The 57,671-nt window shown below is 71.2% G+C and carries 48 protein-coding genes and 1 pseudogene (1 of these 49 cut by a window edge); 28 read left to right on the top strand and 21 right to left on the bottom strand.

From position 1 onward, the window contains the following. Window positions 1–119 precede the first annotated feature (119 nt). Window positions 120–335, top strand: a pseudogene (locus ABZT47_RS18540) (IS256 family transposase); the annotation flags it as partial. A gap of 33 nt (window positions 336–368) precedes the next feature. Further along, window positions 369–770, top strand: coding sequence for an NUDIX domain-containing protein (locus tag ABZT47_RS18535; protein WP_354843046.1), 402 nt, complete (start codon window positions 369–371; stop codon window positions 768–770). A 62-nt stretch (window positions 771–832) separates the two neighbouring features. On the opposite strand, the gene ABZT47_RS18530 is transcribed toward ABZT47_RS18535, so the two are convergent. Further along, window positions 833–1,591, bottom strand: coding sequence for an SDR family NAD(P)-dependent oxidoreductase (locus ABZT47_RS18530; protein ID WP_354843043.1), 759 nt, complete (start codon window positions 1,589–1,591; stop codon window positions 833–835). 62 nt (window positions 1,592–1,653) lie between these two features. Here ABZT47_RS18530 and ABZT47_RS18525 point away from each other — a divergent pair, with 62 nt between their 5' ends. After that, on the top strand, window positions 1,654–2,130 hold the full coding sequence (locus ABZT47_RS18525; RefSeq protein WP_354843040.1) for a MarR family transcriptional regulator: 477 nt from the start codon (window positions 1,654–1,656) through the stop codon (window positions 2,128–2,130). Between the two features lie 178 nt (window positions 2,131–2,308). On the opposite strand, the gene ABZT47_RS18520 is transcribed toward ABZT47_RS18525, so the two are convergent. Then, entirely contained in the window at window positions 2,309–2,797 is a 489-nt protein-coding gene (locus ABZT47_RS18520; RefSeq protein ID WP_354843037.1) for a hypothetical protein, read from the bottom strand. Between the two features lie 274 nt (window positions 2,798–3,071). Beyond that, window positions 3,072–3,407, bottom strand: a complete 336-nt coding sequence (locus ABZT47_RS18515; RefSeq protein ID WP_354843034.1) for a hypothetical protein — start codon at window positions 3,405–3,407, stop codon at window positions 3,072–3,074. Between the two features lie 511 nt (window positions 3,408–3,918). Between ABZT47_RS18515 and ABZT47_RS18510 the strand changes: the two genes are divergently transcribed. The 8 genes from ABZT47_RS18510 (at window position 3,919) to ABZT47_RS18475 (ending at window position 11,726) form a co-directional block, all read left to right on the top strand. Beyond that, window positions 3,919–4,221, top strand: coding sequence for a hypothetical protein (locus ABZT47_RS18510; protein WP_354843031.1), 303 nt, complete (start codon window positions 3,919–3,921; stop codon window positions 4,219–4,221). Continuing rightward, window positions 4,214–5,236: a peptidase gene (locus ABZT47_RS18505; RefSeq protein WP_354843028.1), complete on the top strand. Its 1,023-nt coding sequence runs from the start codon at window positions 4,214–4,216 to the stop codon at window positions 5,234–5,236. Before ABZT47_RS18510 ends, ABZT47_RS18505 begins: the two co-directional genes overlap by 8 nt. A gap of 318 nt (window positions 5,237–5,554) precedes the next feature. Then, window positions 5,555–6,793 carry an MFS transporter gene (locus ABZT47_RS18500; protein ID WP_354843025.1) on the top strand — a complete coding sequence of 413 codons (1,239 nt, stop codon included), beginning with the start codon at window positions 5,555–5,557 and terminating at the stop codon, window positions 6,791–6,793. 235 nt (window positions 6,794–7,028) lie between these two features. Continuing rightward, on the top strand, window positions 7,029–7,172 hold the full coding sequence (locus tag ABZT47_RS18495) for a hypothetical protein (protein WP_354843022.1): 144 nt from the start codon (window positions 7,029–7,031) through the stop codon (window positions 7,170–7,172). Between the two features lie 97 nt (window positions 7,173–7,269). Continuing rightward, complete coding sequence (locus tag ABZT47_RS18490) at window positions 7,270–8,379, top strand: ThiF family adenylyltransferase (RefSeq protein WP_354843019.1); 1,110 nt, start codon at window positions 7,270–7,272, stop codon at window positions 8,377–8,379. Beyond that, complete coding sequence (locus ABZT47_RS18485) at window positions 8,367–9,605, top strand: hypothetical protein (RefSeq protein WP_354843016.1); 1,239 nt, start codon at window positions 8,367–8,369, stop codon at window positions 9,603–9,605. The genes ABZT47_RS18490 and ABZT47_RS18485 overlap by 13 nt, the downstream gene beginning before the upstream one ends. 379 nt (window positions 9,606–9,984) lie before the next feature. Further along, a complete protein-coding gene (locus ABZT47_RS18480; protein WP_354843013.1) occupies window positions 9,985–11,151 on the top strand; it encodes a molybdopterin-dependent oxidoreductase in 1,167 nt (388 codons plus the stop codon). After that, on the top strand, window positions 11,148–11,726 hold the full coding sequence (locus tag ABZT47_RS18475; protein WP_354843010.1) for a hypothetical protein: 579 nt from the start codon (window positions 11,148–11,150) through the stop codon (window positions 11,724–11,726). The genes ABZT47_RS18480 and ABZT47_RS18475 overlap by 4 nt, the downstream gene beginning before the upstream one ends. Window positions 11,727–11,831: 105 nt before the next feature. Here the strand turns inward: ABZT47_RS18475 and ABZT47_RS18470 are convergent, their stop codons facing one another. After that, window positions 11,832–12,563, bottom strand: coding sequence for a TIGR04282 family arsenosugar biosynthesis glycosyltransferase (locus tag ABZT47_RS18470; RefSeq protein WP_354843007.1), 732 nt, complete (start codon window positions 12,561–12,563; stop codon window positions 11,832–11,834). Further along, on the bottom strand, window positions 12,560–13,216 hold the full coding sequence (locus ABZT47_RS18465) for a glycosyltransferase family 2 protein (RefSeq protein ID WP_354843004.1): 657 nt from the start codon (window positions 13,214–13,216) through the stop codon (window positions 12,560–12,562). Before ABZT47_RS18465 ends, ABZT47_RS18470 begins: the two co-directional genes overlap by 4 nt. Window positions 13,217–13,568: 352 nt before the next feature. Between ABZT47_RS18465 and ABZT47_RS18460 the strand changes: the two genes are divergently transcribed. Next, complete coding sequence (locus ABZT47_RS18460; protein ID WP_354843001.1) at window positions 13,569–14,819, top strand: anhydro-N-acetylmuramic acid kinase; 1,251 nt, start codon at window positions 13,569–13,571, stop codon at window positions 14,817–14,819. On the opposite strand, the gene ABZT47_RS18455 is transcribed toward ABZT47_RS18460, so the two are convergent. Then, entirely contained in the window at window positions 14,790–16,016 is a 1,227-nt protein-coding gene (locus ABZT47_RS18455) for an MFS transporter (protein ID WP_354842998.1), read from the bottom strand. The genes ABZT47_RS18460 and ABZT47_RS18455 overlap by 30 nt on opposite strands. A gap of 242 nt (window positions 16,017–16,258) precedes the next feature. Between ABZT47_RS18455 and ABZT47_RS18450 the strand changes: the two genes are divergently transcribed. After that, window positions 16,259–16,864: a TetR/AcrR family transcriptional regulator gene (locus ABZT47_RS18450; RefSeq protein WP_354842995.1), complete on the top strand. Its 606-nt coding sequence runs from the start codon at window positions 16,259–16,261 to the stop codon at window positions 16,862–16,864. A gap of 221 nt (window positions 16,865–17,085) precedes the next feature. Continuing rightward, window positions 17,086–18,195, top strand: a complete 1,110-nt coding sequence (locus tag ABZT47_RS18445) for an aldo/keto reductase (protein ID WP_354842992.1) — start codon at window positions 17,086–17,088, stop codon at window positions 18,193–18,195. Between the two features lie 19 nt (window positions 18,196–18,214). Here ABZT47_RS18445 and ABZT47_RS18440 read toward each other — a convergent pair whose 3' ends face one another. Beyond that, a complete protein-coding gene (locus tag ABZT47_RS18440) occupies window positions 18,215–20,359 on the bottom strand; it encodes a beta-galactosidase (RefSeq protein WP_354842989.1) in 2,145 nt (714 codons plus the stop codon). 348 nt (window positions 20,360–20,707) lie between these two features. On the opposite strand from ABZT47_RS18440, the gene ABZT47_RS18435 reads away from it, so the two are divergent. From ABZT47_RS18435 to ABZT47_RS18420, 4 genes are all read left to right on the top strand, one after another. Continuing rightward, window positions 20,708–22,957 (top strand): alpha-glucuronidase, encoded by a 2,250-nt coding sequence (locus ABZT47_RS18435; protein WP_354842986.1) that lies wholly within the window; start codon window positions 20,708–20,710, stop codon window positions 22,955–22,957. A gap of 195 nt (window positions 22,958–23,152) precedes the next feature. Continuing rightward, the gene (locus ABZT47_RS18430) at window positions 23,153–24,289 is read left to right on the top strand and encodes a LacI family DNA-binding transcriptional regulator (protein WP_354842983.1); all 1,137 of its coding nucleotides are present in this window, start codon (window positions 23,153–23,155) and stop codon (window positions 24,287–24,289) included. 162 nt (window positions 24,290–24,451) lie between these two features. After that, complete coding sequence (locus ABZT47_RS18425) at window positions 24,452–25,585, top strand: Gfo/Idh/MocA family oxidoreductase (RefSeq protein WP_354842981.1); 1,134 nt, start codon at window positions 24,452–24,454, stop codon at window positions 25,583–25,585. After that, entirely contained in the window at window positions 25,578–26,486 is a 909-nt protein-coding gene (locus ABZT47_RS18420) for a PmoA family protein (RefSeq protein ID WP_354842979.1), read from the top strand. The genes ABZT47_RS18425 and ABZT47_RS18420 overlap by 8 nt, the downstream gene beginning before the upstream one ends. Window positions 26,487–26,539: 53 nt before the next feature. Here the strand turns inward: ABZT47_RS18420 and ABZT47_RS18415 are convergent, their stop codons facing one another. Then, window positions 26,540–27,550, bottom strand: a complete 1,011-nt coding sequence (locus ABZT47_RS18415) for a LacI family DNA-binding transcriptional regulator (RefSeq protein ID WP_354842976.1) — start codon at window positions 27,548–27,550, stop codon at window positions 26,540–26,542. Between the two features lie 345 nt (window positions 27,551–27,895). Here ABZT47_RS18415 and ABZT47_RS18410 point away from each other — a divergent pair, with 345 nt between their 5' ends. Genes ABZT47_RS18410 through ABZT47_RS18390 form a run of 5 tightly spaced genes read left to right on the top strand, consistent with a single transcriptional unit; the run spans window position 27,896 to window position 32,270 of the window. Continuing rightward, window positions 27,896–28,027, top strand: a complete 132-nt coding sequence (locus ABZT47_RS18410) for a hypothetical protein (protein ID WP_354842974.1) — start codon at window positions 27,896–27,898, stop codon at window positions 28,025–28,027. Continuing rightward, window positions 28,027–29,007 (top strand): ABC transporter permease subunit, encoded by a 981-nt coding sequence (locus tag ABZT47_RS18405; RefSeq protein ID WP_354842971.1) that lies wholly within the window; start codon window positions 28,027–28,029, stop codon window positions 29,005–29,007. Before ABZT47_RS18410 ends, ABZT47_RS18405 begins: the two co-directional genes overlap by 1 nt. Continuing rightward, window positions 29,004–29,879 (top strand): carbohydrate ABC transporter permease, encoded by an 876-nt coding sequence (locus tag ABZT47_RS18400; protein ID WP_354842968.1) that lies wholly within the window; start codon window positions 29,004–29,006, stop codon window positions 29,877–29,879. The genes ABZT47_RS18405 and ABZT47_RS18400 overlap by 4 nt, the downstream gene beginning before the upstream one ends. Before the next feature lie 37 nt (window positions 29,880–29,916). Further along, the gene (locus tag ABZT47_RS18395; protein ID WP_354842965.1) at window positions 29,917–31,557 is read left to right on the top strand and encodes an extracellular solute-binding protein; all 1,641 of its coding nucleotides are present in this window, start codon (window positions 29,917–29,919) and stop codon (window positions 31,555–31,557) included. Next, window positions 31,554–32,270 (top strand): hypothetical protein, encoded by a 717-nt coding sequence (locus ABZT47_RS18390; protein WP_354842963.1) that lies wholly within the window; start codon window positions 31,554–31,556, stop codon window positions 32,268–32,270. The genes ABZT47_RS18395 and ABZT47_RS18390 overlap by 4 nt, the downstream gene beginning before the upstream one ends. A gap of 50 nt (window positions 32,271–32,320) precedes the next feature. Here ABZT47_RS18390 and ABZT47_RS18385 read toward each other — a convergent pair whose 3' ends face one another. Continuing rightward, on the bottom strand, window positions 32,321–33,361 hold the full coding sequence (locus ABZT47_RS18385; RefSeq protein WP_354842960.1) for a LacI family DNA-binding transcriptional regulator: 1,041 nt from the start codon (window positions 33,359–33,361) through the stop codon (window positions 32,321–32,323). A 414-nt stretch (window positions 33,362–33,775) separates the two neighbouring features. Between ABZT47_RS18385 and ABZT47_RS18380 the strand changes: the two genes are divergently transcribed. From ABZT47_RS18380 to ABZT47_RS18370, 3 genes are all read left to right on the top strand, one after another. Next, the gene (locus ABZT47_RS18380) at window positions 33,776–35,056 is read left to right on the top strand and encodes an extracellular solute-binding protein (protein WP_354842957.1); all 1,281 of its coding nucleotides are present in this window, start codon (window positions 33,776–33,778) and stop codon (window positions 35,054–35,056) included. Between the two features lie 76 nt (window positions 35,057–35,132). Continuing rightward, a complete protein-coding gene (locus tag ABZT47_RS18375) occupies window positions 35,133–36,092 on the top strand; it encodes a sugar ABC transporter permease (protein WP_354842954.1) in 960 nt (319 codons plus the stop codon). Window positions 36,093–36,102: 10 nt separating this feature from the next. Continuing rightward, window positions 36,103–36,945: a carbohydrate ABC transporter permease gene (locus ABZT47_RS18370; protein ID WP_354842952.1), complete on the top strand. Its 843-nt coding sequence runs from the start codon at window positions 36,103–36,105 to the stop codon at window positions 36,943–36,945. Here the strand turns inward: ABZT47_RS18370 and ABZT47_RS18365 are convergent. Next, the gene (locus ABZT47_RS18365) at window positions 36,935–38,005 is read right to left on the bottom strand and encodes a LacI family DNA-binding transcriptional regulator (RefSeq protein ID WP_354842949.1); all 1,071 of its coding nucleotides are present in this window, start codon (window positions 38,003–38,005) and stop codon (window positions 36,935–36,937) included. The genes ABZT47_RS18370 and ABZT47_RS18365 overlap by 11 nt on opposite strands. Window positions 38,006–38,527: 522 nt before the next feature. Between ABZT47_RS18365 and ABZT47_RS18360 the strand changes: the two genes are divergently transcribed. Continuing rightward, window positions 38,528–41,401, top strand: a complete 2,874-nt coding sequence (locus ABZT47_RS18360) for a cellulose-binding domain-containing protein (protein ID WP_354842946.1) — start codon at window positions 38,528–38,530, stop codon at window positions 41,399–41,401. Between the two features lie 250 nt (window positions 41,402–41,651). Here ABZT47_RS18360 and ABZT47_RS18355 read toward each other — a convergent pair whose 3' ends face one another. The 5 genes from ABZT47_RS18355 to ABZT47_RS18335 all read right to left on the bottom strand — a co-directional run bounded on the left by ABZT47_RS18355 (window position 41,652) and on the right by ABZT47_RS18335 (window position 52,400). Next, a complete protein-coding gene (locus tag ABZT47_RS18355) occupies window positions 41,652–43,991 on the bottom strand; it encodes a beta-L-arabinofuranosidase domain-containing protein (RefSeq protein ID WP_354842943.1) in 2,340 nt (779 codons plus the stop codon). 69 nt (window positions 43,992–44,060) lie between these two features. Continuing rightward, window positions 44,061–46,196: a family 43 glycosylhydrolase gene (locus ABZT47_RS18350; protein ID WP_354842940.1), complete on the bottom strand. Its 2,136-nt coding sequence runs from the start codon at window positions 46,194–46,196 to the stop codon at window positions 44,061–44,063. A gap of 163 nt (window positions 46,197–46,359) precedes the next feature. After that, window positions 46,360–47,835, bottom strand: a complete 1,476-nt coding sequence (locus tag ABZT47_RS18345) for a non-reducing end alpha-L-arabinofuranosidase family hydrolase (RefSeq protein ID WP_354843176.1) — start codon at window positions 47,833–47,835, stop codon at window positions 46,360–46,362. Window positions 47,836–48,188: 353 nt separating this feature from the next. Continuing rightward, window positions 48,189–50,321 (bottom strand): family 43 glycosylhydrolase, encoded by a 2,133-nt coding sequence (locus ABZT47_RS18340; protein WP_354842937.1) that lies wholly within the window; start codon window positions 50,319–50,321, stop codon window positions 48,189–48,191. A 720-nt stretch (window positions 50,322–51,041) separates the two neighbouring features. Further along, complete coding sequence (locus ABZT47_RS18335; RefSeq protein WP_354842935.1) at window positions 51,042–52,400, bottom strand: PHB depolymerase family esterase; 1,359 nt, start codon at window positions 52,398–52,400, stop codon at window positions 51,042–51,044. A 259-nt stretch (window positions 52,401–52,659) separates the two neighbouring features. Here ABZT47_RS18335 and ABZT47_RS18330 point away from each other — a divergent pair, with 259 nt between their 5' ends. Next, a complete protein-coding gene (locus tag ABZT47_RS18330; RefSeq protein WP_354842932.1) occupies window positions 52,660–53,130 on the top strand; it encodes a MarR family transcriptional regulator in 471 nt (156 codons plus the stop codon). A 44-nt stretch (window positions 53,131–53,174) separates the two neighbouring features. On the opposite strand, the gene ABZT47_RS18325 is transcribed toward ABZT47_RS18330, so the two are convergent. The 6 genes from ABZT47_RS18325 to ABZT47_RS18300 form a co-directional block, all read right to left on the bottom strand. Next, the gene (locus ABZT47_RS18325; RefSeq protein WP_354842929.1) at window positions 53,175–53,768 is read right to left on the bottom strand and encodes a copper resistance protein CopC; all 594 of its coding nucleotides are present in this window, start codon (window positions 53,766–53,768) and stop codon (window positions 53,175–53,177) included. A gap of 106 nt (window positions 53,769–53,874) precedes the next feature. After that, window positions 53,875–54,624, bottom strand: coding sequence for a YcnI family protein (locus ABZT47_RS18320; protein WP_354842927.1), 750 nt, complete (start codon window positions 54,622–54,624; stop codon window positions 53,875–53,877). Window positions 54,625–54,713: 89 nt separating this feature from the next. Further along, a complete protein-coding gene (locus ABZT47_RS18315) occupies window positions 54,714–55,316 on the bottom strand; it encodes an MFS transporter (RefSeq protein WP_354842924.1) in 603 nt (200 codons plus the stop codon). 117 nt (window positions 55,317–55,433) lie between these two features. After that, window positions 55,434–56,753, bottom strand: coding sequence for a hypothetical protein (locus tag ABZT47_RS18310; protein ID WP_354842922.1), 1,320 nt, complete (start codon window positions 56,751–56,753; stop codon window positions 55,434–55,436). Window positions 56,754–56,763: 10 nt separating this feature from the next. Beyond that, window positions 56,764–57,135, bottom strand: coding sequence for a hypothetical protein (locus ABZT47_RS18305; protein WP_354842919.1), 372 nt, complete (start codon window positions 57,133–57,135; stop codon window positions 56,764–56,766). A gap of 35 nt (window positions 57,136–57,170) precedes the next feature. Next, a protein-coding gene (locus ABZT47_RS18300; protein WP_354842916.1) for a copper resistance protein CopC crosses the window boundary here: on the bottom strand, window positions 57,171–57,671 show its 3' portion. Its footprint extends 495 nt past the window's final position; the window shows 501 of its 996 coding nt (coding positions 496–996); its start codon lies beyond the right edge, outside the window; its stop codon occupies window positions 57,171–57,173.

Below are 57,671 nucleotides of genomic sequence, written 5' to 3'. Positions count from 1 at the left end.
GGTGTGGAGCTGTGCGGGGTGGGGGTGTTGGGTGTGGAGCTGTGCGGGGTGAAGGCGTCCGGGGTGGCGGAGTTGCGGCCGGTGGAGGTGTTGGGGGTGGGGGCCGCGCGTGGTGGGCTGTCGATTCGACCTTCGCCACGGTCCGGCATCGGATCAAGGTCACCAAAGGGCCGGGTTCCCGCGCTGCCGGGCTGGCCATGGCCCTCAAGCTGATCGAATCCGCCCAAGCCCGCGGGCGCGCGGTCAACGCACCCCACCTGGACGCCCTCGCCCGCGCCGGAGCGGTCTTCACCAATGGGAAACTCCTCGAACGCCCCGACGACCTGGCCGCCTGACCCACCCCTCTGCCCCGACCACAGGAGCACACGGTGAACAACACCATCGACAAGATCGCCTGGATCCACCTGGACAACGGCAAGATCCTCAGCACCCGGTCACGAGGCAAGAACGCCTACTACATCCCCGGCGGCAAACGCGAACCCGGCGAAACCGACCTCGACACCCTCATTCGCGAGATCGACGAGGAACTCTCCATCACCATCATCCCCGCCACCGCCACCCACGTGGGCACCTACCACGCCCAAGCACACGGCCACGCCGAGGGCATCACCGTCCAGATGACCTGCTACACCGCCGACCATCACGGAGTACCGACGCCCAGCAGCGAGATCGAAGAAATCACCTGGCTGAGCTACGCCGACCGCGACCGCGTGTCCCCGGTCGACCAGATCATCTTCGATCACCTACACCAGACCGGACAACTTCACTGACTCGGCGACACCCAAACCGACCCACAGGTATTGACCACTGCTCGAGGTGTGGGGTGAGCGGGTCAGCGGGTCAGTTGTCGGCCACCGGCTATGGAGAGGGTTTCGCCGTTGATGTGGCCGTTGGCGGCTGAGCCCAGGTAGGCGACCGCGCTCGCGACGTCCTCGGGGGTGCAGATGCGTCCTGTCGGTGTTTTCGCCCCCTCGGCGTCGACGGCCTGCCGTCCCATGCCGGGCCAGTTCAGCGCCCGGTCGGTCAGGGTGAAGCCGGGCCGGACGACGTTGGTGAGGACGCCGTGCCGTGCCTCGCGGGCGGCGAGCACCTTCGCGGCCGTCTCGATCGCCCCCTTGACCGCGGGATAGGTCACGGCCGCCGGCATCGGCTGCTCGACCACGTCGGAGGAGATCAGCACCAGCCGTCCCCACCCGGTATCCCGCATGCGGGGAAGGACGGCGTCGACCAGGGCCATCGTCCCGGTCACGTTCGCGATCAGGCCCTCGCTGAGGATGTCCCAGGTGTCGGGCGCCATCGGCGGCCAGGCGACGGCGTTCGCCACCAGGACCGCGATGTCGCCGAGTTCGCGTTCGACCTGGTCGGTCACCGCCCGGGCCGAGTCGCGGTCGCGCTGGTCGATGCGCACCGCGATCGCCTTCCCGCCCGCCTGGGTGATCGACTCGACCACGGCGCGCGCGTTGTCCTCGTTGCCGTGCCAGCCCGCGGCGACCAGAGCGCCCTCCTGCGCGTACGTCGTGGCGATCGCGGCGCCGATGGCGCCGGACGCCCCGGTGACCAGCACGACGCGACCGTTGAGCCCGAGATCCATGGCTGCTCCCTAGTAGTTAGTCGGCTATCTATTAGCCGACTATACATCGATAGGATGGGGGCATGGACAGCAGTGAGGTCATGCGCGTCAACCGGGCGCTGAACAAGATGAGCAAGCTCTACCGCGCCGCGAAGGCGCGCAAGCTGGCGGCGCTCGGGCTGCACCCGGGGCAGGACGTGCTGCTGTGGCTGCTGGTCCAGGAACGTGACGGCATGACGATCTCCGAACTGGCGGCACGGCTCGGCATCGAGCCGCCGACCGCCACTCGCAGCCTGGCCCGCCTGGAGTCGGGCGGGTGGTTCCGTCGTGAGCCGGTGCCCACCGATCGCCGCCAGGTGCGCATCGTGGTCACCGAGGCCGGCCACGAGCTGGTGCCCGCCATCGAACGCGTGTGGACGGAGCTGGCCGAGCAGACGCTGGGGGAGGCGAGCGGCGAGCAGCGCGAGATCGTGCTGAGCGCGATCGAGGACGCCAACGACCGGCTGCGCGGCCTTGTCGGGGGCGAGGATCAGGCCCAGGCCGTCCTGGCCGACGAGTGAACCCCCACTCCCTGGAGATCATATTCGAACCTGTGTACGAGTCTGTGGAAACTGTGGACAACTCTCGTACGGCAGGACGGCAGGGACAGGACCACAGGACCACAGGACGGCAGGCCGAGAGAAGACGGAACGGCCGGCGGCCGCGGCGCCGGGGGCGGCGGCCGCCGGGACCACCGGGTCAGGGAGTGACGACGGCGAGCTTGTCGACGTAGTCCTCGGTGACCCAGAGATTGTCGTCGGAGGCGACGGTGAGCTGTAGCGGCCCGGCGACACTGGTGGGCAGGGAGTACTCGGTGAACACGCCCGCCGTGGTGACCTTGCCGATCTTGTTGCCGGCGTTCTCGGTGAACCACACGTTGCCGTCCGGCCCGGAGGCGATGCCGACGGGGGTGGCCGGGCTCGTCGGGATGGAGATCTCGTTGATGGTCGGCGTCAGCGCGGATCGCTCCGCGCTCGCGCCCCGCCGCTCTCGGGGCTTGGGCGGGATGGAGCAGCGGATGTGCTTGTGACGGGGCTGCAGCTTGAGCTTCAGGCAGAGCTTCACCCACGGACGCGGGGGCGAAGGCCGGTGCGGCGGTGCGGTGGACGCGGCGGCCGGCATGTGGGCCGCCAGGATCAGCGCCATGACCATGAGCTGATATCCCAGCGATCTGGGGCTGCGAGGCATGACATTCCTTCCGCGGAACATGTGAGTGCACTGATTTATTCGGCGGCTCGAATGCTCTCGGTGCCATGGCGTCATGCTCGATGCGCGGATCTCACCGGCAGTGGGCGTCGAACGCTCCGTCACGAGCCGTCCGGGTGAATTGCCACCGCGGTTCGGCCCAGCCGGTGCAACTATCTCCCGGCGCCGGGGCCCCGCCTCCGGCGCGTTTGTTCGTGGCCGGTCAGGAGTCCGCCAATAGAGAAAGAGAATGCGGCTCCGGCGGAGAAAGTCGCGATCAGGCGACCGCGTGGGTGATGACGCCGGTGTAGACGCCCGTCTGGACCGAGACGGGGATGGTCACCACCAGCGTCGGCTGCCAGCTGGTGGTGGCCGCCAACGGCGATTTGGTGCCCTTGAAGGCGACCACCGGCGACGACAGCGGGACGCGCTGGGCCGCGGTGGGTTGTCCAGGAGTCCGGGTGCCGGCGCCGGAGGAGGCGGTGGTCGGTCCGGACCAGTAGGCGATGTTGCCTTTCGAGATGGTCTGTGACGCCGTTCCGGCGCCGGTGGTGAAGTCGGTGGCCGAGACCGTCGCGGTCCAGGAGGCCGACCCGGTGCGGGAGTCCTCCACGGTGACCGTGCCGAGGCTTGAGCTGATGGTGCCGTCGAGGTTACCGGCCCCGAGGTTCGCCGTGCGGGCACGGTGATCGTCAAGGTGTTCGCCAGCGCCGCCCTTCCCTGCCGGCGCGCCGGACGCGAGCCGGCGTCCCCGGTCTCCGCCCTGCCGGCACGGGGCCGGGGCCGGCGGGGTGGCGGCTCTGAGAGCGGGACCTCTCGCGGCGGCTCGGTCGCCTGCTCCGGCGACGGCTCGACGAGCGGCCCCCTGAACGGCTCGTCGGACGACGTGGCGAACGGCTCGTCGGACGGCGCGGCGAAGGGCGCGTCGGACGGCGCGGACGACGGCCCGCGAGACGGCTGGACCGGCGGCCCGGCGAACGACGGGAGCGGAGGGATGGACGGGGGCGGCGGGGACGGCTCGGAGGTGGGCTGGGTGGACGGAGAGTGCCAGGCCCGGACGGGCGGCGGCTCCGATGTGGGCCGGGTGGACGCGGCGTACCATGCCCGGGCCGGAGGCGGCTCGGATGTGGGCTGGGGGGACGGGGAGTGCCACGCCCGGGCCGGAGGTGGCCGGAGGCGGTCCGGCGGCTCAGGAGTGCTGGCCGTGGTCGGGGCCCGCCACCGCCACGACCGGCACCGGAACGTTCGTCCCCGGCCAGGAGAGCGCCGCGGCGGCGGTGACGCTGGACCAGCCGCGCACCGCGTTCAGCAAGACCACCGGCTCGGGCAGCAACTCCGCCACCTGGAACCCCACCGTGATCGTCAGCATCCCCGCCCAGGCCGTGGCCGGCACCTACACGGGCACGGTGAGCCACCTCGTTGCCTGATCAGCTGTCCCGGCGCGCCCGCGCGTCGCTGCTCATGCTCATCTTCGCGGCCTGCGCGCCGATCGCCGCGCACGCCGGCGCCACGACCGCCGATCCACCCGCCCCGGGCGGGCGGATCGGCATCGGGGTGGCCGAGATCCCGGCCAGCCGGCTGGACGACCCGCGTGCGCGCGTCTACATCGACGACCACGTCAACCCCGGAACCACCTTCACAAGGGCCCTGAAGGTCTTCAACTTCTCGGCGAAGACCCGGAACATCACGCTGCACGCCGGCGGTGCGGCCATCAGGAACCATCGCTTCACCTTCGCGCCGCCCCCGGCGGGCAACGAGCTGACCTCCTGGATCCGCCTGAACCGGACCAAGCTCGACCTGCACCCTGGTGGCAGCGCGCTGGTGAGGGCGACCATCGCCGTGCCGGCCTGGGCGAGCGAGGGAGAGCGGTACGCCGTGATCTGGGCGAGGGTCGCCTCGCCCAAACCCGGACCGGGGACCAACATCGCCCTGGTCAACCTGGTGGGCGTCCGCGCCTACCTGCACGTGGGCCCGGGCGGCGAACCGGCCACGGATTTCGAGATCGGCCAGGTACACCCCCGCCTCGGGGCGGACGGCGACTACCGGGTCGTGGCGACCGTGACCAATACCGGACATCGTGCCATCGACGTGCAGGGCCGGCTGTACCTGTTGGAGGGCCCCGACCGACTGAAGGAGGCCGGTCCGTATCCCATCGCCCGGGGCACGACCCTGGCCCCCGGCGAGGAGGCGGAGGTCACCGTGCCGCTCGGTCGCGGCGTGCCCGACGGACGGTGGAAGTACCGGCTCACCGTGCAGAGCGGCCGGGTCAGCCGGACCGCGACCGGCACGCTGACCCTGTCGCGCCGGCCGGCCGCCCCCCACCGGGCGCTCGCGCTGCTTCCCCTGCTGGTCACCGGCCTGGGGTGCGCCGCGCTGACACTGATCGCGGCCATCGCGCACCGCCGGGTGCGCGAACGCGTGTCCGGCCACCAGGCCGGGTGATCGCCGGTCGATGACCGGTTGACGGCCGCGTGACGGCCGGCTGGCGGCCGGTCGGCGGCCGGTTGACGGCCGTCTGAGGCCGGTTCCCGCGACCGAGGCAATCCGTGTCCGGCGACCGGTATCGCGGTCGTGGCCGGGACCCGGCGACGGCGCCGCCTGGCATGGCCGGAACGCGGAAAGGTGCGCAAGAATGAGGCGAGCCGCCGGAGAAAGCCGAAACAACCTCCCTTGCGGGTTCTGACTCATCGAGGTTGATTTCGTGGCATGCGCACTCGTGTGGGGAAAGTAAATCGTCCTACTCGTCCCGTAGATGGTTCTGTGACGAGAAATCGGGAGTTCCGTCTGCTGTGGCTGAGCTTCACCATGTCGGTGGCGGCCGACCAGATCTTCCCGGTCACAGTGACCATCGTGGCCCTCAACGCGGGGGGCACCGCCTCGACCGTCGGCGCGATCTTCACCGGCCGGTGGGTCGCGCTGATCGTGTTCTCCCTCCTGGGCGGGCTGTGGGCGGACCGGCTGCCGCGCCGGACGGTCATGATGGCCTCGCTGGCCTTCCAGTGCTGCGTGGTCGCCGTGGGACTGCACGGCGGCGGCCCTCCGTGGCTGCTGGCGTCCCTGGTCTTCCTCGTCGGGGCGGCGGAGGCGTTCCACCGGCCCGCCTACCAGGCATGCCTGTCGTCGGTGCTCACCCCCGCGCAGCGCCCGGCGGCGGCGGCGCTGATGGCGGTCTCCTGGCGGCTCGGGGCCATCGTCGGACCCGGCCTCGGCGCGTACATCGTTACCGCCTGGTCTCCCGGCATCGGGTTTCTCGCCGTGATGACGGCCTACCTGCTCGCCCTGCTCCTCCAGCTGCCGCTGCGCGAACCGGCCGTCGCGCCGGCGCGGCGGTCCTCGGCCGTCCGGGAGATCGCCGACGGCCTGTCGGAGGTGTCGCGACGGCCGTGGGTCCTGGGAGGCACCCTCGCCATGGCGTTCCAGCACATGCTCGCCATCGCTCCGGCGCAGGTCATGCTGCCCCTGGTCTCCCGCGAGGCCTTCGGCGGCGACGCCGTCTACGGAGCCGCCCTCGCCCTGCTGTCGGTCGGCGGCCTGGTGGGCGGGCTGATCAGCATGAGGTGGAGACCGAGCCGGCCCGGGGTGGCCGCGATCTGCGGGGTCGCCATGTACGGCGCCGTGCCGCTCGCGCTGACCTGGCCGGCGTCGCCGCTGCTGCTGTACGCGTGCTACATCGCCGCCGGTGTGGGGCTGGAGATCTACGGCGTGCAGTGGGCGGTGAACCTCCAGCGGGAGATCCCGCCGGAACGCCTGGCCAGGGTTACCTCCGTCGACTGGCTGGTCTCCTCGATGATGACGCCCCTCGGCCTCATGGTGACCGGCCCGGCGAGCGCGGCGGTCGGCCGGTCGACGCTGCTGGGGCTGAGCGCGCTGGCCGCGTTCGCCGTGCCGCTCGCCACCCTCTTCCTGCGCGGAATGCCGCGCTTCAACAGCGACCTGCCCCCGGCCGGCGCGGAGCGCATTTCCGCGGAGGCGGCGCCCGCCCCGCTCGGAACGCCCTGACTTTCCCGGCGGCGCCCGCGTTCTCAGAACCCGTGACGTTTTCCGAATTACGGCGGGACCGGAATGCGGCCGAAATTTGTGCCGGTCCGCCATATTGTGAAACCTCGACAAGAAAGGATCTATCGCTCTGATTGCCGGCGATCTATTCTGAGGGGCGGTCGGACGGCCGTCGATCAGGTCAAAGAGTCAGCAAGTCGGCAAGTCAGCCGAGCGTGTCGACGAGAAGAGGCAACTCGTGAGCGACATCAGAGACTTCGACGAGAACCACGAGAACAAGGCCGCAGAGGACCCCTGCTCCACCGACGCCGTGAAGATCGAGATCCGCAGGCTGGACCGCCTCGAGACCACCGAACGCCTCAGCAACCCCTCCGGGTCCTGACCGGCCCCTACCGGCGGAGCCGCGACCGGGCCTCGCACGCGCCCGACCGCGGCTCCGCGCCCCCCTCGGCGTCCACGCCTTCACCGGGGAGGCCGCGTTGCGGTTGCCGAGAGTGAAGCCCGAGCACGCGCCCTACCGTCTCGGCGGCGGCCTGGTCCGCATCGGCGGCGACGTCTACGGGCTGGCCCACGAGATCAAGGACCCGAACGGCTGGGTGTGGACCGCCCTCGAGGCGATGAACGGCACGCGTACCTGCGCCGATGTCACCGCCCTGCTCCTGGCCGGCTTCCCCGGGCTGACCCGGCGCGACGCGGAGTCGATCGTCGCCCAGCTCCTCGGTTCCGGCCACATCGAGGACGCGGGAACGGCGGAGGCGCCCGAACTGACTCCGCGCGAGCGCGACCGGTACGGCCGCGGTCAGGCGTTCTTCCGCTGGGCGGACCTCACCCCGCGGGAGCACGGCTGGGACGCCCAGCTCCGGCTGCGCCGCTCGCGCGTCCTGGTGATCGGCGTCGGCGGCGTGGGCGCCTGCGCGGCGCAGGCCCTCGCGGCCTCCGGGGCGGGGGTGCTGCGCCTGGTCGACGACGACCGGGTCGAGTTGGCCAATCTCAACCGCCAGCTCCTGTTCACCGAGGCCGACATCGGCCGTCCCAAGGTGGAGGCCGCCGTCGAGCGGCTGAGCAGGCTGAACTCCGACATCGAGGTGTCGGGCGCCGTCCTGCGCGTCCGGAGCGAGCAGGATCTCGCGGCCCTGCTGCCGGGGTTCGACGTGCTGGCCATGTGCGCCGACGAGCCCAAAGGAGAGGACGGCATCCGCGTGTGGGCCGGCCGGGCCTGTTTCGCCGCGGGGATCCCCTGGGTGGGCGGCGGCTACAGCGGACCGCTGGTGACCACGGGCGTCTTCGCCCCCGGCCGCGGAGCCTGCTACGAGTGCATGCAGCGCATCGAGGACCGCAGGCGCGCGGGCCCCGGTCACGGCCCTCCAGGGGCCGCGGGCCGTCCCGTCCACCTCGGCGGTCCCGGCGTGATCGCCACCTCGGCCGGGATGTGCGGCCACATGGTCGCCCATGGGGTCATCCGGCTCATCACCGAGGTCCCGCCGGTCACGGCCTGCTACATCCAGGGCACCAACCTCGTCGCCCCGGAGCAGCCGATCTTCGGCGAGTTCCCGCACGGCGAGCCGGGGTGTGCCGTATGCACGCGGTGACGGGAGCCTCCCGCGTACGGCTCCACCGGCTCAGAACGCGTCGCGACGGTTCCGGCTGGATCATCGGGCGGGTCGAGACCGGCACGTTCGCGTCCTTTCCCGACATCGGCCGGACGGTGATCGACCTGCTGGCCGAGGGCCGGACGGTCGACGAGGTCGCGGCGCGGGTCACCGCCGAGACCGGGACGAGAGTCGACGTGGCCGACTTCTGCGCGGCGCTGACCGACCTGGGGTTCGTGGCGGGCATGGACGGCCGGCCGGTCGCGGACACCGGGCGGCGAAGGCCCTCGCTCCCCTGGCTGCAGCCGCGCCACGTCCGGTGGACGCTGAGTCCGGCCGTCCACGCCGGGGTGGGGTTGGTGGTCCTGTGCGGGTTGGTGGTCCTGGCCGTCCGGCCGGAGGTCATGCCGAGTCCCGGCATCATGGCCTGGAGCCGGTTCGGCACCGTCTCGCTGCTCACCCAGGTCGCCATCACCTGGGGACTGGTGCTGCTGCACGAGCTCGCCCATCTCGGCACGGCGCGGGCGGCCGGGGTGCCCGGGCGGATCACCCTCGGCTCGCGCCTGCAGTTCCTCGTCGTGCAGACCGACGTGTCGGGGGTCTGGGGCGAGGACAGGCGCGTCCGGATGAGCGCCTACCTCGCCGGCATGGCGCTGGACGCGGCCGTCATGGCGGCCGGGCTGACGGTGCTCGCCGTCTGGCCGGGCAAGGGCGGCCCGCACACCATTGTCGCCATCGTCGTCCTGACCCAGATCGACGCGCTGAGCTTCCAGTTCCTGGTGTTCATGCGGACCGACCTCTACTTCGTCGCCCAGGACCTCGCCGGGTGCCGCAACCTGTACGGCGACGGCGTGGCGTACGGGAGGTTCCTGATCGGCCGCCTGGCGAGAAGGGGTGGGGCGAACCCGCTCGCGGGCTTCCCGCGACGCGAGCGCGTCGCGGTGCGCCTCTACACGGTGCTGCTGGTGGTGGGCACGGCGGCCTGCCTGACCGTGGTCGCGACGCTCATGCTCCCCGCGCTCGCCGCCATCGCGGGGCCCGCGATCGGCACGCTGGTCAACGGCGGCGAGGCGCCGGCCGTCGTGGACGCGGTGGCGGTGGTGGCGGTGCTGGCCGGCGTCCAGGGCCTGTGGGCCTGGACGTGGTGGCGCCGGCACGGGCGGAAGGTCCGCCGATGGTGCGCGTCCGCCGCGGCGGCCCTGACGCCCTCCCGGCGGCACGGCTGACCCTCTGCCGGGCCGATTCCTTTCGCGGGCACAGCGTGCTCCGTATCTCCCCTTGGCGACGAAATTCCACCATGCGGTGAATCGACCTCTCGATCGCCGGCGCGAGCGTATTCAGAAGCCGTTATCCCACGACCGGCCCGCCATTTCGGCCGTTGCCTCCCGAGAGGCCGCTTCATGTCCGTGCCGGCGCCGAAGTCCAGGTCAGCGGCTCACAAGCTGGTCAAGGCCCCCGATCGCGTCACAGGTTCGTAAGAATCGGTGAATGCCTTCCGCTGTAAGGTCGCAGAAGTGATCGAACAGTGCGGCGCGCGCGGCCGGCCGGTGGAAATGGCCGACGCCGGAATGCGGGCGCGCGAGAACACCGGAGCGAGGCGGGACGATGGTTCGCCGTAGTGACGGGAAAAGCCTGGAGCGCCGGGCGGAGGAATTCGTGCGCGGCGTGTCCGGGCGCTTCAGCAGCGGGCTGCACTCCGAGCGGACGGCCGCTCAGCTCGGCGTGTGGCTCGGCCTGAGCTTCACGGTGGCCTTCGTCACCGGGCTGGTGAGCCACTTCATGCAGCATCCGCCGGCCTGGCTGCTGTGGCCGTCCCGGCCGGTGAACCTGTACCGGGTCACGCAGGGAGCGCACGTCATCGGCGGGCTGGCGACCATCCCGTTGCTGCTGGCCAAGCTGTGGACGGTCTACCCGCGGCTGTTCCAGTGGCCGCCCTTCCGGTCGGCGCCGCAGGCCGTGGAACGCGCGCTGGTGCTCGCGCTGGTGGGCGGATCGCTGTTCCAGCTCGTCACCGGGCTGCTGAACATCTCTTACGCGTACCTGTGGCCGTTCTCCTTCACCGCGGCGCACTACTGGACGGCCTACCTGGTCTACGGCGCGCTGGTCATCCACGTGGTGAACGAGTGGGCCAAGGTCCGCGCCCGGTTCTGGACGCGGGAACCGGTCGGACCAGGCGACATGGCCCGGCGGCGGTTCCTCGCCACGGTGGCGGCGGCCTCGGGCGTCACCGTCCTGGTCACGGTGGGCGAGACCTACCCGCCCCTCGCCCGGTGGGCCGTGCTCGCGCCGCGCGGCCCGCGCATCGGCCCGCAGGGCGTCCCGGTGAACAAGACCGCGGCCGCGGCCGGGGTGAGCGCGGTCGCCGCGGACGCGGGATACCGGCTCACGGTCACCGGGGCGGTGCGCACTCCCCTGTCCCTCACCTACGCCGACCTGTTGCGGTGGCCGCAGCACACCGCCCGGTTGCCGATCTCGTGCGTGGAGGGCTGGAGCGCGGAGGCGGAGTGGGCCGGGATCCGCCTGCGCGACCTGCTCGCCCGGGCGGGTGCGGCCCCGGACGCCGTGGTCACGGTCGAGTCGCTGGAGCGCGGCGGGGCCTACCGGTCCAGCGAGGTGCGCTCGCCGCACTGGGGCGACCCGCTCACCTTGCTGGCCCTGCGCCTCAACGGCGCCCCGCTCGCCCCCGACCACGGCTTCCCCCTGCGTCTCATCGCGCCGAACCGGCCCGGCGTGCTGCAGACCAAGTGGGTCACCGAGGTGGTGGTCACATGAACCGGCCGGACGGCACCTCTCCCGACGCCCGCACCGAACCGGGCGACTCCTCCCTCGCCGCGATGACAGGGCCCGACGGCGCCTCCGCCGGCGCCGTGCACGGGCGGGACGACGCTTCGCGCGCCGGCTCGGGCCGGTGGCGGTGGGCGGGGTACGGCGCCGGCGGCGCGCTGGTCGTCGTCGGGCTGGCGGGTCTCGCGGCGGACGCCCACCACACCGACCCCCTCGGCTGGGCCCTGTGGTTCGGCGGGCTGGTCGCCGCGCACGACGGCGTCCTGGCGCCGCTGGTCGCGGCGGTCGCCGTGCTGACCGGGGCGGTGCGCGAGCCGTACCGGTTCTGGGTGCGCGCCGCGCTGGCCGTGGCCGGCGTGCTCGGCCTGCTCGCGTTGCCGATGGTGCTGGGCATCGGCCGCAGGGCCGACAACCCGTCGCTGCTCCCGCTGGACTACGGGCGCAACCTGCTCCTCGTGCTGGCCGCGGTCGCGGTCGCCGCAGCGGCGGCGATGGCCGCGGCCCGGCTGCGAGCCCGGCGAACCGGACGGGCGCGGCCCTTCCGGCGCCGGCGGACGCACTGAGAGCGGGCCGTCCCCGGCTCAGTCCATACGGTGGGGACGATCTCGCCCGGTGAAGACGGTGCAGACGGTCTCCGATTCGCGGAGACGGCGGGGACGATGTTCGGCTCAGTGGCCGCGAACCGGACGTCCGTCCCGCACGTCGCGCTGACGAACACTCCGCCGGTCGCGGGACGACCCCGGGGACGCGGCCGGCGCCACCTGGTGGCCGAGGGCTTCGCGCACGGTGGCCAGCGTCGCGGCGAACCGGGTGCCGGGCGCCGACGCCGCGACGTCGCAGGCGTCGGCGAAGGTGTCGACGTCGCGCAGTTCGGGCAGCACGGCCAGGCTCAGCCCGGCCTGGCGCAGGCGCCGTAGCTGGGCCGCTCCGGTGTGGGGCTGCGACATGGGCACGCCGAGCACCAGCGCCGGGTCCGGGCGGCGCAGGCCGAGCAGCCAGAACCCGCCGTCCGCGGCGGGCCCGTACACCGCGTCGTGCGAGGCCAGCGCGGCGCGGGCGGCCTCCAGCAGGGGTGCGGTGAGCTGCGGGGTGTCCATGCCGACCAGGACGGTGGGCATCGCGTGCGGCCGGCCGGCGTCGGTGAAGGCCGCCGCCAGCCGCTCGTCCAGCCCGGCCCCGCGTTGCGGGATGACCGTGAACCCATGGGGCAGCCAGGGGCCCGGCATCCCCTGCAGGGCGAGCACCCGGCGCGGCGTCCGGGTCGCCGCCACCGTGCGCAGGGTGTCCTCCAGGGCGGCGGCCGCAAGCCGGGCGGCCTGCTCGGCCGTGCACGGCGGGCAGAGCCGGGTCTTGACCCGGCCCGGCAGCGGTTCCTTGGCGATGACCAGGACCTGGGTCACGCGTTCTCCCGCATGACCCGCCGCATGTCGCCGATGGCGCGCACCGTCCCGCGCACCGTGCCCGTCACCTTGGAGCGTCCCGCGCGCGGGAGGTAGTCCACCTCGGCCTCGGCGATCCGCCAGCCGGCCGCGGCGGCGCGCAGCACCATCTCCAGCGGGTAGCCGAACCTGCGGTCGCTCAGCCCCAGGGCGAGCAGCGCGTCGCGGCGGGCCGCGCGCATCGGGCCGAGGTCGTGCACCCCGGCCCCGGTGCGGCGGCGCAGCCGGCGGGCCAGCAGGGCGTTGGCGGCCCGCGCGTGCGGCGGCCAGGCCCCGGCCGAGCGGGTGATCCGCCGGCCGAGCATCAGGTCGGCGTCCCCGGCCGCTACCGGCTCGGTGACGCGCGGCAGTTGCCGCGGATCGAGGGAGGCGTCGGCGTCCATGAAGGCGACGATGTCGCCGGTCGCGGCCAGCAGCCCGGCATGGCAGGCGGCGCCGAACCCGCGCCGCGGCTCGACGACCACCTGTGCCCCGAACCCGGCGGCGACCTTCACCGAGCCGTCCGTCGAGCCGTTGTCCACCACGATGGGCCGGCAGCCGGCCGGCATGCGCTCCAGCACCCAGGGGAGGGCGGCCTCCTCGTCCAGGCATGGCAGCACCACGTCGATCTCCATGGGCCGACGCTAAGGCAGGCGCGGCCCGGAGATTCTTACGGTGTGGTGACGTCGCCCCAAAATAACCGCTGGTCAAGAAGTGCCGGTGGGCATGGCGGGGGATCGGGCCGACTGGTTCGCGGGATCGCGCCGCTGAGACCCGCGGCGCCCGCGACGCGAACGGGACGTGGACCCTTCACCCGACGCCTTCCGCCCGGGTCGGGTCAGGCGTTGCGGGTACTACCTGTCAGGGGAAGGGCGTCTTCGCCCGGAACAGGGGCGGGCCTCACCGCCGTTCTCCGGGGTCGCGCCGCCGTCGCTCCGGCTCACGCGGGGCGGTGGCCGGCCCGGAGTCGTACTCGGAGGGGGCGCCGTGAGGGTTCTGGGCATGATCTCCGGCACCTCCCACGACGGGATCGACGTGGCGCTGGTCGACTTCGACCCGGCCTACGACGGCGGCACGCTCAGCGGAGTCGTCGAGCTCACCACCGCCACGCCCTACCCGGACCGGTTGCGCGCCCGGCTGATGAACGCGCTGCCCCCGGCGGCGACCACCTTGGCCGAGGTGTGCGCGCTGGACACCCTCATCGGCCAGAGCTTCGCCGGGGCCGCCGCCGAGGCGATCGGACGGGCAGGGCCGGTCGACCTGGTCGTCTCCCACGGGCAGACCGTGTTCCACTGGGTCGAGGGCGCGCACGCTCTCGGCACCCTGCAGATCGGCCAGCCCGCGTGGATCGCCGAGCGCACGGGCACGCCCGTCCTATCCGACGTGCGCTCCCGCGACGTCGCGGCCGGCGGGCAGGGCGCCCCGCTCGTGTGCCTGCTCGACGTCCTGCTGCTGGCCGGGCATCGCGGCACGGCCGCCGCGCTCAACCTGGGCGGCATCGCGAACCTGACGGTGGTGCGCGGCCCCGGCGACGTCGCCGCCTACGACATCGGCCCGGCGAACGCGCTGATCGACGCGGTCGTGGTGAACCGGGGGCTGAACGAGCGCGGCTTCGACGAGGACGGGCGCGTCGCCGCCTCCGGCACGGTCGACGAGGGCCTTCTGGCGGTCCTGCTCGACCACCCGTACTACCGGCTGCCCCTCCCCAAGAGCACTGGCAAGGAACTGTTCCACCTGGGCCACGTCGAAGAGGCGATGGCCAGGGCGGGCGCCCGGCCGGGTTCGGCCGACCTCGTGGCGACCCTCACCGAGCTCACCGTCCGCACGGTCGTCCGGGAGGTGGCCGCGAGCGGCGCCGGCCTGCTCGTCGTCTCGGGCGGCGGTTGCCGCAACCCCGTGCTCATGGACGGCCTGCGCCGCGCGCTCCCCGGCGTGACCGTCCGGCTGAGCGACGCCTACGGCGCCCCCGCCGACGGCAAGGAGGCGATCGCCTTCGCCCTCATCGGCTGGCACACCGCGCACGGCCTGCCGGGATCGGTCCCCGCGGGCACCGGAGCGCGCGCCGCCCGCGTCCTGGGCACCGTCACCCCGGGCGCGGCGCCGCTCGTCCTCCCGTTCCCGGCCCGCGAGGCGCCGCGCGCCCTCACCCTGACCCCGCGGCGCCACGGGCCCGAGGGCGGTACCCGGGGCACCGGCCGGCACGGGGGCTCAGTCGGCGGCCGGCACGGGCCGGGGTGACTTCCGGACGCTGAGCAGCAGCAACGAGCCGACCGAGACGACCACCCCGACGGCGATGACCGGCACCAGGGCCGGGTACCCGAACCCGGTGGCCACCAGGCCGAACAACGGGGGGCCGAGCAGCGATCCGAGGCTGCCCGCCTGGGCCATCACGCCGTTGCCGACGTCGGCGTGGTCCAGACGCTCCAGCGTGAGAGGGAGTGCCGCGATGGCGAGCGCGCCCAGCAGCCCGTTCAGCACCGAGACGCCTCCCGCGCCGGCCAGCGCGCCGGCCGGCGAACTGCCGCCGCCGTAGATGAGCCAGGCGGCCGGTACCACCAGTAGCCCGGTCAGCGCCAGGACGCCGACAGGCGTGCCCCGGCGCAGCAGCACGCCCACCGCCAGCCCGCCGGCCACACCGAGCATCGAGATCACCGAGGTCATGGCGCCGGCGGCGGCGGCCGAGCGCCCGTACTGCTGGATCAGCAGCGTGGGCAGGAGCACGACCACCGGCATGGTCACCAGCACGATCAGGCAGAAGGCCCCCGCCAGGGCGACCGGTCGCGCCAGCGCCCTCGCCCCGGGGACGGGCCCGGACGCCGCGCGCCGCTCCGCCCCGCGCGGCAGGCGCAGCCAGACGGCCGGCGCGGCGAGGAGGGTCAGCCCGGCGATCAGCCCGATCCAGCCGCGCCAGCCCAGGGCGGAGCCGATCGCGCCTCCGGCCAGTGTGCTCACCCCGATGCCCACCGGGACGAACGTCGCCCAGATGGACAGGACGACGCCGCGGTCCCGCTCGTGGGCCAGCCGCAGGATCAGTGCCGGGCAGGCGACGGTGACCAGGATGTACCCGATGCCTTCGACGCCCCGGGCGGCCAGCAACCAGGCGAAGTCGCCCGCCGCCACGTTCGCCGCGCCCGCCACCGCGACGAGCGCCAGGCCGCCGACCAGCGACCTCTCGGCGCCCAGGCGGCGGACCAGGTATCCGGCGGGCAGGCCGGCGACGGCCCCCACGCCCACGACGGCCGAGATCACCCAGCCGAGCTGCGGCAGCGACAGCCCGAGCTGGGCCGCCACCGCCGGCCCGACCGAGGCGAACTTGCCCAGGCTCATCGCCGTGACCACCCCGGCGAGGTAGACGACGGCGATCGTCGCCCATCGCGTGCGTCCTTCGGAATCCTCGGGTCGCCGTGATCGGTCCGTCGTTGGCCGGGGGCTCATGAGGGTTCTCCTTCGCGCGACATCGCGACGGCCGGACGCGCCATGTCGCGACGGCCGGCGGGCTTACCGGACGGTTTTCCGACTGCGGAAGGACGCCGCGCGCCCGGCACGTTCCCCTCCGATCGGACGCCGCCGCACCCTCCCCGTTCCGATCATCACCGCCCGGGCGGCGCCGCGCCATACCTGCGGGCGCTTCGTGACCGGATAAAATGGACCGGAACATCCAGTCTGGGAGAGGTGTCATGCCTGCGCTGACCCGCAAGGGCGCCGCGACGCGGGAGCGGATACTCCAGGGCGCGGCCGCGCAGATCCGCGAGCACGGGGTGGTCGCGACCACCCTCGACGACGTGCTCGCCAGGACCACGACGAGCAAGAGCCAGTTGTTCCACTACTTCCCGGGCGGCCGGGAGGAGCTGCTGCTGGCCGTGGCCCGCCTCGAGGCCGACCGCGTGCTGGAGGACCAGCAACCCCAGCTGGGTGACCTGTCGTCCTGGCCCGCCTGGTGGCGGTGGCGCGACAGGGTGATCGAGCGCTACCGCGCCCAGGGCACGCTGTGCCCGCTCAACGCCGTCATGTCGCAACTCGGCGGCGTCACGCCCGGGGCCCAGGCCGTGGTCACGGAGCTGATGCGCAGCTGGCAGGCCGAGATCGCCGCCGGCGTGCGCCACATGCAGCAGGCCGGCGAGATCGACCCGGCCCTGGACGCCGACCGCGCGGCGGCGGCCCTGCTCGCGGGCGTCCAGGGAGGCGTCCTGATCCAGATGTCCACCGGTTCGACCGCGCACCTGGAGGCCGCCCTGGACATCGGCATCGCCCACCTCGGCGCCGGCGACCGCGGGCCGGCCTGACGGGTCGCGGGCCCGCCTGACGGAACGTCGCAGGCGCTCCGACCTGCGGTTTTGGACTTGACAGTCCATTTTCGGGTGCACAAGCTGTGGACCGTATCGGTCCCGCACCGGGAGGCACGCGAGGAATCCCGGCCGCTCGCACGAGCCGGAAAGGGGCCGGTACCGCGAGCCGGAAACCGCCGGCACCCGCGAGCCCGCACCCGAACGGAGTGACAGCTCTCATGTCCATGAACCACTACTACCTGCTCGGACGCTCCGGGCTCCGCGTCAGCCGGCTGGCACTCGGCACGATGAACTTCGGCACCGCCGGCTTCCACGCCGCCTACGGCAAGACCGAGGAGGAGGCGCGCGCCATCTTCCGCCGCTACCTCGAAGCGGGCGGGAACTTCGTCGACACCGCCGACTTCTACACCGCCGGCCAGAGCGAGACCATCCTCGGCGACCTCATGGCCGAGGCCAAGGTGCGCGACCGGGTCGTGCTCACCACCAAGTTCACCAACAGCGTCGACCCCGGGGACCCGAACGCGGGCGGCAACGGCCGCAAGCACATGATCCGCGCGGTCGAGGCGTCGCTGCGCCGGCTGCGCACCGACTACATCGACCTGTTCCTGCTGCACACCTGGGACCGGATCACCCCCGTCGAAGAGGTCGTGCGGACCTTCGACGACCTCACCAGTGCGGGGAAGATCCGTTACGCGGGCCTGTCGGACGTGCCGGCCTGGTACGCCGCGCGGGCCCAGAGCCACGCGGAGGCCAACTCCCTCGTGCCGATGGTCGGCCTCCAGCTGCCCTACTCGCTCATCGACCGGACGATCGAAGTGGAGCACGTCCCGATGGGGCGCGAGCTCGGACTGGGCCTCACCGCGTGGAGCCCGCTCGGCGGCGGCTTCCTCACCGGCAAGTACCGCCAGGCCGACCAGGGACTGGCCGGGGAGGGCAGGCTGGGCGAGACCGGCTCGTCCGGACGCTCCTACACCGACCAGGCATGGCGGCTCCTGGCGACGCTCGAAGGCGTGGCCGCCAAGCTCGGGGTGACGATGGCTCAGGTGGCGGTCAACTGGGTCGCCACCCAGCCCGGCATCGCCTCGGCGATCGTCGGGGCGAGCAGCGCGGCCCAGCTCGACGCCAACCTCGCCGCGCTCGACTTCGAGCTGCCGGCCGAGCTCCGCGCCGAGCTGGACGAGGCGAGCGCGGTGCCGCCGCGGTCGCTCTACCAGATGTTCACGCCCGCCTACCAGAGCTGGCTGGTCACTCCCGGCGCCAAGGTCGCCGACAAGCCCGCCGAATACGCCCCCGTGGTGCGGAACTGGACGGCCGACGCGACCGGTTGATCCACCAGATGCGCCTCGATCACCCGGCCGGGGCGGACGGGCGCCGGGAGGCGTCCGCGCCGACCCCCGTCAGCGCGGACGGCCGCCGGCACTGGATCACCGCCACGCCGAGCGGCGCGAGCTCGACGTCGCCGGCGACCGGGGCTCCCGTCAGCAGGTCGATTCCGGGACGGGGGAGCGGGACGGTGGCGGCGTCGGCGCCGTGGTTGAGCAGGAACAGGTACTCGTGCCGCTCGTCCTCGCGCACCGCGCACTCGACATGGGCCGGGACGTCGCGGAAGCGGCTCTCCACGCCCGCCGCCTCCACCTCCGCGAGCAGCACGCCCGCGAAGGCGTCCTGTTCCAGCAGGGTCGCGACGTAGACCACCCGCCCGGCGCCGTAGGCGTTCGCGACGACCGCGGCCCGGCCCTTGAGCAGCCCGTCGGTGTAGGTCGCCAGCGCCGTCCCGGTCTCCAGATAGAGGTCCTCGCGCCACCACGTCGCGGTCGTCGTGCGGCCGTCGGCGAAGCGGACGGCGAACTCCTCGCCGGGACGCGCCGGCCAGTACTCGTCGATCTTGGCGCCGATGAGGTCGCGGAACGCCCCCGGATAGCCGTTCGAGCGCACGCGGTTGGACTCGTCCACGACGCCGGAGAACAAGGACATCACGACGGTGCCGCCGGAGCGGGCGAAGGCGGTGACGGCCTGGACGCCCTGGTCGTCGATGAGGTAGGCGTTGGGCACGACCAGCACCTTGTACGCGCCGAGGTCGCCGCCGGGTGGCACCACGTCGACGGCATGGTGGTGCTCCCACAGGGGCGTGTAGTGGCGCATCACGGTGTCGGCGTAGCTGAAGTCGTTGCGGGGCAGCCCGCCGACCTCCTCAAGGCCCCACCAGCCGTTCCAGTCGAACAGGACGGCGATGTCGGCGCGGGTGGCGGCGCCCGCCACCGGCGCGAGCAGCTTAATCTCGCCGCCGAGACCGGTGACCTCGCGGAAGGTGCGCGAGCCCGGCCCAGAGTGGGGCAGCATCGCCGAGTGGAAGCGTTCCTGCCCGCCCCGGCCGGCGCGCCACTGGAAGAACATCACCGCGTCGGCGCCGCGCGACACCGCCTGGAGCGACCCGAGCCGCATCCGCCCTGGCTCCTTGACCACGTTCAGCCGCCACTGGCTGACCGCGCTCGCGGCCTGCTCCATCAGCACCCAGGGCCGGCCGCCCTTGAGCGAGCGGAACAGGTCGAACTGGAAGGCCGCCGACACGTGCGAGTCGGACCGGGCGGGGTCGGGGTAGATGTCCAGGGCCGCCGCGTCCTCCTCGCGCGCCCACCTCCAGTAGTCGGCGTGCCGGTAGAAGGACATGAAGTCGGTCACGACCGGGATGTCGGCGCGGAAGGAGCGGACGATGTTGCGTTCGGCGATGTAGCACTCGAGCAGCGCGTCTGAGGTGAAGCGCTTGAAGTCGAGGATGCGGCTCGGGTTCATCCAGGCCCGCGGGATGCTCGGGACCTCGATCTGGTCCCAGTCGGTGTAGACCTGCCCCCAGAAGCGGGTGGTCCAGGCGTCGTTGAGCGTGCCGAGGTCGCCGTACCGCTGCCGGAGCCACCGCCGGAAGTTGACCGAGGCCGCCTCGTTGTAGGCCGTGGGGCCGTACTCGTTGCCGATGTGCCACATGGCGAGCGCCGGGTGGAAGGAGTAGCGCCGGGCGAGCTGGGTGGTGATGGCGGCCGCGTGCTCGCGGTAGATCGGTGAGGAGGGGTCGTAGTGCAGGCGGTTCCCGAAGCCGAACGACTCGCCGTCGGCCATGACCGGGAAGACCTCCGGGTGCTCGCGGGTCAGCCAGACGGGCGGCGCGGCGGTGGGGGTGGCGAGGTCGACGCCGATGCCGGCCTGGTGGAGCAGGTCCATGACCTCGTCCATCCAGCCGAACTCGTACTTGCCGGGCTCGGGTTCCAGCGAGGCCCACGCGAAGACGCCGAGCGAGACGAGGTTCACCCCGGCCTCGCGCATGAGCCGGACATCCTCCCGCCAGACGGAAGGGTCCCACTGCTCGGGGTTGTAGTCGCCGCCGAACGCCAGGCCGCCGACGCGCCGGCTGAAGGCGCGCATGCGGGCGTCGCCCGCCTGAGCGCTCCCGCCGCGGCGACCGCCATGAGGGCGGTGGGATTCTTCCTGCATGCGGGACATGAAAGGCTCCGTGCTGCCGTGGTGGGATCCCGGGAACGGCGATGGGCAGGCCTGACAGGGGGAATGTTCGCCACAACCGCGGTGGACCGCAAGTGAGGCACCGCTTCGCTGCCTGGATGCTAGGCAGGGCCACGTGGAGCGTCAACAACGACCGGACGAACCGGCCGCTCACCGTGTACGGCCGCCGTCGAGGAGCGTCGCTTCCGAAAGTTTCGGGGCGCCCTCGCCCGCGCCGCCCGGGGGCCGGAGGGGCCGGCGGGAACTCCCACGGGGGAGCGATGCCGGTCATCGCCGTCTGACAACGCCCTTGACCGGGAGCGACCGAGCGCTTAGGTTTCCGCGGTGTCGATGGATCATCCCGAAAGTTTCGAAGTCCGCCCGGCAGCTCATGACGATCCGCCCCCGGTCCACCCGGCGTGGCTGCCGCCGGAGGCGTTCCGGCCGATCGGCTCGCGCCGCACCCTCGTGTGCGGCGGCGGCCCGCTCGCCGAGACCGTGCACGACGAGGTGGCGCGGGCCTGCGCCCGGTACGGCGGCGGTGTGCGGCACTCGGCGCCCGGCACGACGGGCGACCGATCCCCGTGCGCCGACGTCGGGGGCGACGCGGACGTCCCGGGCGGCGCGGAAGAGGGGCCTTTCGATCTGGTCCTCACGCTCACCGGGGCCGAGCCGGTGCCGGACGCCGTGCGGAGACTGCGGACGGAGTGGCCTGCCCACGAGGGCGACGACCGCCCGATCGGGGAGGAGGGGTTCGTCGTCGCCCGCCACGACGGCGTCACGGTCGTGCTCGCCGACGAGCCGGCCGGTCTGCTCTACGGCCTGTTCCACCTCGTGCGACTCGGCGAGCGGGCCTTCGGCGCCGCCCGGCCGCGGGAGCTTCACCGGCCCGCGACGCGGCGACGCATGCTCGACCACTGGGACAACGTCGAGGTGCATCCGGTGATGGGCCAGGTCGAGCGCGGCTACGCGGGCGGGTCGATCTTCTGGCGGGACGGCGCCCTGACCGGCGACCTCGCCCGGGTGGGGGCGTACGCGCGGCTGCTGGCCGCGTGCGGGGTGAACGCCGTCACGGTGAACAACGTCAACGTGCACGCCGCCGAGGCCCGTCTGCTGACCGACCGGCTCGGCGACGTCGCCGCGATCGCCGCCCGGTTGCGGCCGTACGGCGTCCGGGTGCACCTGTCGGCCGGGTTCGCCTCGCCCGTCGTCCTGGGCGGGCTGCCGACCGCCGACCCGCTGGACCACGACGTGCGTACGTGGTGGGCGCGGGCCGCCGAACGGGCCTACCAGGCGATCCCCGACCTGGGCGGATTCGTGGTCAAGGCCGACTCGGAGGGACAGCCGGGCCCGTTCGCCTACGGGCGCAGCCACGCCGACGGCGCGAACACGCTCGCCGACGCCCTGGCGCCGTTCGGCGGGGTGGTCCACTGGCGCGCCTTCGTGTACGACCACCGGCAGGACTGGCGCGACCGGTCGACCGACCGGGCCCGCGCGGCGCGCGACCACTTCGCCCCCCTCGACGGACTGTTCCGCGACAACGTGATCCTCCAGGTGAAGCACGGCCCGATGGACTTCCAGCCGCGCGAGCCGGTCTCTCCCCTCCTCGCAGCCATGCCGGGCACCCGCCTGGCCGTGGAAGTCCAGGTGACCCAGGAGTACACCGGCCAGCAGCGGCACGTGTGCTACCTCGCCCCCATGTGGAGCGAGGTGCTGGCGTTCCGCCCCTGGGGGACCGCGGGCCCCGCCGTGGCGAACATCGTCACCGGCGCGACGGCGGACGACGCGGCGCGGGAGGGCGGCGGCCTCGTCGGGGTGTCCAACGTGGGCGACGACCACTTCTGGACCGGTCACCCGCTCGCGCAGGCCAACCTGTACGCCTTCGGCCGGCTCGCGTGGGCGCCCTGGGCGGACCCGGTCGCCATCCTGGACGAGTGGATCGAACTGACCTTCGCGCCATCGAAGACCGGCGAGACCGGCGAGACGGGCGACGCGGGCGAGACCGGCGAGACCGGCGAGACCGGCGAGGCCGCGCGGCTGCGGCGCACGCTGCACGCGATCATGGACGGCTCGTGGCGCACCTACGAGCGGTACGCCGCGCCGCTCGGCGTCGGCTTCATGGTGCGTCCCGGGCATCACTACGGCCCTGACGTGGACGGGTACGAGTACACGCCGTGGGGCACCTACCACTTCGCCGACCGCGACGGCGTCGGCGTGGACCGCACCCGTGCCACCGGCACCGGCTTCACCGGCCAGTATCCGCGGCCCTGGTCCCAGGTGTACGAGTCGGCCGAGCGGTGCCCGGACGAGCTGCTGCTGTTCTTCCACCATGTGCCCTACGGGCATGTGCTGCGCGACGGGTCCACCGTCATCCAGCACATCTACGACACCCACTTCGCCGGGGTGGAACAGGTCGCCGAGGCCCGGTCGCTGTGGGCCGGTCTGGCCGGCGCCGGGTCGGTGCCCGCCGGCCTGCACGCCCGGGTGCGCGAGCTGTTCGACGAGCAGCTCCGGTGCGCGGAGGAGTGGCGCGACCAGATCAACGCCTATTTCTTCCGCAAGTCGGGAGTGCCGGACGCCCGGGGGCGCCGGATTCACTGACGCCAAAGGCCTGGCGAGGAAACCTCGCGACGGCGCCGAAAACGCGGGTCACCGGCGTGAGGCCCGGTGAATAGCCGCGACCGTCTTCCCGTAGACCCCGCCGAAAGGCTATATAGCATGTTTACGGGGCGTTCAATAAAGGCTTCCGGTCGTGTGAGATCCGAGGTTCGCGAAGCGGACAAGGGAGGAAGTGCTGTGGGTGGACGGGAGCGTCGTGCCACGGTCGCCGACGTCGCCGCACTGGCCGGGGTGTCGGTGGGCACCGCTTCCAAGGCGCTCAACGGGCGCGGGTCGTTGCGGGAGGAGACCCGCACGCGGGTCAAGGAGGCCGCCCGGCAGCTGAACGTGCTGGTCGGCCCGGCCGGCCGCGGCGTCGCCTCCGGCCGCACCTACACCGTCGGCATGATCACCACCGACCGCATGGGCCGCATCAGCCTCCCGGTCCTGATGGGCGCCGAGGACGCGCTGGGCGCCGGGCAGATGTCGGTCTTCCTGTGCGACGGGCGTGACGACCCCATCCGCGAGCAGTACTACCTCAAGACCCTGCTGAGCCGTCGCGTCGACGGGATCATCGTCACCGGGCGGCGCACCCGGCCGCGGGCGCCCATCGGCGCGAACCTCCCCGTGCCCGTCGTGTACGCCTACATCGGCTCCACCGATCCGCGCGACTGCACCGTCGAGCCGGACGAGGCCGGGGGCGTCCGCAAGGGCATCGAGCACCTGCTGGCCATCGGCCGCACGCGCATCGCGCACATCGCCGGCCCGGAGCAGCACAACTCCTCCCGGCTGCGCAGCGCCGCGGCGGCCGACCGGCTGGCGGAGGAGGGCCTGGAACTGGTGACGCCCCCGATGTTCGGCGCCTGGACCGAGACCTGGGGACGCCAGGCCGTCGGCATCCTGCTGTCCAGCCGCATCGAGTTCGACGCGGTGTTCTGCGGCAACGACCAGATCGGCCGCGGAGCCGCCGACGCGTTGCGCGCCGCGGGGCGCCGCGTGCCCGAGGACGTGGCGATCCTGGGGTTCGACAACTGGGACATCATGGCCGAGTACTCCCAGCCGCCGCTGACCAGCATCGACATGAACCTCACGGGGCTCGGTCGCTCGGCGGCCCACATCCTGCTCGCCGGCATCAACGGCACTCCCTCGCCCGGCCGCCATCTGTACCCCTGCGACCTGGTCATCCGCGAGTCGACCACCGTTCCCCTGCTGTCGGCGCCGCGCACTCCCGATGCCCGGCCCGGCGCCGACCTGCGGCCGGAGGCGTCCGTTGCCGGCCTCACCGGTCATGGGATGCCCCTGGCCGGTGACGTGCCGCACGCCTCGGCGGGGTAGGCGCCCGAGCGCCGCCTCCGATCGGCCGATCAGGTCCATGCGCCGGTTTCGGGCCGTCGCCGGGATGAAACGTTCAGATCGGCGTTGACACTTCAAAGCGCTCGTAACTATGTTGAACCGAAAAAGTGATCGATCACTTTCCCGTCTCCTGAGGGAGCATTCGTGTCGGAGTCGTCGTCCCCGGTTCGCGTCGCCGTCGTCGGCGCGGGCGGCATCGCCCGCGTCGCCCACCTGCCCGCCCTGGCCGCGGCGGGCGACGCCGTACAGGTCGTCGCCGTGTGCGACGTCGACTCCCGCCGGGCGGACGAGCTGGCAGAAGCCCACGGCGTCCCGGGCCGGTACACCGTCCTGGCGGACATGCTGGCCCGCGAGAGCCCCGATCTCGTCGTCGTCGCCACGCCGCCGGTCGCGCACCGCGAGGCCGTGCTGGCGAGCCTGGACGCCGGCGCGTGGGTGTGGTGTGAGAAACCGCCGACGCTGTCGCTGGCGGAGTACGACGAGATCACCTCCCGCGAGCGGGACGGCGGGCCGTACGCCGCCTACGTCTTCCAGCACCGCTTCGGCGGCGCCGCGCGGCGGCTGCGCCGGCACATCGCCGACGGCGAGCTCGGCCGGCCGCTGGTCGCGGTGTGCAACACGCTCTGGTACCGCGGGCCCGACTACTTCGAGGTGCCGTGGCGCGGCAGGTGGGAGACCGAGGGCGGCGGGCCCACCATGGGCCACGGCATCCACCAGATGGACCTGCTGCTCCACCTGCTCGGCGACTGGCACGAGGTGCACGCCGTGGCGGCCACGCTCGACCGGCGGGTCCAGACCGAGGACGTGTCGTTCGCGATCGTCCGCTTCGCCTCCGGCGCCATCGGCTCGATCGTCAACAGCCTCCTGTCCCCCCGCGAGACGAGCTACCTGCGCTTCGACTTCACCGACGCCACCGTCGAGGTCGAGCACCTCTACGGCTACGACGACTCCCACTGGCGGTGGACGCCCGCGCCGCACGTCACCGACACGGGCAGGATCGCCGGCTGGGCGCCGGCCGGGAACACGCCCAGCTCGCACCGCGCCCAGCTCGCCGCGCTGCTGGCCGCCATGGCGGCCGGCGAACGCCCTCCGGCCGCCGGCACCGACGGCAGGCGCGTCCTTGAGCTGATCACCGGGATGTACCAGTCGGCCCTGACCGGACGCCCGGTCACCCGGGCCGAGCTCGACGAGGGCAACCCCTTCTACCACTCGCTCAACGGCGGCGACCCGTCGAACGCCACCGACCGCCTGCACCATGAGGAGACCAGCCGTGCCTGAGCCCGCCCTCACCGTCCGCGACGCGGGCAAATCCCTGATCGTCACCGCCGGAGACGTGCGGATCGCGCACTACGTCTACCACCCGGACGCGCCCGGCGCCGAGGCGCCCAAGCCCTACCTGCATCCCATCCGCAGCCTCACCGGCGCGCCCATGTCGGTCCACCGCCCATGGGACCACCGCTGGCACAAGGGACTGCAGATGACCTGGGCTCATCTGTCCGGGCAGAACTTCTGGGGCGGCCCGAGCTTCTCGGCGGAGACCGGCTACCAGTGGCAGGATAACCTCGGTCACATCGATCATGTCGACTTCACCGAGGTCTCCGGCGACGGGCGGCGGGTCACGGTCGAGGAGACCCTGCACTGGGTCACGGCGGCGGGCGAGCGGTGGATCGCCGAGCGGCGCCGCCAGGTGTTCCACGGCGTGGACGCCGCCCGCGGCATCTGGGCGCTGGACTTCACGACGCGGCTGCGCAACGTCCGCGGCGCGGCCCTGGAGTTCGGCAGCCCCACCACCCACGGCCGGCCGGCGGCCGGTTACGCGGGGTTCTTCTGGCGCGGTCCCCGGTCGTGGACGCAGGGCACGATCATCGGCGCCGGCGGGCGGGGCGGGGAGGAGATGATGGGCGCCGAGGCCGCGTGGCTGGCCCTGGCCGGCCGGCACGACGAGATCGACGGAGGCGGCACCGTGCTCGCCGTGGCCGGGCGGTCCAGCGCGCCGGTGCCGATCAAGTGGTTCGTGCGCCGGGAGCCGTTCGCCGTGATCAGCCCGTCTCCCGCCTTCGACGAGGAGTTCACGCTGGCCGACGGGGAGGTCCTGGAGCTCGCGCACCGCTATGTCTTCATCGACCGCCTCTGCGAGCGCGCCGAACTCGACGACCTCGGCGCGGAGTTCGCGCTGTGACCCCGCTCGTCCCGCCGCCCTTCCCGCCTCTCGTCCGCCGCCCCTCCCGCCGGTCATCGACGCGCGGACGGCGGCGGGCCCACCGTCTCGCGGAGGATGATGCGGTTGATCGACCGTACCGACGGCGGCGGGGCGGGCTCGCCGCGGACCTCCGCGATGAGCTTCGCCATGGCCTCCCGTCCCTGGACCTCGCGATCGACGGCCACCGTGGACAGCGAGGGAGTGGCGAAGCGCCCCATCTCCTCGTCGTCCCAGCCGAACACGCTGACGTCCTCGGGAACCCGCCAGCCGCGCGAGAGGGCGGCGCGTACGGCGCCCATGGCGACGTGGTCGTTCGCGGCGATGATGGCGGTCACTCCGCTCGCCTCGGGAAGGCGGCGGACCGCGTCGTGGCCCGACTGGGCGGTCCAGTTGCCGATGGCGACGCCGTAGGAGGTGAGCCCGCGGCGCTGGATGGTCTCCTCGTAGACCAGCTTGCGGTTGCGCGCCGAGGTGAAGTTCTGCGCGCCCGCGATGTGGAAGAAGACCCTGTGGCCCAGCGACGCGAGATGCTCGATGATCTCGCGCACCGGGGACGCGTCCGCGAGCTCGTTGACGCCGCGCAGGTCGTCGTCGTAGGCCCCGGTGGCGACGATGGGCACCGGCGACGCCGCGGGGGCGATCTCCAGCGGCGTCAGGGACAGGATGCCCTCGACCTGTCCCGAGCCCGCGAGCTCCAGCGTGCGCTCGGCCCGGGCGCGGGGATCGCCCTCGACGCTGACGACCTCCAGCTGGAAGCCCTCGGCGTGCGCGGCCGCCGAGGCGGCGCTGAGCAGGCGCGCCGGCCACAGGTAGGTGGAGGCGGGCAGGGTGATCGCCAGCCGGTTGGTGCGGCGGGTGCGCATGGAGCGCGCCAGCAGGTTCGGCCGGTAGTTGAGCTCGGCGACGACCAGGTCGATCTTCTTGCGGGTCTCGGGCTTCAACCCCTCGTTGTGGCGGAAGTACCGGGAGACGGTCTGGTGGGAGACGCCGGCTCGCCGGGCCACCTCGTGGATGGTGATGCGCGGCGTCTCAGCCTGGCCCACGGGACCCTCCTTCGCTCCGCCGAACAGCCTAGCCGGTGGCGGACGGACCACCGTTGACACCATAGTGATCGATCACTACCATACGGCGGCAAGCAGGGTGATCGATCACTCCAGATCGGGTCCGGCCCCTGGACGTCGTGGGCGCGCCGATGGCCGCCCGGTCTTCGAAAGTTTCAGGAAAACCGCCGCAGAACCAGGTCCAACCCATGGAAACGAGTCCATGGGCAGCGGCCGATCGGGCGAGGAAATAGCAGTTGATGACCCCCTTGACATGTTTCCTTGCTCCCCCTTACGTTGCCGAAATATTGAAAGACCTTCGTTGAAATTTTCGGCCGAAGGGGTGACATGAGGGGCCACGCACCGGACGACACCAGCCCCGCGACCGAGCGGTGGCGGGACACCCGGCCCTCTCCCGCCGAGCGGGCGAAGGCGCCGCTCCCGCCGGCGACGACGGGCGCCGCCTCGGAGGGCGCGTAATGAGCACGACGAGCACACTCGACGACCCGCCGGAGACCCGTCCGGCGCGCCCGGACCCCGGCCGCCGGCACGCGCGGCCGGGCACCTGGCGGCATGCGATCCGCCGCGACTGGCAGCTGTACTCGCTGGCGGTGCTGCCGCTGCTGTTCTTCCTGGTCTTCCGGTACGGCCCCATGATCGGCAACGTGATCGCCTTCCGGCGGTTCGAGCCGGGCGGCAGCGTCTTCGGCGAGTCCTGGGTGGGCCTGCGGTACGTGAAAATGTTCCTCGGTGACCCGACTTTCTGGAACGTGTTCACCAACACGCTCGTCCTCGGCGGGCTGACCCTGCTGTTCTGCTGGCCGCTGCCGATCGTGCTGGCGCTGCTGCTCAACGAGGTGCGCAGCCGCCGCGTCAAGCGGTTCCTGCAGTCGGTGTCCTACCTGCCGCACTTCCTGTCGATGGTCATCGTGGCCGGCATCGTCATGCAGACGCTGGCCATCGACGGGCCGGTGAACCAGATCGTGAAGGCGCTCGGCGGGGAGCCCACCGCGTTCATGCAGAAGCCCGACTGGTTCCGCACGATCTTCGTCTCCTCGGAGGTCTGGCAGACCGTCGGCTGGGGGACCATCCTCTACCTGGCCGCGCTGACGACCATCGACGAGCAGCTCTACGACGCGGCGCGCATCGACGGCGCCGGCCGGTGGCGGCAGACCTGGCACGTCACCCTGCCCGGCATCCGCCCGACGGCGGTCACGCTGCTGATCCTCAACATGGGCACGTTCATGACCACGGGCTTCGAGAAGGTCCTGCTGCTGTACAACCCGCTGACCTATCCGACCGCGGACGTGATCTCGACCTACCTGTACCGGATGGGCGTGGAGTCCAGCAACCTGAGCTACGCCGCCGCGATCGGACTGTTCGAGGCGCTGGTCGGAGTGGTGCTGATCACCTCGGCGAACCTGATCTCCCGTCGCACGGTGGGAGCGGGCCTGTGGTGACCATCGCCAGGAGCCGGGGCTACCGCGCGTTCCAGGTGGTCAACGCCGTCATCCTGACCGGCGTCGTGATCGTGACGCTGTACCCGTTCGTCAACATCGTCGCCCGCTCGTTCAGCTCGGAGCGCTACATCATCACCGGGCAGGTCAACCTCCTCCCGCGCGGGTTCAACCTGACGACGTACCGCATCGTCATCGCCGACCCGATGTTCTGGCGGAACTACGGCAACACCGTGCTCTACACCGTCGTCGCCACGGCCATCGCGATGGTACTGACCACCTCCTACGCGTACGTGCTGTCCAAGCCGCACCTCAGGGGCCGCAAGGTCCTCATCTGGGCGGCCGTCTTCACCATGATCTTCTCGGGCGGCCTGATCCCGCAGTACGTGCTGGTCAACAATCTCGGCCTGACGAACTCCATCTGGGCGATCGCGCTGCCCAACGCCATCAGCGTCTTCAATCTGCTGGTCATGAAGTCGTTCTTCGAGGGCCTGCCGAGCGAGCTGGAAGAGGCCGCCGCGATCGACGGGCTGAACACCTACGGCGTCCTGTGGCGGGTGGTGCTGCCGCTGTCCAAGGCGGTCGTCGCCACGATGGTGCTGTTCTACACCGTCTCGTTCTGGAATTCCTGGTTCACGGCGTTCCTGTACCTGAACGAGCAGGAGCTGTTCCCGGTGACCATCTACCTGCGCAACCTCATCGCGGGGGCCACCGGCGCCGAGTCCACCGGCGCGGGGCTGTCGGAGATGACGCAGGCCGCCTCCAACATCCAGTCGGTGACGATCATGCTCACCGTGCTTCCCATCCTCGCGGTCTACCCCTTCGTCCAGAGGTACTTCGTCTCCGGAGTGCTGCTCGGCGCGGTCAAGGGCTAGTCCCCGGTCCAGTCCCCACGGCAAAGGAACCCCCCAAATGCGCGACATCTCACGACGTCAGGCGATCATCGGTCTGGGCGCGTTCACTCTCGTGCTCGCCGGTTGCAGTGAGGAAGAGGCTCCGAAGAAGGGCGCCGCCGGCCAGTCCGCGAACAAGGCGGGCGCGATGGCGAGCTACGGCGTGGGCCAGCAGTTCAAGGCCACGCAGCCGGTCTCGTTCGACGTGCTCTACAACAACCATCCGTTCTACCCGCTCAAGAACGACTGGCTGTTCTGGCAGGAGCTCACCAAGCGGACCAACGTGACGATCAAGCCCGTCGCGGTGCCGCTGAGCGACTACGAGAAGAAGCGCGGCCTGCTGGTGGGCTCGGGTCAGGCACCGCTCATCATCCCCAAGACCTACCACCCGCAGGAGGAGGCGTTCGTCGCCTCCGGCGCCGTCCTGCCGGTCAGCGACTACCTGGACCTGATGCCGAACTTCAAGGACCTGGTCGCCAAGTGGCGGATGGAGCCCGAGCTGGACACCCTGCGGCAGTCCGACGGCCGCTTCTACCTGCTGCCCGGGATGCACGAGGAGATCTGGCCCGAGTACACCTTCGCCGTCCGGACCGACATCCTGGACAAGCTGAAGCTGGAGGTCCCCAAGACCCTGGATGACTTCTACGCCATGCTCAAGGCGATGAAGAAGGAGTACCCCGACCTGTACCCGATGACCGACCGGTGGAGCGTCCCGAACCCGGGCGGCAACCTGCTCAAGCTCATCGCCCAGGCGTACGGCACCAAGGGCGGGTGGGAGTACCAGCACGCGACCTGGGACGCGACCGCCGGGAAGTTCGTCTACACCGGCGCCATGCCGCAGTACAAGCAGATGATCGAGTACCTGCGCAAGCTGGTGGACGAGAAGCTGCTCGACCCCGAGAGCTTCACCCAGCAGGACGAGCAGGCCGAGCAGAAGTTCAACTCCGGCAAGTCGTTCGTCATCAGCACCAACGCGCAGTCGCTGATCAACGACTACCGCCCGACGCTGTACAAGACCGTCGAGGGCGCCAAGATCGCCAAGATCCCGGTGCCCATCGGCCCGGTCGGGGAGTACAAGATCGGCAGCCGGCTGGAGAACGGCGTGATGATCTCCAAGAAGGCCCTGCAGAACCCGAACTTCGTCGCCATGATGCAGTTCATCGACTGGCTGTGGTACTCCGAGCAGGGCCAGGAGTTCGCCAAGTGGGGCGTCGAGGGCACGACGTTCACCAAGGACTCCTCCGGCGCCTACAAGCTCGCCAAGGACGTCGACTTCGTCGGACTCAACCCCGGGGCGCCCAAGCACCTGCAGAAGGACTTCGGCTTCTCCAACGGCGTCTTCGCCTACGGCGGCACCACCAAGCTGCTGAACTCCACCTTCTCCGAGGAGGAGATGGCCTTCCAGAACGTGATGAACACCCGCAAGCCCTGGCCGGTGGAGCCGCCGCACCCGTTCACCGACGAGGAGCGCGAGCAGGCCTCCCTGTGGGAGACGCCGCTGAAGGACCACGTCACCCAGAACACCCTGAAGTTCATCCTCGGCGAGCGCGACCTGGGCGAGTGGGACGCCTACGTCAAGGAGCTCGAGGGCAAGAACATGACCACCTACATGACCCTGGTCACCACCGCCTACGAGCGGTTCAAGAAGGACCACGGGTGAGCGAGGCGGCGGCCGGGCGCCGGTTCGGCGAGGGCCCTGTGTCGAGGGTGTCGGCGCTGGTGTACACCCTGCTGGTCGTCGAGCTGTCGTTCCTGGCCGCCGCCCTGCCCGGCCTGGCCGGGCTCGTCCTGCTCGACCGGTCGGCCGGCAACCTGCCACTGGCGGTCGCCTGCGCCCTGCCCGTCGGTCCCGCACTCTCCGCCGCCCTGTACGCCCTGCACCGCCGCGGCCGGGACCTCGCCGATCTGCGGCCCGCGGCGGCGTTCTGGCGGGGGTACCGGGCCAACCTCGGCGGCGTGCTGAAGCTGTGGATCCCGTATCTGGTCTGGATGGCCATCGTCGCCACGACCCTGGCGAACCTCGGCGCGGCGGGCGTGCCCGGGTGGTGGGCGGCGCTGCTGGCGGCGGTGGCGGTGGCGGCCACCCTGTGGGCCGCCGGCGCGCTGGTCATCAGCTCGTTGTTCGCGTTCCGGGCGGCGGACGTCGCCCGGCTCGCGGCGTACTTCCTCTCGCGCCGCCCCGCGGTGACCCTCGCCAACGCCTGCCTGCTGGTCGTGGCGGGCGGAGTGACACTGGTGGCCACCGAGGCGGTGACGGCGCTGCTGGCCTCCGTACTGGTGGCGGCGCTGCTGTGGAACGCGCGTCCGGTCGTCGCGGATGTCGAGCGGGAGTTCACCGCGCCCGCCGCCGGCCCGCCCACGGGGGAGATCTGAGTGCGCCGCGGAGCCGGAAACCGTCACCTCCGCGAAAATGTTTCGCAGGCTCAGCCGGCCGCCGGTGGGGCGGTGCTACGGCGGGTGACCAACTGGGTGGTGAACTCCAGCCGGGTCTGCGGCGGGCGGCCGCCGTCCATGAGGGCGACCAGCATGCCGGTCGCGGCGGCGGCCATGTCGGTGAGGGGCTGGCGGATCGTGGTGAGCGGCGGGACCAGCCACTGCGCCATGGGCAGGTCGTCGAAGCCGACCACGCTGAGGTCGTGCGGGATGCGCACGCCGGCCTGGTCGGCCGCCTGGTAGACGCCCACGGCCGTGGCGTCGTTGCCGGCGAAGACCGCGGTGGGAGGGTCGGGGAGGGCGAGCAGGGCGCGGGCGTGGGCCAGGCCCTCGGCCACGTCGAAGTCGCCCGCCACGACCAGGGCGGGATCGACGGGCACCCCCGCCGCGTCCATCGCCGCCCGGTATCCGTCCAGCCGGGCCCGGCTCGACAGGACATGGGGCGCCCCGGTGATGATGGCGATGCGCCGGTGCCCGAGGTCGAGAAGATGACGCGTGGCCGCGAGGCCGCCGGACCAGTTCCCGGCGCCGACCGACGGCACGCGGTTGGGGGCCCCGGCCGGATCGACCAGCACCACGGGGATGTCGCGCGTGCGCAGCTGCGCGCGCTGGGCGTCGGTGAGCTCGCAGAAGATGGCGATCACCCCGCATGACCTGCGGCTGAGCACCTCCTCGACCCAGCCGCGGGGCGGTGTGGGCCGCTCGCGCATCTCCGAGAGCACCACGGCCAGGTGGTTCTCGCGCGCCACGCGCTGGACGCCTTTGATGATCTCGATGGCGCACGGGCCGTCCATCTCGTGGAAGGCCACCTCGATCAGGGCCGCCGCCTTCGGCCGCTTCTTCTGCCGCCGGTAGCCGTGCCGGCGGATCAGCCCCTCCACCAGGGTGCGGGTCGCGGGGGCCACCTCGGTCCTGCCGTTGAGGACCTTCGACACCGTGGCCGTGGACACGCCCGCCAGCTCGGCTATCTGCGCGAGGGTGAGCGCATGGGGCGGATCTGCGGGAGAGGCGGGCTCTGTCATCGCGCTCATGGCCGCAGTGTAGTTCCGAAACTTGCGGCTACAAGCCGATTGTTTCAGAGGTGTTGCCTGAACATTATTGACGCTCGCCTTGACCCGGGCCTAGGGTCCCGAACTAACGATCGGCATGGCGCTCGGCAGTTTTCGGCCCACCCTTCCGCCGTTTTTCGGGCCGAGCTCCGAAGCCAGCCGGTGCCACAGTCGCGGGCCTGAACAGGCCTGCCGACGCGGAACTCGGCATAGATCGGTGTAGCTCTGGCCTGGTTTCGGTCGGTCTCGCGGCCGAAATTTGAGGAGCGCAGAAATGCACCGCACCCCCTTCGCTCCGATCTCGCGTCCCCCGCAAGGGTGCTGAACGCACCACAGCCCCTCGTACCGGTTCTGACGACCCCAACCCCCTGACCACAGCATGTGAAAGAGGTCGCCGTGAAGTCCCGCATCGTCTCCGTGGCCGCGATCGCCGCGGCCACCACTCTCGCCATGGCAGGTTGTTCCGGCTCATCGACCGGGACGGCCTCCGGAGGAGCGGCGGACGCCAAGACGTTCGAGTTCTGGTCGTTCACCGGGATCAACGCGAAGGGGTCCGCCGCCGAGTACAAGGCGAAGAGGCCGGACATCCAGATCAAGCTGACCGAGGTGGGGAACGCGCAGGAGACGGCGCAGGCGCTCACGACGGCGCTCGCCGGCGGCAAGGTCCCCGACCTGGTGCTGATCCAGGGCGATGACCTGCCCAAGTTCGTCCAGCAGCCGCAGAACTTCGTCGACCTGCGCACGCTGGGCGCCGACAAGGTCAAGGGCGACTACCTCGACTGGGTGATCAGCCAGCCCACGGCCAAGGACGGCTCGATCATCGGCATCCCGACCGACGTCGGCGGCATGGCCATCGCCTACCGCGCCGACCTGTTCAAGAAGGCCGGGCTGCCGACCGGCCGCGAGGAGGTGGGCAAGCTCTGGCCCACCTGGGACGCCTTCATCGAGACCGGCAAGAAGTACACCGCCGCGACCGGCAAGGCGTTCGTCGACAACGCCGCCACGAGCGTCTTCGCGCAGGTGGTCAACCAGGGGCAGGAGAAGTACTACGACCCCTCCGGCGGTCTGGTGTACGAGCGGAGCCCGCAGGTCAAGACGGCCTTCGACGAGGCGCTCAAGGCAATGGCCGCCGGGATCACCGCCAAGCAGAGCACCTTCACCGACGGCTGGAGCGCCGCGATGAAGAAGGGGGACTTCGCCGCCATCGCCGCACCGGTCTGGATGCTCGGCGCCATCCGCGACAACGCCCCCGACACCAAGGGCGACTGGGACGTCGCCACCATCCCCGGCGGGTCGGGCAACTGGGGCGGCAGCTTCCTCGCCATCCCCAAGGGTGCCAAGAACCCGAAGGCCGCCTGGGACTACATCTCCACCACGCAGTCTCCGCAGGGCCAGCTCGACCACTTCGCCCAGGCCAGGTCGCTGCCCGCGACCCCGTCGGTCTACAAGGACCCGAAGCTCACCTCGGTCGAGGACCCGTTCTTCTCCGGCGCGCCCCTCGGCAAGATCTACACCGACTCACTGCTCGGCCTCAAGCCCTTCCTCATCGGGCCGGACAGCACGACGATCGGCACGGAGTTCGGCAACGCCCTGCAGAACGTCGAGCAGGGCAAGGGCGATCCCGCGAAGGCGTGGGACGCGGCGGTCACCAACATCAAGAACGCGATCGGCGGCTAGGACCCCCTGCCACGAGCGCCGCCGGCGCCGGGCGTCCCGGACGCCCGGCACCGGCGGCGGGGAAGCGACCACACCCGTGACGACGAGCATCAGCCCTGCCAAGGCGGCGCCGCCCCCACCTGCGCCGGTGACCAAGACCTCCCGGGGCGGCCTCACCGAGTTGGTGGCCCCCTACGCCTACATCGCCCCGTTCTTCGTGCTCTTCGCGATCTTCGGCCTCATCCCGCTGCTGTTCACCTTCTACGTGGCGTTGTTCGACTGGAACCCGATCGGCGAGCACGTGTTCGTCGGCCTGGACAACTTCACGCGGCTGTTCCAGGACGTGCGGTTCTGGAACGCGGCGCGCAACACCGTCAGCATCTGGGTGCTGTCGACCGTGCCGCAACTGCTGGTGGCGCTCGTGCTGGCGCACCTGCTCAACCACGTCCGGCTGCGCTTCGCGACGCTCTTCCGCATGTCGATGCTCGTGCCGTACATCACCTCGGTGGCCGCCACCGCGATCGTCTTCGCCCAGATGTTCGACCGCGACTACGGGCTGCTGAACTGGCTGCTCGGCCTGGTGGGCATCGGGCACATCGACTTCATCCAGTCGGTGGCGGGCAGCCACGTGCTGATCGCCGTGATGATCACCTGGCGGTGGTTCGGCTACACGGCGCTGCTCTACCTCGCCTCCCTGCAGGCCGTCCCCCGGACGATCTACGAGGCGGCCGCCGTCGACGGCGCCGGCACCCTGCGGCAGTTCCTGCACATCTCCATCCCGGCGTTGCGGCCGGTCATCGTGTTCACCATCGTGACCTCGACCATCTACGGGCTGCAGACCTTCACCGAGCCCCTGCTCATCTCCCGGAGCGCGCCGAGCACCTGCGGGCCGATCCGCCAGTGCCAGACGCTGACCCTCTTCCTGTTCGAGCAGGGCTTCACCCAGTTCAAGTTCGGGTACGCGGCGGCCATCGGCGTGGCGCTGTTCGTGATGGTCGTGGCGCTCGCCGGCCTCAACTACTTCCTGTCCACCCGGACCCGCCCGGAGAGGGCATGAGGGAGCCATCATGAGTAGGACGACACCGCGGTCCGGCGACCGCCTGCGATGGTGGGTCTACGCCCTGCTGGTCCTGGCCGCGTTCGCCTGCGTGTTCCCGCTCTACTGGATGTTCGTCGTCGCCACCACCGACACCGCGGCGGCCACGGAGCTGCCCCCCAGAGTCGTCCCGGGCGGCAACTTCTTCCACCTCGCGGGCCTGGTGTTCTCGACCGTGCCGTTCGTCCGGTCGATCATCAACAGCCTGGTCGTGGCCGGGACGATCGCCATCGGTCAGGCGTTGTTCTGCGCGCTGGCGGGCTTCGCGTTCGCCAAACTGCGCTTCCGCGGCCGCGACCTGTTGTTCCTGCTCGTCGTGCTGACGATGACCGTGCCCACCCAGCTCGCCATCGTCCCGCAGTACATGATCATCTCCTCGCTGGGCTGGGTGGACACCCTGCAGGCGCTGATCGTTCCGGGCCTGGCCAACGCGTTCGGGATCTTCTGGATGCGCCAGCACATGGCCAACGCGATCAGCGACGAGATCCTCCAGGCGGCCCGCATCGACGGGGCGACCACCTGGCAGATCTTCTGGCGCATCGCGTTCCCGCTGGTGCGCCCGGCCGCGTTCGTTCTCGGCCTGATCGGGTTCGTCTACGCCTGGAACGACTTCCTGTGGCCGTTCGTGGTGCTGAAGTCGCCGGAGATGTACACCGTCCAGATCGCGATCAAGGCGCTGCAGACGAACTTCAGCATCGACCTCGGGCTGGCGATGTCCGGCTCCTTCCTGGCCACCCTGCCGCTGATCGTCCTGTTCGTCTTCGTCGGACGGCGCATGGTGGCCGGGATCATGGACGGCGCCTTCAAGGGCTGACCCCCTGGCGTCGCCCCGCCGGGCCCTGGCGCCGGGGAGGAGCGGTGCTGTCGCGGACGACCAGGTCGGTGGCGAACTCGATGCGGTCGCGCGCCAGAGGTTCGCCTCTGGCGAGCGTCAGCAGCATGTCGGCGGCGGCGGCGGCCATCTCGGTGAGCGGCTGGTGGACCGTGGTCAGCGGCGGGACCGTCCATCGCGTCTGGGGCATGTCGTCGAACCCCACGACGCTCAGGTCGTCCGGGATGCGCAACCCCAGCTCGTAGGCCGCGCGGTAGACGCCTATGGCTTGGCCGTCGTTGCAGGCGAAGACGGCGGTGGGCGGGTCGGCCAGGCGTAGCAGCCGGTGGGTGTTGGTCACGCCGTCCTGGATCTGGAAGTCGCCCTGGCAGATCAGGTCGGGGTCCGCCGGCACGCCGGCCGTGTCCAGGGCCGCGCGGTAGCCGTCGAGCCGCGCGCGGCTGGACAGCGCGTGGGGCGGACCGGTGATCACGGCGATCCGCCGGTGGCCGAGTTCGAGCAGGTGGTGGGTGGCCGCGAGCCCGCCGGTCCAGTTGCCCGCGCCCACCGAGGGGACCGGCTGGGCCGGGTCGCCCAGGGGATCGAGCAGGACCAGGGGGATGCCCCGGGTGGCGAGCCGGTCGTGCTGCAGGTCGGTGAGGCTGGAGAAGACCGCAATGACGCCGGTCGGGCGGCGGCTGAGCGCGTCCTCGACCCAGTCGCCGCCGCTGCCGTGGCCGCTGCGCAGCTCGGATACCGTCACGGCCAGGCGGTGCTGGCGGGCCACCCGTCCGACCCCCTTGATGATCTGGGTGGGATAGTCGCCGGCCAGTTCGTGGAACAGCAGCTCCACCTGGGCGGCCGGGTTGATCCGGCGCCGCTGCCTGCGGTAGCCGTGCTCGCGGATGAGGCCCTCGATCAGGGCGCGGGTCTCCGGCGCGACGGCCGAGCGGCCGTTCACCACTTTGGAGACCGTCGCCGTGGACACCCCGGCGAGCTGGGCGAGCTCCGCGATGGTCAGCGGTTCGGCGCCGAACGCGGATGACTCTTCCAAAGCGGTCATGCCAGTAGTTTAAGAGCGAACAACTTGCACCAGCCAATTTCCGCCCTTACGGCTTCTCCATGAAACGCGCTCACCGGACACGGCGTGAATACGTGTCGAAATGGCGGCGAGGCTTTCTGTCGTCCTCAGGCACGCAGGCCGCTGTCCGGTGATGGCCGTCACCGACAGCAGAGCACGCCCGCACATCCTCGATCGCGGCGTCGCACGTTATGCGGCACCGGCCCCGGGCCGGGGAATCCGTACGTTAATGCCCGCGAGAGTGAAACTTACAGACCGCGCGCCGACGGCCTTGGCCGTGTACGCGGCCTCAACCGCAGGTCGGGGCCTGGTGCCGGGCCCGAACGCCGCACGGGTGCGAGCGCGGATCGTTGACGTACCTCGCGGCGTCGGATTGGCTCCGCGCACAGCGCCTTCCACGCTCGGAGTCGCCGTGCGGGCCGAACGAGGATGTTAGCGCTAACAACAGCTCGTGACCACCCTCCCGTGCCCCGCGCATCCGTCCACCGTCTCTGAGGAACCCGCATGCGAGTCATCCCCCACCGGCCGCGGTCGGCGTTGACGGCCATCGTGGCCGCGCTCGCCGCCGTCGCCGCCGTGGTCACTCCGGTGACCTCCGCCGTCGCGGCCGTCGCCTGCCGTGTCACCTACACCGTTTCCAGCCAGTGGGACGGCGGCTTCGGAGCAAATGTTAGCGTTAACAACCTGGGCGACGCGGTCGACGGCTGGCGGTTGACCTGGTCGTTCTCCGCCGGGCAGAGCATCACCCAGCTGTGGAACGGAACCTCCGCCCAGTCGGGCTCCCAGGTCACCGTGACCAACGCCGCCTACAACGCCGCCATCCCCGCGGGCGGCAGCGTCTCCTTCGGGTTCAACGGAAGCTGGACCGGCTCCAACCCGGTGCCGACCGACTTCGCGCTCAACGGCACCACCTGCAACGGCCCCGCCACCCCGACGCCGACGCCGACCCCGACGCCGACGCCGACGCCGACCGTGACCCCGACGCCCACACCCACGCCGACGCCGACGGCGACGCCCACGGTCACCCCCACCCCCACGCCGAGCCCGTCGGTCTCTCCGTCACCGGGAGCCACCACGACCGCGTGGCAGAACGGCGCCTTCGTGGTGGACACCCCGAACGTGGTGCGCCGGTCGAACATCGTGCTCAACCGGGCCAACACCAGCTCCACCCAGTTCATCCCGCTGGGGAACGGCACTCTGGGAGTGGCGGCGTGGGGAGCCAACGGGTTTACCGCGCAGCTGAACCGCAACGACACCTTCCCCGACCGCAAGTCGCCGGGTCAGGTGTACATCCCGGGGCTGAGCCGGCTCACCGGCGCCTCGGACTTCAAGGGCTACCTGGACATGTACGACGGGACGCTGTACGAGTCCGGCGGCGGCATGACGCTGAAGGCCTACGTGCGCGCCGACACCGCGCAGCTCGTGGTGGACGTCACCGGCGCCGATCCGAACAGCTCCCAGACGGCGCAGGTGAAGCTGTGGAGCCCGCGCAACCCGAGCGCCCAGGCGTCCGGCTCGGTGGCGACGCTCTCGGAGACCTGGACCGACGGCAACGGCGGCAACGGCACCTCCGGCAGGACGTTCGGGACCATGGCGGGCCTCAGCGCGGGCGGGCGCAACGTCCGGGCGACCAACCCCGACTCGCGGACCGCGCAGGTGAGCTTCCAGCCCAACGGCGACGGGTCGTTCCGGGTCATCGTGGTGTCCCCGGGCTGGACCGGCGGCAACGCCCTCACCACCGCGACCACACTGCTGGGAGGCGACCTGACCCGCGCCTCGGCGGACCTGGCCGCGAGCACCCTGTCGTGGTGGCACGACTACTGGAGCTCGACCGGACTGATCAAGATCACCTCCAGCGACGGGTCCGGCGAGTACTTCGAGAACATGCGGACGCTGTACCTGTTCAGCATCGCCGCGAGCAACCGGGACGCCCTCCCCGGCACCCAGGCCGGTGAGGCCAACCTGTTCAACGTCGGCCAGGACACCCAGCCCTGGTACCCGGCGGGGTACTGGTTCTGGAACCTGCGGATGATGATGCAGGCCAACCTCTCGGCCGGCGCCTTCGCCCTGAACTCGCCGATGTTCACCCTGTACCGCACCAACCTGAGCAACATCACGGCCTGGACCAGCGCCCACTACCCGGGTCACGAGGGCATCTGCGTGCCCGAGACGATGCGGTTCAACGGCAACGGCACCTGGTACTCGGGCAACGAGTCCTGCGAGTCGCGCATCGCCCCGTCGTACAACTCCCAGACTGTCACCAGCGGCGCCGAGATCGGGCTGTGGATCTGGCAGACCTACCTGGCCACCGACGACCGCTCGTTCCTGTCGGCGAACTACCCCGTCATGCGGGACTCGGCGAAGTTCCTGCTGTCGCACGCCAAGACCGGATCCGACGGCCTGCTGCACACCACCTCCAACGCCCACGAGACCCAGTGGGCGGTCAACGACCCGGTCACCGACGTGGCCGCGATGCAGGCGCTGTTCCCGGTCACGGTGTCGGCGGCGCAGACCCTCGGCCTCGACTCGGATCTGGTGAGCCGGCTGCAGGCGGCGATCCCCAAGATCCGGCCGCTGCCCCGCACCGATTTCGGGCAGACCCAGGTGCTCACCCCGTCCAGCGACGCGGGCGGCAACGACATGATCGCCCTGTCCGCGCAGCCGACGGCGGCCAAGCACAACGTGGAGAACCTCGGCCTGGAGGCGGTGTGGCCCTACAACCTGATCGGCGACAGCGGCAACCAGTCGGACCTGGCCAAGCGCACCTTCAGCCACCGCAGCTACATCACCGAGACCGACTGGAGCTACGACGCGCTGCACGCGGCCCGGCTGGGCCTGGGCAACGACATGCGGACCGCCCTCATCGCCAACGTCAACAAGTACCAGGTCTTCGCCAACGGGTTCGCCAGCTGGGATGTCAGCAAGACGACCAACCCGTACCTGGAGCAGCTGGGCGTGACCGCCGCGGCGATCGGCGAGGCGCTGGTCCAGGACTATGACGGCACGCTGCGCGTCGCACCCGGCTGGCCGAGCACCTGGAGCGCCGACGGGACGGTGTACATCCAGCACAAGGGCAAGGCGCATGTCCAGATCCGCAACGGCAACCTGGTCACCGTCGCGGTCCAGGCGGGGGCGGACGGCGCCATCACCGTACGCAACCCCTGGCCCGGCCAGAACGTCACGGTCGTGGACGGCTCCGGCGCCACCGTGCTGAGCGATCAGACCGGGACGACCTTCGCCGTTCCCGCGCGGGCCGGCACGTCCTATCTGATCCAGCGGGCCTCGGCGCCCACCACCGCCCTGCCTTACTGGCCGGTCACCGGCACCCCGGCGACCGCGCCCAAGGTCCTGGGCAGCCGGACCATCGGCGTCCGCTGACCCCCCGCCCCGGCCGCCGGCACCCACCGGCGGCCGGGGCCTTTCCCCGCGGCCCCGCGGCCCGCGGCCCTGCCGCTCCGTCGGACCGCCGCACCCCTGGGACCGCCGGACGCCCGGGACGGACGAGCGCCCCGCCACCGGGCGTCCGGCATGGAAGAGCGCCGGGCCGCCAACGCGGCCCGGCGCTCGGTGTGGTCCCCTGAACGGTGCCTCTCGCCCAGGCGACCGGCTCCCGGTTCGGCCGGCGGGTCTAGTTCTGGACCAGCCGCCACCGGTTGTCGGCGGTTCCGTTGTCGGAGTCCTGGACGGCCTGGGCCCCATTGGCGGTGGAGTTGTTCTGGATGGCGAGCAGCTTGCCGCTGTTCACGTTGCGGATCTTGTAGGTTCCGTCGCCGTTGTTGACCATGGTCCACCGGTGGTCGGCGGTGCCGTTGTCGGACCACTGCAGGACGCGGGCGTTGTCGGCGGTGGACATGTTCTCCACGCCCAGCACCTTGCCGCTGTTGACGTTGCGGAACCGCACCGCGTCACCGTCGGTGACCATCACCCAGTTGTGGTCGGCGGTGCCGCTGTCGGTCCACTGCAGCGCGAGGCCGCCGTCCGCGGTGGACATGTTCTGGATGCCGAGGACCAGACCGCTGGCGGCGTTGACCAGCCGGTAGCTCGTCGTCCCGCCTCCGCTCTGCCCGTTGGCGTTCCAGTAGACGGTGTAGTTGTGCCCCTGCGCGTCGTAGAAGGGGATCAGGTTGACCGTCGCGTTGTTGGCGGTCGCCGTGAAGGTGAGCGCCGTGGTGCTGGTCCGGGTGATCGAGGAGGTGTTCAGGCTCGGCAGCGCCGACAGCGAGGTGTTGCCGTAGTTCCCCGACAGGACGAGCGGCCCGTAGGTGATCGCCGAGACGTTCTGGTTGTCGTTGGCGGCCTTCATGACCACCCGCATGGGCAGGCGCACCGTCACGGTGTCGCCGGAGGTCCACGAGCGGGTGAGGGTGGCGTAGGAGCCGGGGGTGGTGTCCACGCTCTGCTGCGTGCCGTTGACGCTGATCGTGGCGCCCGTGGTCCAGGCCGGGATGCGCACGCGCATCGTCCACGAGTCGCCGACGCCGCCGGTGACCTGCAGGGTCGTGGTGTCGCTCGCCGGGTAGGAGGTGGTCTGGGTGACCGTGATCCCGCGCTGTGACCAGTTCAGGGTGGAGGGCTGGAACATGTTCACGAACAGCGTGGTGCCGTTGTAGGAGTAGATGGAGTCCATCAGGGCCGTGTTGACCTCGACGCCCGTGCCCTGGCAGCACCAGAACGAGTTGTAGTCCGTGCTCCACGTGCCGCCTCCCCACGCCGGGCCCACCCCGCGGCGGCCGCCGGGCTTGAGCGGGGTGAAGTAGGTGACGTGCCCGTGGCTGTCAGCGGGGTTCTGCGCGCCGAGGATGTGGTTGAACAGCGCCCGCTCGTAGAAGTCCATGTAGGACGCCTGGTTGGGGTTCAGCAGCCACAGCTCGCGGGTCAGCTTGAGCATGTTGTAGCTGTTGCAGTGCTCGCAGGTGTCGTTGGTGAGGTACCCGGCGATCGCGTTGGGCGCCCGGAAGTGCTCGGCCTGGCTGTTGCCGCCGATCGCGTAGGTGTGCGCGCCGACCGTGATGTTCCAGGCGTTGTTCGCGATGTCCCGGTAGCGGGTGGTTCCGGTGGCCTTGTACTCTCGCGCCGCGCCGATCCACTTGGGCACCTGGGTGTTGGCGTGCAGGCCGTTGAGCTGGTCCTGGTTCGAGGCGAGCGGGTTGAACACGGCGGCGTGGTCGAACCGCTGCGCCGTGGTGAGCCAGCGCCCGTCGCCGGTCTGCTGGTAGATGTCGGTCAGCACCGCGTTCATGCCGCCGAACTCGGTGCCCAGCATGTTCTGCATCTGGCTGGAGCTGAGCCGGGAGGTGCGCTGGTCCACCCAGCCGGCGAGCGAGAGCAGCACGTCACGGGCCTGCGTGCTGCCGATGAGGCGCCACACGTCGAGCAGGCCGGCCAGGGTCTTGTGCATGACGTAGTACGGCACGTTGCCGTTGCTCAGCGTGCGGGCCTCCAGGGCGCTGAAGTCGGACTCGGGGAAGCCGGACAGGTACCCGGAGGCGAACCCGGCCGCGCCGTTGTTCGCCTGGCACTTGGCCAGCTCGGCGACCATGTAGGTGGCCTTGTCGCGGCAGGTGGTGTCACCCAGCACGGCCCAGGCCTGGGACCACGCGGTGAGCAGGTGCCCCTGCATGTGGCTGCGGAACGGGAACGAGGGCGCGTCCCATCCGCCGTTGGAGGCGGCGCCGTTGGTGGACAGCCGGTGGTTGGCCCGGAAGACGTACAGCATCCGGTCCACGTCGACGAACCGCAGGTACGACAGCGTGCGGTTCTGGTTGTCCAGCCAGCGGCCGGAGGTCAGCCGCACCTGCCCGAGGTCGAACATGTACGCCGACACGCCGATGTCGGGCCGGGCCGGGGCGACCGCGGCCGAGGCGGCCGAGGCGCCGGCGACCTGCCCGGCAGTGGAGACGGCGGAGGCGGCGACGGCGACGCCCGCGGCCTGGAAGAGCTGACGGCGGCTCAGTGATGAGGGGGACACTTCTGCTCCAGGACATCGAGGGAGGAGGGGCCGGCGCGGGCGCGCGCCGGCCCGTGATGCGGGGGTCCGTCAGGGGGCGGTCATGGTGAACCGGGGAACGGTGACGGCTCCGCCGAGCGACTGGGTGGCGTAGTTGAAGATCGCGTAGCGGTACCCCATGAAGAACTGCCAGGCGTTGCCCATGGTGAAGGCCGGGCCGAGGGTGGTGAAGTTGACCCCGTCGGTGCTGTAGGAGAAGCGGGCCTGTCTGCCGGTGCCGGGGCGGATGTCGGCGTTGACGCGCAGCCAGATCCGGCCGCCGGAGACCGCCGCGCTCGCGGCGTCGGTGCCGGTGCCGGTGGTGTTCCAGTTGGAGTCCATGCTCAGGCCGTTGGTCATGACCACCCGGGTCTGCCCGTTGTCGCGTTTGACGCCGATCCAGGCCGAGGAGTCGCGCAACATCGCCAGCCCGCTCCGGTCCCCGTCCCGCATCGCCGAGTAGTCCAGCTCGACCGTCGCCGTCGAACTGGGCCCGAGTATGCGATGGGTCAGGGTGTTACGCGCCGCGTACAGGTCGTTGGTCACGGTGGCGGTCTGCAGCCGCAGCCCGTTGTTCACGCTGTACTTGGTGGTGTCGGGGTTGTGGTTCCATTCCCACTCGGGGCCCAGCGTGGTCCCGGCGAAGGTGTCGGTCCCGGTGGGCGACTTCACCTGGCGCGGCGGGCGCGGGACGTTGGGGTAGGGGTAGTTGGTTCCCCACGCGCCGTTGACCGTCTGCACGGTGGGCCAGCCGTCGGAGGTCCACGTGATCGGGGCCAGCACCGGCACCCGGCCGCCGGGGTAGGCGTCCTGGAAGCCCATGTAGTACCAGGCGCCGTTCTGGGTCTGCACCAGCCCGCCCTGGTGCGGCACGCCGCCACCGGAGATCGGCCCGGACATGTTCAGCAGCACCTGGCGCATCTCGTACGGTCCGAACGGGCTGGAGGACTTCAGGACGTACTGGCCGTTGGCCGGGCGGGTGAGGAAGATGTAGTAGTTCCCGTTCCGCTTGTACATCCGGGAGCCTTCCAGGGTGCCCACGCTGGAGGGCGTCTGGAACACCTGCTGGGAGCGCACCTCGGACTTCCCGTCGGCCGAGAGCTGGGCCACGCTGATGCTGGTGTTGCCGTAGGAGACGTACATCGTGTCGTTGTCGTCGATCAGCAGGCCGGCGTCGTAGTAGCACTTGTTGATCGTGGTGTGCCGGTTCCACGGCCCTTCGACCGAGCTCGCGGTGTAGATGTAGGTCTTGCTGAAGTCGATGCAGCCGCCCCAGTAGAACGTCTTGTTGCTCTTGCGGTAGTTCAGGAACGACGCCCAGACGCCGTCGATGTAGGCCCGCCCGCCGTTGAGGTCGTACTTGGAGCCGAAGTCCAGCTTGGGCACCGAGTGGCCGGCGTACTCCCAGTTGACCAGGTCATAGGAGCGCAGGATCGGCGCGCCCGGCGAGTAGTGCATCGTCGAGGCCGAGTAGTAGTAGGTGTCGTCCACCCGGAAGATGTCGATGTCCGCCAGGTCCTCCCACAACACCGGGTTGGCGTACTGCGACGACGGCGGCCACGGGCCCGTCGGCGTCGGCGTGGGGGTCGGCGTAGGAGTCGGGGTGGGCGTCGGGGTGGGCGTCGGCGTCGGCGTCGGCGTGGGAGTCGGCGTGGGTGTGGGCGTCGGGGTGACGGTCGGCGTCGGCGTCGGCGTCGGCGTCGGCGTCGGCGTCGGCGTCGGCGTCGGCGTCGGCGTCGGCGTCGGGGTCGGTGTGGGCGTCGGCGTGGGGGTGGCGGGGCCGTTGCAGGTGGTGCCGTTGAGCGCGAAGTCGGTCGGCACCGGGTTGGAGCCGGTCCAGCTTCCGTTGAACCCGAAGGAGACGCTGCCGCCCGCGGGGATGGCGGCGTTGTAGGCGGCGTTGGTCACGGTGACCTGGGAGCCCGACTGGGCGGAGGTTCCGTTCCACAGCTGGGTGATGCTCTGCCCGGCGGAGAACGACCAGGTCAACCGCCAGCCGTCGACCGGGTCGCCGAGGTTGGTGATCTCGACGTTGGCGCCGAAGCCGTCCTGCCACTGGTTGGTCACGGTGTAGCCGACCCGGCACCCCGCGGCGGCCTGGGCGGAGACCGCGGTCATGACTCCGGCGAGGCTGAGAAAGACGGCCGTCGCGGCCACGAGCAGGCGCCGCCATCGATTGGCACGCACGGAAGCCCTCCAGGGTGGATTCGGATCGACGGGGGTCGCTGACGCCGTGGGATTCGACGCCCGCGATCTTGCGGCCCGCCGGGCCGCGGTGCGGCACCGGCGGGCGGCGCCTCGGGTGCGGCGGGGTCAGGTCCGCCGCACCCGGGGCGGGTCTCGTCGGGGCTCAGCGCTGGAGGGTCAGCACGCCCGGGCGGTAGGGCAGCAGGCCGTAGTCGACGCCGTTGGAGCTGGGGCTGCGGCCTTGGTAGAGCAGTTGCAGGTTGCAGGGGTCGACGGTCTTGGTCTGGTCGGGGTTGTTGCGGACCAGGTCACCGTGGCTGATGTCGTTGGTCCAGGTCGCGCCGCTGTTGGCCTTGCCGGCGAAGGGGTTGCTCTCGCTGGCGGCGTTGGGCGTCCAGGAGCCGCTGAGGCTGTCGGCGGTGAAGGACCGGAAGTAGCGGCCCTGCGAGCCGATCGCCTCGACGATCATGAGGTACTTGTTCTGGTTCTGCAGCTTGTAGACCTCGACCGCCTCGAACAGGTTGTTGGTCGAGTCGCTCATGATCTGGGTGTAGGTGCCGCCGAAGCTGCCGGGGAAGTTCCCGATGGGCATGCTCTGCCGGTAGATCTTGCCGTTGTCGCCGGCGAAGAACAGGTACATGTTCTGGCCGTCACCGATCAGCGTCTGGTCGATCGGCCCGGTGCCCGAGCCCGAGATGCTCGCGGTGGACAGCGTCTGCGTTCCCGACCAGCCGTTGGCGTTGGTGGGGTCGCTGGAGGTGCGGTAGGAGAACGCCGTGCCGCCCCACTGGTAGGCCAGCACCCAGATGTTCTTGGGAGCGAAGTAGAACAGCGTCGGCGCGACCGTGCCGGTGTTCATCTTGGTCTGGGTCGCCGAGCCCATGTCCGACCAGTTGGTGAAGGTGCTGAAGTTCATCGAACCCCAGCTCGACCCGTTGTCGTGCGTGGTCGCGTACACCAGGTGCTTGCCGTTGTAGACGACGTTGGTGAAGTCCTTCAGTGACACCCAGCCCGACTTCGGCTGCGCCAGCGCCCCGGTCGAGGTCCAGCGGTACGACGAGGGAAGGTTGCACGTACCCGTCGGCGTCGGCGTCGGCGTGGGAGTGGCGGTGGGGGTCGGCGTGGGGTTGGTGCCGCCGCCGAGTTTGACGAGTTGCCACTGCTGGTTGGTGCCGTTCCAGTCGCTGTACTGGACGACGTTGCCGCCGTCGGCGGTGGAGGCGCCCTGGACTTCGACGGCCTTGTTGCTGTTGCGGTTGATCAGGCGGATGTAGCCGCTGTCGGAGTCGGCGAGGCGGAACTGCTGGTTGGTGCCGTTGCCGTCGGTCCACTGGACGATGTTGGCGCCGTCGGCCGTGGAGAAGTTGTAGACGTCCAGGACCTTGCCCGACAGGCGGGACTTCAGCCGGTAGTAGCCGCCGCCTGAGTCGACGAACTGCCACTGCTGGTTGTTGCCGTCGTTGCGCGTCCACTGGGTGATGCGCGCCCCGTCGGCGGTCGACGCGCCGTACACGTCCAGCGCCTTGCCGCTGTTGCGGTTGACCAGCACGTACCAGGCGGTGGTGTCGACGCTCGCCGCGTTCGCGACGGTGGTCGGTCCGAGGCCCACCAGCAGGCCGACGAAGAGTGTGGCCACCATCGCGAAGGCGGCCGCCACGCTCCTGCGCATCCGTGCCGGACGCGGGGCGGGGTCGGGTTGAAACGGGGGTGGGGTCCCGTTCTTGGTATCCAAGGGTCGCTCCTTTTCACGTGTGCGGACGCGCCCGCTCCGAAGGCGGAACGGGCGGCGCCGCGCGGGGGGTGACGGCGGACGGCCCGCGTACGGGCCGGTCCGGAGGGAGTTCGGACCGGCCCGAGCTCTGCGAGGTGGACCGCCGCCGTGCCGTCCGTCCAAGGGGACGGGTCGTCACTGCCGGCCGGCGCCGCTTCCTTCGTCGTACCGGATGATGCCGGTGGAGCCGGACGGGCCGTCGCCCGTCCGGTGCCTCTCCGTCATGGGGTGGTCAGGTCGAATCGCCGTACGGTCACCGACCCGCCGAGGGCCTGGGTGGCGTAGTTGAACATCGCGAACCGGTAGCCCATGAAGAACTGCCAGGCGTTGTTCAGCGTGAACGCCGGGCCCAGGGTGGTGAAGTTGGTTCCGTCCGTGCTGTAGGAGAAGCGGGCCTGCCGCCCCGAGCCCGGGCGGATGTCGGCGTTGACCCGCAGCCAGATCCTCCCGCCGGAGATCGCCGCGCTCGCGGCGTCGGTGCCGGTGCCGGTGGTGTTCCAGTTGCCGTCCATGCTCAGGCCGTTGGTCATGGACACCCGGGTCTGCCCGTTGTCGCGTCTGACCCCGATCCACGCCGAGGAGTCGCGGAGCATGGCCAGGCCCGCCCGGTCGCCGTTGCTCATCGTGGAGTAGTCCAGCTCGATCGTCGCTGTGGACGAGGGCCCCTGGATGCGGTGGGTCAGGGTGTTGCGCGCGTTGTACAGGTCGTTGGTCACGGTCGCGGTCTGCAGCCGCAGCCCGCTGCCGGACGACCACTTGCTGTTGTCGGGGTTGTGGTTCCACTCCCACCGGGGGTCGAGCGCGCTCGTGGTGAAGGTGTCCGGGCCGATCATCGACTTGACGGTCTTGGTCGTGGAGATCGCCGGCTTGGGATAGGTGGCGCCCCAGCCACCGTTCACGGTCTGCACCGACGGCCACCCGTCGGAGCTCCACGAGATCGGCGCCAGCGCCGGTACCCGGCCTCCGGGGTAGGCGTCGACGAACGCCATGTAGTACCAGGCGCCGTTCTGGGTCTGCACCAGACCACCCTGGTGCGGCACCCCGCCGCCGGAGATCGGGCTCGGCATGTTCAGCAGCACCTGGCGCATCTCGTACGGCCCCCACGGGCTGGTCGAGCGCAGCACGTACTGGCCGTTGGCCGGGCGGGTCACCCAGATGTAGTAGTAGCCGCCCCGCTTGTAGAAGCGCGAGCCCTCCAGCGTGCCGACGCTCGACGGCGTGGTGAACACCTGCTGGTGGCGCACCTCGCTGAGGCCGTCGGAGGACAGTTGCGCGACGCTGAGGGTGCTGTTGCCGTAGGCGACGTACATGGTGTCGTTGTCGTCGACCAGCAGACCGGCGTCGTAGTAGCAGTTGTTGATCCGCGACCGCTTGGACCAGGCGCCGTCCACCGCCGAGGCCGTGTAGACGTAGGTGCGGTTGAACTCGGTGCAGCCGATCCAGTAGTAGGTGCTGTTGCTGGGCCGGTAGTTGAACGCCGAGGCCCAGATGCCCTTCACGTACGCCCGTCCGCCGTTCAGGTCGTAGGCGTTCGAGTCGAAGGCGAGGCTCGGCACCGAGTGACCCGCGTACTCCCAGTTCACCAGGTCGTAGGAGCGCAGGATCGGCGCTCCGGGCGAGTAGTGCATGGTCGAGGCCGAGTAGTAGTACGCGTCGCCGACCCGGATGATGTCACCGTCGGCGAAGTCCTGCCAGACCACGGGGTTGTTGTACTGGCCCGTCGGCCCGGTGGGCGTCGGCGTGGGAGTGGGGGTCGCGGTCGGAGTGGGCGTGGGGTTGGTGCCGCCGCCGAGTTTGACCAGTTGCCACTGCTGGTTGGTGCCGTTCCAGTCGCTGTACTGGACGACGTTGCCGCCGTCGGCGGTGGAGGCGCCCTGGACTTCGACGGCCTTGTTGCTGTTGCGGTTGATCAGGCGGATGTAGCCGCTGTCGGAGTCGGCGAGGCGGAACTGCTGGTTGGTGCCGTTGCCGTCGGTCCACTGGACGATGTTGGCGCCGTCGGCGGTCGAGAGGTTGTAGACGTCCAGGACCTTGCCCGAGAGGCGGGACTTCAGGCGGTAGTAGCCGCCGCCTGAGTCGACGAACTGCCACTGCTGGTTGTTGCCGTCGTTGCGCGTCCACTGGGTGATGCGCGCCCCGTCGGCGGTCGACGCGCCGTACACGTCCAGCGCCTTGCCGCTGTTGCGGTTGACCAGCACGTACCAGGCGGTGGTGTCGACGGTCGCCGCCGACGCCGTCGTCGTGCCGATCGCGAGCATGGAGCCGGCCAGGATGGCCGTGGCGAGAATGGCGAGCAGCGACCGCCAGCCGCGTCTCCATGTGAAGGCTCGTCGGACCTCACCAGTGGTGGCCAATGCTTCCTCCTTCGATGTCGGACCGGGCGGCCGGCTGGGGGTGGGCCGCTCCGTCACGCAAGGCCATCGGTCGCGCACGATGGGTCCTCAAAGTGGTGCTCGTACTTCCGTCTCCGCCTGGCTGAATTCCTGTTAGCGCTAACATTGGGTCTGTCATCGTACGTATGCTGTTTAGAGAGAGAATTCTCGCAAATGTGGCCAGCGAGGGTTTCCCTGCGATGTGAGCGCTAACATTCGTATGGCTTCGATCGGGGATGTTTCCGTTGTTCGGTGCTATTCACTGCCCACCCGGTTGCAGCGGTTCTCCGGCCGCGCGCCTGTGCTGAACCTGCGTGGGACGAAAAACCAGTGGTTCCAGAGGTTTCGTTCTCGTGTCCAGTAAGTTACGTGACATAGTGAGCGATCGTTTTGGTGAAGTCAATGGCGCCCGAGATCGGCCGGGCCGTCCCGCGGGCCGGCCCGCCGCGAGGGAAACCCGCCCCCGCCGAAGGGCCTCCACCACCCCGCACGGTCGCCACAGGCGGCGACGTGCCGGCCTCGGGGCCGCCACCCGTCCCGCGGTGAACCCTGACAGACCGGGTGGCTCCGCGACTCGCACGTGAACGTCGATGAAACTTACACGTCGCCGGCGCCACCTCTTCCGCGCTCGCCGGTGAACGCGGAAGAGGTGGCACTCGCACGACGCTCACCCGGCACCGCCGGGTGAGCGCGTTGCCCGGGCTACACCCGGGCGCAGACGGTGCCGTTGAGTGCGAACTGGCTCGGCGCCGTGTTGGTGCCGTTGAAGCTCGCCTGGAAGCCGAAACTGGTGTTCCCGCCGGCGGGGATGGTGGCGTTGTAGCTCGCGTTGCGCGCCGTGACCTGCGTGCCGGACTGCGTGATCGCGGCGTTCCACGCGTTGGTGACCTGCTGGTTGCCGGGCCAGGTCCAGGTCACCGTCCAGCCGTTGACGGCGGAGGCGCCGCTGTTGGTGACGGTGAGGTTGGCGGTGAACCCGTTGTTCCAGCCGTTGGTGGTGTAGGCGACCCGGCACGGAGCGTTGGTCGGGGTGACGCTGGGGGTCGGAGTGGGAGTCGGGGTCGGGGTGACCGTCGGGGTCGGCGTCGGGGTCGGAGTGACGGTCGGGGTCGGCGTGGGCGTGGGGGTGGGGGAGGGCGAGGTGCCGTTGAGGCCGAAGAACTGGATGGCGACGGCCGCCATGCCGCCCGCCGGGAGGCTGTGGCCCGCGCCCTGGATGGTGTACGCCTCGACCCGCACGCTGCCGGAGGAGTCGGCGTAGCGGCGCCGGCTCCAACCGGACTGCGGGGTGTCAGTGCTGGTCGGCGTCTGGCTCACGCCGTTGACGTTGGTCCACTGCTTGATCTCCTCCTCCAGCTCGGAGTAGGCGACGACGTTGTCGGCGGTGCCGTGCCACAGCTGCATGCGCGGCCACGGTCCCCGGTAGCTCGGGTTGGCGTTGCGCGCCAGGTCGCCCCACTGCTGGGCGGTCTTGCCGACGCACGGCGCCGAGTTGCCGCCGGGCTGGTAGGCGGCCTCGTTGGGGAAGCAGGTGAACGGCACGCCCATGAACGCCGCGCCCGCCTTGAACACCTCGGGGTACAGGGCCAGCATGGCGTTGGTCATCATGGCGCCCGAGGAGCTGCCGGTGGCGAACACCCGGTTCGGGTCGCCGTGGTACTGCTGCTCCACGTAGGTCACCATGGACATCAGCGACACGGGGTCGGTCTGCCCGCCGCGCACCTTCGAGGCCTCGGACCAGTTGTCGAAGCAGTTGGCCTTCTTCGACGCCGACGGGTAGATCACCACGAAGCCGTACCGGTCGGCGAGCGAGGCGAACTCGCTGGAGGAGTAGAACCCCGGTCCGGAGCCGCCGCACGGGTGCATGGCCAGCACGATGGCGGGGTTCGCCTGCGCGTTGTTCGGCACGTACAGGTGCATGCGCAGGTTGCCGGGGTTGGAGCCGAAGCCGGTCACCTCGGTCAGGGTGGCCGCGGCGGCCTGGTGGGGCAGCACCAGGGCGACGGCGGCGTAGAGCAGCGCCGCGCAGGCCATGCTCAGTATCGCGCTCAATCGTGTCATCCGCTCTCCTAATGTCGGTGTGCGGGCTTGGTCCCTGCTCGACGGCTCGAACCGGCGGCGCCGGTCTCACGGAGACATCGGGCTCGGCGGGTGGAAAATAGACGCGGCCCGGATCGGCGGTCAAGATGACGACGCGAGAACGCACACCACCAGCACCCCGGAGCGATGCCTTGGCCCTGCTTATCAAGTGGCTTGTTATAAAGTGCCTTGATATAGGACACGAAACTTACATCCGATGGACACGCGGTATGGTCGTTCGGTGACCGCCCGCCGTATCCCCGGGGCGTCCCGGTCGGCCGCATCCGTCCCCCGCCTGAGCTATCTGGTGTTCCGTCTGGAACGCCGCATTCGAGCGGGCCTGGACGAGGCGCTGGCCCGGCACGGCGTCACCACGACGGAGTACATGGCGCTCAGCGAACTGCGCATGCGCGAGGGGTTGTCGTCGGCGGAGCTGGCCCGCATCGCCTTCGTCACGCCGCAGGCGATGAACCTCGTCATCCGCGACCTGGAACAGCGCGAGGTGATCCGCCGCGACCCGCACCCGGACGGCGGCCGGGTGCTGTGCGCCCGCCTCACCCGCAAGGGCCTGTCCCTGCTCAGACGCTGCGACCGCTCGCTCGACGCCATCGAGGCGACCATGCTGGCCGACGTCGACGACACGACCCTGAAGACGCTCACGGACGGTCTCATGCGGTGCTCACACGCGTTGCGTCCGGACGCGGGGGTGTGAGCCCGGCGCCCGGACACTCGGCGAGCGGTGAGTGGGGTCGGCCGTCAGTCGTCCTCGGCGGCGGCATCGGGGCGGGCCGCGTCCTGAGCGCCCTTGCGCCTGCCGAGCAACAGCAGCACCGCCAGGATGACCACCAGGGCGATCGGGGCGCCCCACACCCACGCGGACACGCCCTGCTCCGATGCCGCGGGGGCCGAGCCGCCCGTGGCCGGGGCGTTCGCCGTGGACGGTCCCGGGGTCGCGGTGGCCGGGGGCGGCGCGGCGGCGCCGGTCGCGGTGGATCGGACGGTGAAGGGGATCTCCCCCTCCACCGGGTGGCCGTCGGAGGAGACGATGCGCCAGGCGATGACGTAGGCGCCCGAGGGCAGCGGAGCGGCGACCTTCTCCACGACCTTGGGGCCGTCGGCGCGCGGAGGTCCGGACTCGTAGCGTCGGCCGGCCGCGTCGTGCAGGATCACGACGGGGAAGCTGACGTGCGCGCTGAACTCCAGCTCGATCTGGTCCAGGCCGTCGACGACGGCGTTCTTGGCCGGGGAACTGCTCTTGAGGCTGTCGTGCGCCAGGGCCGGCGCGGCCGGCAGGACCAGCAGCACGACGGAGGCACAGAGCAGCAGCGTTCGGATGATGAGGGATCGCACGGGGACTCCCGGGTGAGGAAACGGGGCGTGGGGTCACGCGCCGGCGCGGTACGGGAGCGTGCCCCCGTCCCCGCCGGCGCGTGACCCGCTGCGGTCGGCGGCGCCGTCAGGCGCGTGAACGGCGCCGTGCGGCCACGGCGAGGCCGGCGCCGAGCAGGCCGATGACGATGCCGAGGATGCCGAGCACCCGGGCGGTGCCGTCCGGCCCGGCGGCCGGGGCGGAGGCGGCGGCCCCGGCGGGCGTCACCGAGGGCCCGGCCGGGGCGGCGGCCGACGGCGAGGAGCTCGCGGAGTGGCCGTCACCGGCCTGCTCGGCGGCGGCCACCAGCTTGAGCGCCGGCACGGGGTGCTCGGCCTCCGAGCCGTCCGCCTTCGGCATGTCCCCCCAGGTGACGACCTCGCCGCCGGAGTAGGTCTGGACGGTCGGGAACAGCAGCTCATCGACGTCCTTGGGCAGCGGCCCGACCGACACCTCGAACTCCTGGAACTGGCCCGGCTCGATCTTCCCGCCGGTCCAAGTGATCTTCAGGACGGACTCGGTGACCTTGTCGCCGTCGTCAGAGACCACCGGCTGGGGCAGCTTGCCCCGGGTCAGCTTGGCGTCCCAGCCGGGAACCGGGCGGACCGAGACGAACGGGAGCGGATGGTCGGTGGGGAACCGCACCTCCAGCTTGGTGGTCGACTCCTTGTCCCGCTCGTTGGGCACCCGGAAGGCGAGCTTGGTCCAGCCGCCCTTCTCGGCGGTGCCGGGGTTGATCGTGACGTGCGCCAGCGCGGGCAGCGCCAGGCCCACGGTGAGGGCGAGCGCGCCGGCGGTGACGGCGACCGCCCGCCGGTAGATGGCCGTGGAAGGCATGGGGATTCTCCGTTGTCTCGGTGAACGCGCAAGGGGGTCCGGAGATGCGCGAAGGGACGCGCCGCGGCGGATGCCGGCGCGCTGAGGACTCACAAGACGGGGAGAACCGGGGGACCTCGCCGCACGACCACGTGCCGCAGGACGCGCTCGCGCGGGGAACACAGGACGGCCGGGGGCCGGCGGAAGCGCACGGCGGGCGCCCCGGGCGACGCCTCGCGCCGCAGCAGAAGCAGCAGCGCCGCCAGGCGGCGCACCGCGTAGGCGCCGAGGGCGCGCAGCAGCGACCACAGCGCCGTCTCACCACGCGACAGCCACCATCCGGTGACCAGCGCCGCGGTCGTGTGGGCGACGATCATGCCCACGCCGACGCCCAGACCGGGGTCATGCGGCAGGGCGTCCAGGTGGTGGGGGTGGAGCGGGACGGGCGCGGCGTCGGCCGGGCCGAGCGCCTGGTGCAGGAACGCCTGGGCGGCCAGCAGCAGCCCGGTCACGGCCGCCGGCGAGCGTTCCCGGCCGGCCAGCGCCGCGGTGACCGCCATGACGACCAGCCCGCCCGGCAGCAACGCCCGCGGCTCGGGGGCCGAACCACCCGCGAACCAGTGCGCCACCGAGGCAAGCGTCAGGCACACGACGGCGAAGGCCGCCGCCCGCGCGAGTCTCAACGGCACGTTGGCGTGCATGACGCCATGCATCGTCCCACAGTCGCGGTCACCGCACATGTCGCAGATTGCCGTGACTCGCGTCCTATGACGTCAGGCGGCTCCTATGACGTCAGGCGGCTCCTATGACGTCAGGCGGCTCCTATGACGTCAGGCGGCGAACAGCAGCAGCAGGCCGGTCACCGTGTAGGCCACCATCAGGACCAGGAGCGGGATCTGCCCCTTGACGGCGGTGCGGCGCGGGAACAGGGTCAGCGCGCGGTCGTGGGCGAGCACGGTGCCCATGACGTGGCCGAGGACGATCACCGTGACCTGGAGCATGGCGATCGCCGCAGGGCTCGTGCCGGCCGCGCTGACCTTCCACCCGGCCGTGCCGAGCCAGTCGGCCCCGGTGACCAGCGGGTCGGAGAGCAGCGAGATGGTCCGCTGGCCTTCGAGCAGCAGCAGCGTGAAGTAGTGGGCGACCAGGTAACCGACGGCGATCGGCACGATGGAGTGGGCCAGTTCGCCCGCAGTGGTCCCGGGCGCCGCACCGCCCCAGCGCCCGGCCAGCGCGGTGGCCCCGAGGTAGGCCGCCAGCACCAGGCCGATGACGACGATCAGGCCGGCGGTGCCCGGCACCGGCGCGGGCAGCGGGCTCTCCTGCACGAACCGCACCCAGAACGGCGCGTTGGAGAGGCTGTCGTACATGGTGGACCCGAGCAACAGCACCACCAGGGTCGTCAGGCCCGGCGCCGGCTCCAGCCCGGCCATCCCGTGCAGCGGGTTGCGCCAGGTGAGCGTGCCATCGGGATTCCGGCCGACGGGGGCAAGGCGGCCGATGAGGCCGCTGTAGGCCTCGAACGCGTCGCCCTTGTCGAACCAGCCGGAACCGAAGACCGCCGCCCCCGCGAGCATGGCGACGCAGTACACGGCCAGCCAGGCGCCGATGACCGGCAAGGTGGCCCGCTCGGGGGCGACCAGCTCCAGCCAGGTGAAGGCGAGCAGACCGGCGGCGGCGGGCCAGTACCCGAGCCGGTCCGGAAGCGGCCGCACGCCGCGGCGCGGGTCGCGCCCGAGCGCGGAGCACGCCAGCAGATGCAGCGTCCGCAGGGGATTCAGCGTCCGCCAAATCGGCCCGAACAGCAGAGACAGCGGGATGAGACCCACCCAGAACAGGACGTAGAACACCCCCGCCGTCGGGTTGGCCGAGCGGTCGGGACCGAACAGCAGGCCCAGGCAGAAGTACGCCGCCGCGAGAAGCCCGGCCACCCGCCAGGACCACCGCCATGCCGGCAGGCTCACCAGGCTCCGCACGCCCGCGGACACCGGACGGGCGTACCGGAGCGCGCCGGCGAGCCGCGGCTCGGTCCACAGCGCGCCGAGCGCGGCGAACGACACCAGCAACGCCAGGACGGCGCCGGCCATCGCGGCCGGGAAGGGGATCGGCAGGTCCTGACGGCCTCCGATGCCATGGGCCAGCGGGAGCACCCGGGGACTCCTAACGCACCAGAAGCTGGAAGAGCTGCAGTTCCTGCCCGTGGGTCTCCACCTCGAACAGGCCGCTCTGGTCGGCCACGAACTCGATCGTCGCCGGGCTGCCCGGCTTGAGCTCGGCCGCCTTGTCGTAGCCGTGCACGTGGGCCTGGTCGGCCACGTCGCTGGTGACGGTGATCCGCACCGCCTGGCCCTTGGCCACGTCGATCCGCGACGGAGGGGGCGTCACGGTCCGCTTGCTGATGGCCACCGCGATCTGCTTGACGGTCGTCGGGGCGGGGGCCTGTGCCCCGCCGCACGCCGTCAGGAACAGCAGCGCCGCCACGAGCAGGGCGGCGAAGGGAAAGGGGCGGATGCGGGCAGGGAGAGGTCTCACGTCGTACTCCTGGTGCGGAACGGGCGTCATCCGGGTCAGCGGCGCCGGGCACGTGGCGCGGCGGCGGAACGGCCGGGACCGGCACGTTCCCCCGGACCGGCGGGACGGCGCGGACCGGCCCCCTTACCCGGACCGGCGGGCTTGCCCGGCGCCGACCGGCCGTCCGGCCGGGGCCGCGCGGCCCGCGCCACCATGACGGCCACTCCCACGACGAGCAGGGCGGGCAGCAGCCACACCAGCACGTCCACGCCGCTGGACGCGGACGGCTCCGCCGCGGCGCCCGGCGGGGTGCCGGCGCCCGGCGTGGTGGCGGCGACCGGCTCCTGCGACGTGGGGCCGTTGTCACAGCCGGTCTCGGGCATGGTCCTCGGCGTGCAGCCGCCCGACGGTGTGCCGGCCGATGGTGTGCCGGCCGGCGTCTGGCCCGGCCTCGGGCCGACGGCCGTGTCCTGCACGCCGGCGGCGGCCAGCAGGGCGGCGCTGGGCGTGTCGACGGGGGGCTCCCAGCCCTTGGGCGGCGTGGTGCGCCTGCCCGT

This window comes from Sphaerisporangium sp. NPDC005289, from assembly GCF_040607455.1.
GTDB lineage: Bacteria > Actinomycetota > Actinomycetes > Streptosporangiales > Streptosporangiaceae > Sphaerisporangium > Sphaerisporangium rhizosphaerae.
This window is presented reverse-complemented; position numbering and strand designations above follow the sequence as displayed.

Bases quoted from the DNA above. Each gene is read 5' to 3' on its own strand.
- ABZT47_RS18385 (WP_354842960.1), bottom strand. From the start codon at position 33,361: ATGAGCGCGATGACAGAGCCCGCCTCTCCCGCAGATCCGCCCCATGCG.
- ABZT47_RS18335 (WP_354842935.1), bottom strand. From the start codon at position 52,400: ATGACACGATTGAGCGCGATACTGAGCATGGCCTGCGCGGCGCTGCTC.
- ABZT47_RS18405 (WP_354842971.1), top strand. From the start codon at position 28,027: ATGAGCACGACGAGCACACTCGACGACCCGCCGGAGACCCGTCCGGCG.
- ABZT47_RS18435 (WP_354842986.1), top strand. From the start codon at position 20,708: ATGGATCATCCCGAAAGTTTCGAAGTCCGCCCGGCAGCTCATGACGAT.
- ABZT47_RS18320 (WP_354842927.1), bottom strand. From the start codon at position 54,624: ATGCCTTCCACGGCCATCTACCGGCGGGCGGTCGCCGTCACCGCCGGC.
- ABZT47_RS18395 (WP_354842965.1), top strand. From the start codon at position 29,917: ATGCGCGACATCTCACGACGTCAGGCGATCATCGGTCTGGGCGCGTTC.
- ABZT47_RS18445 (WP_354842992.1), top strand. From the start codon at position 17,086: ATGTCCATGAACCACTACTACCTGCTCGGACGCTCCGGGCTCCGCGTC.
- ABZT47_RS18450 (WP_354842995.1), top strand. From the start codon at position 16,259: ATGCCTGCGCTGACCCGCAAGGGCGCCGCGACGCGGGAGCGGATACTC.
- ABZT47_RS18485 (WP_354843016.1), top strand. From the start codon at position 8,367: ATGCACGCGGTGACGGGAGCCTCCCGCGTACGGCTCCACCGGCTCAGA.
- ABZT47_RS18345 (WP_354843176.1), bottom strand. From the start codon at position 47,835: ATGGTGGCCACACTCTTCGTCGGCCTGCTGGTGGGCCTCGGACCGACC.
- ABZT47_RS18465 (WP_354843004.1), bottom strand. From the start codon at position 13,216: ATGGAGATCGACGTGGTGCTGCCATGCCTGGACGAGGAGGCCGCCCTC.
- ABZT47_RS18520 (WP_354843037.1), bottom strand. From the start codon at position 2,797: ATGCCTCGCAGCCCCAGATCGCTGGGATATCAGCTCATGGTCATGGCG.
- ABZT47_RS18530 (WP_354843043.1), bottom strand. From the start codon at position 1,591: ATGGATCTCGGGCTCAACGGTCGCGTCGTGCTGGTCACCGGGGCGTCC.
- ABZT47_RS18475 (WP_354843010.1), top strand. From the start codon at position 11,148: ATGAACCGGCCGGACGGCACCTCTCCCGACGCCCGCACCGAACCGGGC.
- ABZT47_RS18440 (WP_354842989.1), bottom strand. From the start codon at position 20,359: ATGTCCCGCATGCAGGAAGAATCCCACCGCCCTCATGGCGGTCGCCGC.
- ABZT47_RS18370 (WP_354842952.1), top strand. From the start codon at position 36,103: ATGAGTAGGACGACACCGCGGTCCGGCGACCGCCTGCGATGGTGGGTC.
- ABZT47_RS18510 (WP_354843031.1), top strand. From the start codon at position 3,919: ATGTGGGCTGGGGGGACGGGGAGTGCCACGCCCGGGCCGGAGGTGGCC.
- ABZT47_RS18525 (WP_354843040.1), top strand. From the start codon at position 1,654: ATGGACAGCAGTGAGGTCATGCGCGTCAACCGGGCGCTGAACAAGATG.
- ABZT47_RS18410 (WP_354842974.1), top strand. From the start codon at position 27,896: ATGAGGGGCCACGCACCGGACGACACCAGCCCCGCGACCGAGCGGTGG.
- ABZT47_RS18315 (WP_354842924.1), bottom strand. From the start codon at position 55,316: ATGCATGGCGTCATGCACGCCAACGTGCCGTTGAGACTCGCGCGGGCG.
- ABZT47_RS18365 (WP_354842949.1), bottom strand. From the start codon at position 38,005: ATGACCGCTTTGGAAGAGTCATCCGCGTTCGGCGCCGAACCGCTGACC.
- ABZT47_RS18360 (WP_354842946.1), top strand. From the start codon at position 38,528: ATGCGAGTCATCCCCCACCGGCCGCGGTCGGCGTTGACGGCCATCGTG.
- ABZT47_RS18480 (WP_354843013.1), top strand. From the start codon at position 9,985: ATGGTTCGCCGTAGTGACGGGAAAAGCCTGGAGCGCCGGGCGGAGGAA.
- ABZT47_RS18455 (WP_354842998.1), bottom strand. From the start codon at position 16,016: ATGAGCCCCCGGCCAACGACGGACCGATCACGGCGACCCGAGGATTCC.